The sequence below is a fragment of the Microbacterium sp. P26 genome, from assembly GCF_023712585.1.
GTDB classification, from domain to species: Bacteria; Actinomycetota; Actinomycetes; order Actinomycetales; family Microbacteriaceae; genus Microbacterium; species Microbacterium algihabitans_A.
This window is the reverse complement of the sequence record NZ_JAMAXZ010000003.1, coordinates 454445-510039: the sequence shown is the minus strand read 5'-3', so window position 1 is coordinate 510039 and position 55595 is coordinate 454445. Positions and strand designations below refer to the sequence as shown.

The 55595-nt window shown below is 71.1% G+C and carries 57 protein-coding genes and 1 tRNA gene (2 of these 58 running past the window's edge); 34 read left to right on the top strand and 24 right to left on the bottom strand.

What is annotated here, in order from left to right:
- Both M3667_RS08935 and M3667_RS08930 read right to left on the bottom strand, forming a co-directional pair.
- Positions 1-194, bottom strand: partial view of a GNAT family N-acetyltransferase gene (locus M3667_RS08935; RefSeq protein ID WP_251507415.1) — the 5' end (the start) only. Its footprint begins 316 nt before the window's first position; the window shows 194 of its 510 coding nt (coding positions 1-194); the start codon lies at positions 192-194; its stop codon lies beyond the left edge, outside the window.
- Between the two features lie 193 nt (positions 195-387).
- Entirely contained in the window at positions 388-948 is a 561-nt protein-coding gene (locus tag M3667_RS08930) for a CGNR zinc finger domain-containing protein (RefSeq protein WP_251507413.1), read from the bottom strand.
- Positions 949-1019: 71 nt separating this feature from the next.
- Here M3667_RS08930 and M3667_RS08925 point away from each other — a divergent pair, with 71 nt between their 5' ends.
- Positions 1020-2012: a DMT family transporter gene (locus tag M3667_RS08925; RefSeq protein ID WP_251507411.1), complete on the top strand. Its 993-nt coding sequence runs from the start codon at positions 1020-1022 to the stop codon at positions 2010-2012.
- 4 nt (positions 2013-2016) lie between these two features.
- On the opposite strand, the gene M3667_RS08920 is transcribed toward M3667_RS08925, so the two are convergent.
- Positions 2017-2490, bottom strand: coding sequence for an Lrp/AsnC family transcriptional regulator (locus M3667_RS08920; RefSeq protein WP_251507409.1), 474 nt, complete (start codon positions 2488-2490; stop codon positions 2017-2019).
- Between the two features lie 177 nt (positions 2491-2667).
- Here M3667_RS08920 and pdhA point away from each other — a divergent pair, with 177 nt between their 5' ends.
- From pdhA to M3667_RS08905, 3 genes are all read left to right on the top strand, one after another.
- The gene (gene pdhA / locus M3667_RS08915; RefSeq protein WP_251507407.1) at positions 2668-3801 is read left to right on the top strand and encodes a pyruvate dehydrogenase (acetyl-transferring) E1 component subunit alpha; all 1134 of its coding nucleotides are present in this window, start codon (positions 2668-2670) and stop codon (positions 3799-3801) included.
- 76 nt (positions 3802-3877) lie between these two features.
- The gene (locus tag M3667_RS08910; protein WP_251507405.1) at positions 3878-4921 is read left to right on the top strand and encodes an alpha-ketoacid dehydrogenase subunit beta; all 1044 of its coding nucleotides are present in this window, start codon (positions 3878-3880) and stop codon (positions 4919-4921) included.
- 55 nt (positions 4922-4976) lie between these two features.
- Complete coding sequence (locus M3667_RS08905; RefSeq protein ID WP_251507403.1) at positions 4977-6467, top strand: dihydrolipoamide acetyltransferase family protein; 1491 nt, start codon at positions 4977-4979, stop codon at positions 6465-6467.
- Positions 6468-6725: 258 nt separating this feature from the next.
- Here the strand turns inward: M3667_RS08905 and M3667_RS08900 are convergent, their stop codons facing one another.
- On the bottom strand, positions 6726-7376 hold the full coding sequence (locus M3667_RS08900; RefSeq protein WP_251507531.1) for a TetR family transcriptional regulator: 651 nt from the start codon (positions 7374-7376) through the stop codon (positions 6726-6728).
- A gap of 490 nt (positions 7377-7866) precedes the next feature.
- Here M3667_RS08900 and M3667_RS08895 point away from each other — a divergent pair, with 490 nt between their 5' ends.
- The 5 genes from M3667_RS08895 to M3667_RS08875 all read left to right on the top strand — a co-directional run bounded on the left by M3667_RS08895 (position 7867) and on the right by M3667_RS08875 (position 14101).
- Entirely contained in the window at positions 7867-9489 is a 1623-nt protein-coding gene (locus M3667_RS08895) for an acyl-CoA carboxylase subunit beta (RefSeq protein WP_251507401.1), read from the top strand.
- 123 nt (positions 9490-9612) lie between these two features.
- On the top strand, positions 9613-11544 hold the full coding sequence (locus M3667_RS08890; RefSeq protein ID WP_251507399.1) for a biotin carboxylase N-terminal domain-containing protein: 1932 nt from the start codon (positions 9613-9615) through the stop codon (positions 11542-11544).
- Complete coding sequence (locus M3667_RS08885) at positions 11541-12719, top strand: acyl-CoA dehydrogenase family protein (protein ID WP_308196444.1); 1179 nt, start codon at positions 11541-11543, stop codon at positions 12717-12719. Before M3667_RS08890 ends, M3667_RS08885 begins: the two co-directional genes overlap by 4 nt.
- Positions 12716-13183: a MaoC family dehydratase gene (locus M3667_RS08880; protein WP_144784845.1), complete on the top strand. Its 468-nt coding sequence runs from the start codon at positions 12716-12718 to the stop codon at positions 13181-13183. Before M3667_RS08885 ends, M3667_RS08880 begins: the two co-directional genes overlap by 4 nt.
- Before the next feature lie 108 nt (positions 13184-13291).
- Complete coding sequence (locus M3667_RS08875; protein WP_251507397.1) at positions 13292-14101, top strand: CoA ester lyase; 810 nt, start codon at positions 13292-13294, stop codon at positions 14099-14101.
- Between the two features lie 242 nt (positions 14102-14343).
- Here M3667_RS08875 and M3667_RS08870 read toward each other — a convergent pair whose 3' ends face one another.
- The 3 genes from M3667_RS08870 to M3667_RS08860 form a co-directional block, all read right to left on the bottom strand.
- Positions 14344-14931, bottom strand: coding sequence for a histidine phosphatase family protein (locus M3667_RS08870; protein ID WP_251507395.1), 588 nt, complete (start codon positions 14929-14931; stop codon positions 14344-14346).
- Positions 14932-15177: 246 nt separating this feature from the next.
- Positions 15178-15594 carry a hypothetical protein gene (locus M3667_RS08865; protein ID WP_251507393.1) on the bottom strand — a complete coding sequence of 139 codons (417 nt, stop codon included), beginning with the start codon at positions 15592-15594 and terminating at the stop codon, positions 15178-15180.
- 65 nt (positions 15595-15659) lie between these two features.
- A complete protein-coding gene (locus M3667_RS08860) occupies positions 15660-16508 on the bottom strand; it encodes a Sir2 family NAD-dependent protein deacetylase (RefSeq protein ID WP_251507391.1) in 849 nt (282 codons plus the stop codon).
- Between the two features lie 243 nt (positions 16509-16751).
- Here M3667_RS08860 and M3667_RS08855 point away from each other — a divergent pair, with 243 nt between their 5' ends.
- On the top strand, positions 16752-17954 hold the full coding sequence (locus M3667_RS08855) for an amidohydrolase family protein (protein WP_251507389.1): 1203 nt from the start codon (positions 16752-16754) through the stop codon (positions 17952-17954).
- A 211-nt stretch (positions 17955-18165) separates the two neighbouring features.
- Positions 18166-18975 carry an RNA methyltransferase gene (locus M3667_RS08850; RefSeq protein WP_251507387.1) on the top strand — a complete coding sequence of 270 codons (810 nt, stop codon included), beginning with the start codon at positions 18166-18168 and terminating at the stop codon, positions 18973-18975.
- A gap of 21 nt (positions 18976-18996) precedes the next feature.
- Here the strand turns inward: M3667_RS08850 and M3667_RS08845 are convergent, their stop codons facing one another.
- Both M3667_RS08845 and M3667_RS08840 read right to left on the bottom strand, forming a co-directional pair.
- Entirely contained in the window at positions 18997-19659 is a 663-nt protein-coding gene (locus tag M3667_RS08845) for a hypothetical protein (RefSeq protein WP_251507384.1), read from the bottom strand.
- Between the two features lie 5 nt (positions 19660-19664).
- Complete coding sequence (locus M3667_RS08840; RefSeq protein ID WP_251507382.1) at positions 19665-20525, bottom strand: SGNH/GDSL hydrolase family protein; 861 nt, start codon at positions 20523-20525, stop codon at positions 19665-19667.
- Between the two features lie 773 nt (positions 20526-21298).
- Between M3667_RS08840 and M3667_RS08835 the strand changes: the two genes are divergently transcribed.
- Positions 21299-23146: a DEAD/DEAH box helicase gene (locus M3667_RS08835; RefSeq protein ID WP_251507529.1), complete on the top strand. Its 1848-nt coding sequence runs from the start codon at positions 21299-21301 to the stop codon at positions 23144-23146.
- Positions 23147-23510: 364 nt separating this feature from the next.
- Positions 23511-24590 carry a VIT1/CCC1 family protein gene (locus tag M3667_RS08830; RefSeq protein ID WP_144833310.1) on the top strand — a complete coding sequence of 360 codons (1080 nt, stop codon included), beginning with the start codon at positions 23511-23513 and terminating at the stop codon, positions 24588-24590.
- A 93-nt stretch (positions 24591-24683) separates the two neighbouring features.
- Here M3667_RS08830 and M3667_RS08825 read toward each other — a convergent pair whose 3' ends face one another.
- Together M3667_RS08825 and M3667_RS08820 are read right to left on the bottom strand one after the other, a co-directional pair.
- Entirely contained in the window at positions 24684-25730 is a 1047-nt protein-coding gene (locus M3667_RS08825; RefSeq protein WP_251507380.1) for an isopenicillin N synthase family oxygenase, read from the bottom strand.
- A gap of 208 nt (positions 25731-25938) precedes the next feature.
- Positions 25939-26024: transfer RNA gene (locus tag M3667_RS08820), tRNA-Leu, on the bottom strand.
- 163 nt (positions 26025-26187) lie between these two features.
- On the opposite strand from M3667_RS08820, the gene M3667_RS08815 reads away from it, so the two are divergent.
- Positions 26188-27489 (top strand): M20/M25/M40 family metallo-hydrolase, encoded by a 1302-nt coding sequence (locus tag M3667_RS08815; RefSeq protein WP_251507378.1) that lies wholly within the window; start codon positions 26188-26190, stop codon positions 27487-27489.
- 8 nt (positions 27490-27497) lie between these two features.
- Complete coding sequence (locus M3667_RS08810) at positions 27498-28346, top strand: undecaprenyl-diphosphate phosphatase (RefSeq protein WP_251507376.1); 849 nt, start codon at positions 27498-27500, stop codon at positions 28344-28346.
- A 97-nt stretch (positions 28347-28443) separates the two neighbouring features.
- Here M3667_RS08810 and M3667_RS08805 read toward each other — a convergent pair whose 3' ends face one another.
- Complete coding sequence (locus M3667_RS08805; protein ID WP_144833320.1) at positions 28444-29310, bottom strand: PAC2 family protein; 867 nt, start codon at positions 29308-29310, stop codon at positions 28444-28446.
- 140 nt (positions 29311-29450) lie between these two features.
- On the opposite strand from M3667_RS08805, the gene M3667_RS08800 reads away from it, so the two are divergent.
- From M3667_RS08800 to lnt, 9 genes are all read left to right on the top strand, one after another.
- Complete coding sequence (locus M3667_RS08800) at positions 29451-30149, top strand: HAD family phosphatase (protein ID WP_251507374.1); 699 nt, start codon at positions 29451-29453, stop codon at positions 30147-30149.
- On the top strand, positions 30146-31165 hold the full coding sequence (locus M3667_RS08795) for a tRNA (adenine-N1)-methyltransferase (protein ID WP_251507371.1): 1020 nt from the start codon (positions 30146-30148) through the stop codon (positions 31163-31165). The genes M3667_RS08800 and M3667_RS08795 overlap by 4 nt, the downstream gene beginning before the upstream one ends.
- 9 nt (positions 31166-31174) lie before the next feature.
- Positions 31175-32122, top strand: a complete 948-nt coding sequence (locus tag M3667_RS08790; RefSeq protein WP_251507369.1) for an FKBP-type peptidyl-prolyl cis-trans isomerase — start codon at positions 31175-31177, stop codon at positions 32120-32122.
- A 62-nt stretch (positions 32123-32184) separates the two neighbouring features.
- Positions 32185-33189: a WYL domain-containing protein gene (locus tag M3667_RS08785; protein WP_251507366.1), complete on the top strand. Its 1005-nt coding sequence runs from the start codon at positions 32185-32187 to the stop codon at positions 33187-33189.
- Positions 33186-34151 carry a WYL domain-containing protein gene (locus M3667_RS08780; protein ID WP_251507364.1) on the top strand — a complete coding sequence of 322 codons (966 nt, stop codon included), beginning with the start codon at positions 33186-33188 and terminating at the stop codon, positions 34149-34151. Before M3667_RS08785 ends, M3667_RS08780 begins: the two co-directional genes overlap by 4 nt.
- A 94-nt stretch (positions 34152-34245) precedes the next feature.
- The gene (tatA, locus tag M3667_RS08775; protein ID WP_144833330.1) at positions 34246-34497 is read left to right on the top strand and encodes a Sec-independent protein translocase subunit TatA; all 252 of its coding nucleotides are present in this window, start codon (positions 34246-34248) and stop codon (positions 34495-34497) included.
- A 62-nt stretch (positions 34498-34559) separates the two neighbouring features.
- Positions 34560-35321, top strand: a complete 762-nt coding sequence (tatC, locus tag M3667_RS08770) for a twin-arginine translocase subunit TatC (protein ID WP_251507528.1) — start codon at positions 34560-34562, stop codon at positions 35319-35321.
- Positions 35318-37801: an RNA helicase gene (locus M3667_RS08765; protein WP_251507362.1), complete on the top strand. Its 2484-nt coding sequence runs from the start codon at positions 35318-35320 to the stop codon at positions 37799-37801. Before tatC ends, M3667_RS08765 begins: the two co-directional genes overlap by 4 nt.
- Positions 37798-39363, top strand: coding sequence for an apolipoprotein N-acyltransferase (gene lnt, locus M3667_RS08760; protein WP_251507360.1), 1566 nt, complete (start codon positions 37798-37800; stop codon positions 39361-39363). The genes M3667_RS08765 and lnt overlap by 4 nt, the downstream gene beginning before the upstream one ends.
- Positions 39364-39544: 181 nt before the next feature.
- On the opposite strand, the gene M3667_RS08755 is transcribed toward lnt, so the two are convergent.
- From M3667_RS08755 to M3667_RS08740, 4 genes are all read right to left on the bottom strand, one after another.
- Entirely contained in the window at positions 39545-39916 is a 372-nt protein-coding gene (locus M3667_RS08755; RefSeq protein ID WP_144833335.1) for an RNA polymerase-binding protein RbpA, read from the bottom strand.
- Between the two features lie 93 nt (positions 39917-40009).
- Complete coding sequence (locus M3667_RS08750) at positions 40010-40807, bottom strand: glycerophosphodiester phosphodiesterase family protein (protein ID WP_251507358.1); 798 nt, start codon at positions 40805-40807, stop codon at positions 40010-40012.
- A complete protein-coding gene (locus M3667_RS08745; protein ID WP_251507356.1) occupies positions 40807-41748 on the bottom strand; it encodes an SPFH domain-containing protein in 942 nt (313 codons plus the stop codon). The genes M3667_RS08750 and M3667_RS08745 overlap by 1 nt, the downstream gene beginning before the upstream one ends.
- A 9-nt stretch (positions 41749-41757) precedes the next feature.
- A complete protein-coding gene (locus tag M3667_RS08740) occupies positions 41758-42249 on the bottom strand; it encodes an NfeD family protein (RefSeq protein WP_251507353.1) in 492 nt (163 codons plus the stop codon).
- Positions 42250-42394: 145 nt separating this feature from the next.
- Here M3667_RS08740 and M3667_RS08735 point away from each other — a divergent pair, with 145 nt between their 5' ends.
- Both M3667_RS08735 and M3667_RS08730 read left to right on the top strand, forming a co-directional pair.
- Entirely contained in the window at positions 42395-43159 is a 765-nt protein-coding gene (locus tag M3667_RS08735; RefSeq protein ID WP_251507351.1) for an SDR family oxidoreductase, read from the top strand.
- Between the two features lie 2 nt (positions 43160-43161).
- Positions 43162-45132, top strand: coding sequence for a S9 family peptidase (locus tag M3667_RS08730; protein ID WP_251507349.1), 1971 nt, complete (start codon positions 43162-43164; stop codon positions 45130-45132).
- Positions 45133-45329: 197 nt separating this feature from the next.
- Here M3667_RS08730 and M3667_RS08725 read toward each other — a convergent pair whose 3' ends face one another.
- Both M3667_RS08725 and M3667_RS08720 read right to left on the bottom strand, forming a co-directional pair.
- Positions 45330-45881: an HdeD family acid-resistance protein gene (locus M3667_RS08725; protein WP_251507347.1), complete on the bottom strand. Its 552-nt coding sequence runs from the start codon at positions 45879-45881 to the stop codon at positions 45330-45332.
- A gap of 102 nt (positions 45882-45983) precedes the next feature.
- Complete coding sequence (locus tag M3667_RS08720) at positions 45984-46913, bottom strand: AEC family transporter (RefSeq protein ID WP_251507345.1); 930 nt, start codon at positions 46911-46913, stop codon at positions 45984-45986.
- A gap of 221 nt (positions 46914-47134) precedes the next feature.
- On the opposite strand from M3667_RS08720, the gene M3667_RS08715 reads away from it, so the two are divergent.
- Positions 47135-47341, top strand: a complete 207-nt coding sequence (locus M3667_RS08715; protein WP_251507343.1) for a hypothetical protein — start codon at positions 47135-47137, stop codon at positions 47339-47341.
- Between the two features lie 7 nt (positions 47342-47348).
- Here the strand turns inward: M3667_RS08715 and M3667_RS08710 are convergent, their stop codons facing one another.
- A complete protein-coding gene (locus M3667_RS08710; RefSeq protein WP_251507341.1) occupies positions 47349-47879 on the bottom strand; it encodes a DUF2127 domain-containing protein in 531 nt (176 codons plus the stop codon).
- A gap of 132 nt (positions 47880-48011) precedes the next feature.
- On the opposite strand from M3667_RS08710, the gene M3667_RS08705 reads away from it, so the two are divergent.
- Positions 48012-48794, top strand: a complete 783-nt coding sequence (locus M3667_RS08705; protein ID WP_251507339.1) for a dienelactone hydrolase family protein — start codon at positions 48012-48014, stop codon at positions 48792-48794.
- Between the two features lie 63 nt (positions 48795-48857).
- Here the strand turns inward: M3667_RS08705 and M3667_RS08700 are convergent, their stop codons facing one another.
- Positions 48858-49505, bottom strand: coding sequence for an FMN-dependent NADH-azoreductase (locus M3667_RS08700; protein WP_251507337.1), 648 nt, complete (start codon positions 49503-49505; stop codon positions 48858-48860).
- Between the two features lie 72 nt (positions 49506-49577).
- Here M3667_RS08700 and M3667_RS08695 point away from each other — a divergent pair, with 72 nt between their 5' ends.
- Positions 49578-49907 (top strand): helix-turn-helix domain-containing protein, encoded by a 330-nt coding sequence (locus M3667_RS08695; protein WP_251507334.1) that lies wholly within the window; start codon positions 49578-49580, stop codon positions 49905-49907.
- A 22-nt stretch (positions 49908-49929) separates the two neighbouring features.
- On the opposite strand, the gene M3667_RS08690 is transcribed toward M3667_RS08695, so the two are convergent.
- On the bottom strand, positions 49930-50544 hold the full coding sequence (locus M3667_RS08690; RefSeq protein WP_251507332.1) for a sigma-70 family RNA polymerase sigma factor: 615 nt from the start codon (positions 50542-50544) through the stop codon (positions 49930-49932).
- Positions 50545-50666: 122 nt separating this feature from the next.
- On the opposite strand from M3667_RS08690, the gene M3667_RS08685 reads away from it, so the two are divergent.
- The 4 genes from M3667_RS08685 to M3667_RS08670 all read left to right on the top strand — a co-directional run bounded on the left by M3667_RS08685 (position 50667) and on the right by M3667_RS08670 (position 52552).
- The gene (locus tag M3667_RS08685) at positions 50667-50894 is read left to right on the top strand and encodes a hypothetical protein (RefSeq protein ID WP_251507330.1); all 228 of its coding nucleotides are present in this window, start codon (positions 50667-50669) and stop codon (positions 50892-50894) included.
- Between the two features lie 94 nt (positions 50895-50988).
- On the top strand, positions 50989-51159 hold the full coding sequence (locus M3667_RS08680; protein WP_251507329.1) for a hypothetical protein: 171 nt from the start codon (positions 50989-50991) through the stop codon (positions 51157-51159).
- Between the two features lie 64 nt (positions 51160-51223).
- The gene (locus tag M3667_RS08675; protein WP_251507527.1) at positions 51224-52003 is read left to right on the top strand and encodes an SDR family oxidoreductase; all 780 of its coding nucleotides are present in this window, start codon (positions 51224-51226) and stop codon (positions 52001-52003) included.
- A 15-nt stretch (positions 52004-52018) separates the two neighbouring features.
- Positions 52019-52552 (top strand): hypothetical protein, encoded by a 534-nt coding sequence (locus M3667_RS08670; protein ID WP_251507328.1) that lies wholly within the window; start codon positions 52019-52021, stop codon positions 52550-52552.
- Between the two features lie 90 nt (positions 52553-52642).
- Here M3667_RS08670 and M3667_RS08665 read toward each other — a convergent pair whose 3' ends face one another.
- The gene (locus M3667_RS08665) at positions 52643-53455 is read right to left on the bottom strand and encodes an SDR family oxidoreductase (RefSeq protein WP_251507327.1); all 813 of its coding nucleotides are present in this window, start codon (positions 53453-53455) and stop codon (positions 52643-52645) included.
- Between the two features lie 139 nt (positions 53456-53594).
- On the opposite strand from M3667_RS08665, the gene M3667_RS08660 reads away from it, so the two are divergent.
- Positions 53595-54593: a hypothetical protein gene (locus tag M3667_RS08660; protein WP_251507326.1), complete on the top strand. Its 999-nt coding sequence runs from the start codon at positions 53595-53597 to the stop codon at positions 54591-54593.
- A 4-nt stretch (positions 54594-54597) separates the two neighbouring features.
- Here M3667_RS08660 and M3667_RS08655 read toward each other — a convergent pair whose 3' ends face one another.
- Complete coding sequence (locus tag M3667_RS08655; RefSeq protein ID WP_251507325.1) at positions 54598-55362, bottom strand: SGNH/GDSL hydrolase family protein; 765 nt, start codon at positions 55360-55362, stop codon at positions 54598-54600.
- Positions 55363-55495: 133 nt separating this feature from the next.
- Positions 55496-55595, bottom strand: the 3' end of a protein-coding gene (locus tag M3667_RS08650) for an MFS transporter (RefSeq protein WP_251507324.1). 1235 nt of this gene lie beyond the right edge of the window; 100 of the gene's 1335 nt are visible here — the last part of the coding sequence; the start codon falls outside the window, past its right edge — the gene reads right to left on this strand; its stop codon occupies positions 55496-55498.

The following is a 55595-nucleotide window of genomic DNA, read 5'->3' as shown; positions in this document are numbered from 1 at the left end:
ACGATGGTCAGCGGGGGCGCGTCGGCGCCGAGCATGAACGCCCATGCCCCACGCCGCCGCTCGAGGGCGGCGTCGTCGAACAGCACATCGGGCATGAGACCCGTGTAGGTTTCACGCCACGTCTCGACGTGGACCGCGGCGATCGCGTCCGCATCGTCGAGGGTGGCCGGACGGACCATCGCGGTGCTGCTCATGCCTCGACCGTAGACGAGAGTGCGCGACGGCCGGGCGTGTGGCCAGCTCGGCCGGTGCTTCCGCCGTGCGGCGAGCGGAGGTCGGGCGCCGCGCGGAAACCACGCTCAGCCGGGGTGCCGTTCGACATCCGCGATCAGGCCGGCGCCTCCGCCTCGCGGCGAGCGGAGGTGGGGCGCCGCTCGGGAATCCCGCTCAGGCCGGAGCCTCGGCCTTGCGACGACGGTATGCGTTGACGTTCATGCGGTTGCCGCAGTTGCCGGCGTCGCAGTAGCGCTTCGAGCCGTTCTTCGAGAAGTCGACGTAGACGCCCGCGCAGTCGTCGGCCTCGCACACGCGAACGCGCGCGTATTCGTCCGCACGGATGACGTCGACGAACGCCAACGCCGACTCGACGAGGATGCGCGTCGCCAACGGATCGGCTGGATCGCTCGCGTGGATGTGCCAGTCGAGCCCGTCGTGCCGCACCAACTGGGGGAGCGCCCGACCGTCGGCGAGCATGGCGTTCACGAGGGGCACCGCCCCGTCGCGATCCGTGCTCCACAGCTCGAGAAGGCGGGGGCGGATGCCGCGGACCGCCGCGAGTTCGCGAGCGTCGCGCGTGCGCGACCCGGTGTAGCCGTGACGCTCCGTGAAGGCCTCGAGGGCCTCGACCTCCTCGAGGGTGTCGACGCCGCTGACATCGGTCTGCGGCAGGGTGTTGACCAGCTCGACGGCAGCGCGCAGCACGAGTTCGGTGTCACGGATGAAGACCATGTTGACTCCTGACAGGCGCGGGTCGTACTGTCACGAGTGTAAACGTTCTTCACTCCTGACAGCAGGCCCGCATGACTACCTCGTCCGTCACCCTCCCACGCCCCACCCGACACGGCTCCGGAGCCGTCACCGGGCTCGTGATCGCCGTCGCCTCCGCCCTGGCGTTCTCGTCGAGCGGCCCGTTCGTGAAGCCCCTGCTCGACGGCGGCTGGTCGCTCGGTGCGGTCCTGCTCGTGCGGATGGGGGTCGCAGCGATCCTGCTGTCACCCGCGCTGATCCTCGCGATCCGCCGGCAGCGCGGCTTCATCCGCCGACACGGACTGCTCATCCTCGCCTTCGGCCTCACGGCCGTCGCCGGATGCCAGCTGTTCTACTTCGCCGCGATGCAGCGGATGCCGGTGGCCGTCGCCCTGCTCATCCAGTACATCGCGCCGGTGCTGCTCGTGCTCGCGGTCTGGGTGCGCACCCGCACGGCTCCCTCGAGGGCGGTGCTGATCGGCTCCGTCGTGGCGATGGTCGGCCTCGTGCTCGTGGTCGACATCAGCGGGGCGCGCTTCGACCTGTGGGGGACGATCTTCGCGCTGTGCGCCGCCGTGTGCGCGGCCGCCTACTTCGTCATCGCCGGGCGCTCGGGAGACGGCCTCCCGCCCCTCGCTCTGGCCGCGGGAGGCCTCATCACCGGAACCGTGCTGATGGGCATCCTCGTCGCCACCGGGATCCTGCCCTTCGCCGCACCCTCGATCACGGTGTCGCTCGCGGGGCTCGAGGTTCCCGGCATCCTGCCCCTGCTCTGGGTGGGCGGCGTCGCCACCACCGTCGGCTACGCGCTCGGGGTGATCGCGGTGCCGCTCATCGGCTCGCGCCTCGCGTCGTTCGTCGGGCTCAGCGAGGTGCTGTTCGCCCTCGGGTTCGCGTGGCTGCTGCTCGGCGAGACGCCCGCCCCCGTGCAGTTCGTCGGCGGTGCGCTGATCCTCGTCGGCGTGGTGCTGGTGCGGCTCGACGCCGGCGGCGCGGTCGAGGAGAAGACCGAGACGGCGAGTATCCCGGTGGTGCCGGCGCCGTAGAACGCTAGATCTCCTCGCGCGCCAGCTGCATCAGCGGGCCCACGCGGTAGCCGATCACCTCGCCCATCACCAGCGAGGTCTCGGTGCGCTCGACGCCCTCGATCGCGAGGATGCGCGCATCGGTGTCGAACAGGTGCTGGGTGTCGCGGCACGCGACGCGCACGAGCAGGTCGACTTGACCGCTCAGCCCGTGCGCCTGCAGCACCTCTGGAACTTTGGCGAGTTCTTCGCGGATGATCGGCAGCTCGGCCTGGCGCACGGTCACCTGCAAGAACGCCTCGATCGGGAAGCCCAGCGCCTCCGCCGACAGCGTCCGCTCGTACGACAGGAACACCCCACCGCGTTCGAGGCGGCTCATTCGCGCCTGAACGGTGTTGCGCGAGAGGCCGAGCTTCTCGGCGAGCGCGACGACGGTGGCGCGCGGATCGGCGGACAGGGCGCGGAGGAGGTCGAGGTCGACCGCGTCGAGCTTGCTCATGCTGCGAAACATTAGCAGCGCCGGGGTCGTCCGCAATGCGCACTGTGCTCAATATGACGACGAGGTCTTGAGCGGGGTGCATTCCGCGCGTACGGTCGGCCACGTCGGCGCTGTTGCCGACACCCGGATCGCCCCGGCTCTCACGAGGAGCCACGGGCCGCACCTGGAGGGATGACGATGACGTACACCCAGACGCGAGACTCTTCGACCGGAAGAGCCGACGACCACGACCCCCAGGACGACGTCGACGACGTCCTCCGCCTGCTCGAGCCGGACGGAACTCGAGTCGCCGACGCCGAGCTCGATCCCTGGATCGCCGACCTCTCGCCGCACGAACTCCGCGCCCTCCACCGTGACATGGTTCTCACCCGTCGCCTCGACGCCGAGGGCGTCGCCCTGCAGCGCCAGGGCCAGCTCGCCCTGTGGGCGCCCTGCCGCGGCCAGGAGGCCGTGCAGGTCGGCACCGCCCACGCCATGGCTCCCGGCGACTTCGCCTTCCCCAGCTACCGCGAGCACGGCGTGCTGCTCGCCCGCGGCGCCAAGCCCGAGGGCTACGTGCTCGCCTGGCGCGGTGAAGAGCACTCCGCCTACGACCACGCCTCGATCAACGTCGCGCCGCCCCAGATCATCATCGGCGCGCACTCGTTGCATGCGACGGGCTGGGCCATGGGTGCTCAACGCGACGGCTCGACCGATGTGGCCGTCGCCTATTTCGGCGACGGCGCCACCAGCCAGGGCGACGTCAACGAGGCGATGGTGTTCGCCTCGTCGTACGGTGCGCCCGTGGTGTTCGTGTGCTCGAACAACCAGTGGGCCATCTCCGAGCCCGTCACCGTGCAGGCCAAGTACCCCATCGCGGGCCGTGCGCCGGGCTTCGGCATCCCGAGCCTCCGCATCGACGGCAACGACGCCCTCGCCTGCGTCGCCGCCATGCGCTGGGCCCTCGACCGTGCCCGTCGCGGCGAAGGACCCTCGTTCATCGAGGCGGTGACCTACCGCATGGGTCCGCACACCACGAGCGACGACCCCACCCGCTACCGCGATGCCGACGAGGTCGAGCGGTGGGCCGGTCGCGACCCGATCGCGCGGCTCGAGGCCTACCTGCGGGCCGAGGGCATGCTCGACGACGGAGGGCTCGACGAGGTCGCCCGGGCGGCCGACGCCCTCGCGGCCGACGTGCGCGCCGCGTGCATCGGCGCGACCACGCGAGCGCCCGAGACGATCTTCGACAACGTCTACGCCGAGCCGCACGCCGGGGTCGCACGCCAGAAAGTCGAGTACATGGACTACCTCGCGGGGTTCGAGAAGTGACCGCCCTGACCCTTGGTTCCGCGATCAACGCGGGCCTGTCGAAGGCACTCGAGAACGACGACAAAGAGGTGTCCCGATGACGAGCATGACTGTCGGTTCCGCGATCAACGCGGGCCTGTCGAAGGCGCTCGAGAACGACGACAAGGTCCTGCTGATGGGCGAAGACATCGGCAAGCTCGGCGGCGTCTTCCGCGTCACCGATGGCCTGCAGAAGCGCTTCGGCGCTCAGCGGGTCGTCGACACCCCGCTCGCCGAAGCCGGCATCGTCGGCACCGCGGTCGGCCTCGCCCTGCGCGGCTACCGGCCCGTCGTCGAGATTCAGTTCGACGGCTTCGTCTATCCGGCGTTCGACCAGATCGTCTGCCAGGTCGCCAAGCTGCACTACCGCAGCAACGGTCGCATCCGGATGCCGCTGGTCATCCGCATCCCGTGGGCCGGGGGCGTGGGAGCTGCCGAACACCACTCCGAGTCGCCCGAAGCATACTTCGTGCACACCGCCGGACTCCGCGTGATCGCCGCCTCCAATCCGCAGGACGCGTACGTCATGCTGCAGCAGGCGATCGCCTCCGACGACCCGGTGATCTTCTTCGAGCCCAAGCGTCTGTACCACTCCAAGGGCGAGGTCGATCCCGACGCCGACCTCGCCGACGCTCCGCCGATGCATCTGGCGCGCGTCGCCCGCGAGGGCACCGATGCCACGATCGTCACCTACGGCGCCCAGGTGCGCACGGCCCTCGACGCCGCCGTCGCGGCAGAGGACGACGGGATCTCGCTCGAGGTCATCGACCTGCGCTCGCTCTCACCGATCGACATGAACACGGTCGCGGCATCCGTCCGCAAGACCGGACGCGTCGTCGTCACGCACGAGGCCGCGCGCGAAGCGGGAGTCGGCGCGGAGCTCATCGCGAGCATCACCGAGGAGTGCTTCCACTACCTCGAGACGCCGCCGCGGCGCGTCACCGGGCACGACATCCCCTATCCGCCCTCGAAGCTCGAGAAGCACCACGTGCCGGATCTGGACCGGATCCTGCACGCGGTGGATCTGGTGCTGGATCGAGATGTCACGAGCGGTGCGGTCGGGAGCGCAAGCGCATCGACCGCGGAGGGGGCCCAGAGATGATCGCCGAGCGCAGTGCTGCCGGGCGGATCGCCGGCACGATCGAAGGAGGTGTTCGATGATCGCCGAGTTCCTGCTTCCCGACCTCGGAGAGGGCCTACCCGAGGCCGAGATCGTGCAGTGGCACGTGGCCGAGGGCGACACCGTCACCCTCAACCAGACGATCGCCGAGGTCGAGACGGCGAAGGCGATCGTCGAGATCCCCTCGCCGTACGCCGGCACCGTACAGGGTCTCCACGCCGCGGCCGGAGACGTCGTCGAGGTCGGCTCACCCCTGGTGTCGTTCGACCTGGGCGGGACGGATGCCGGCGCCCCGGCGGCCTCGCCCGCTGAGGCGACCCGCGAGGCCGGGGCTGGCCTCGCCGTCGAGACGGTCACCGAGGCACCGCTCGAGGCCCCTGCCGACGACATCGCCGCCCGCGCGACCCCGAACCTCGTCGGGTACGGTGCCGCCCCGGCATCCGGCAACCGTCCGAAGCGACGGGCGCGCGGCGGCGGGGCCGCGGTGATCGACTCCGACCACGCCGTGCGCGAGGCCGCTCCCCACGACGTCGTCAAGACCGGTCCGATCGACCTGCCCCTCGAGCGTCCGCGCTCGACCCCGCCGGTGCGCAAGCTCGCGAAAGACCTCGGGGTCGACCTCGTGCTGGTCGCCGCAGCCTACCCGGGTGAGATGGTCACGCGCGGCCACGTCGAGGAGTTCGCCGCGCGCACTCCGGCGATGCCCGAGGTCACGGCATCCGCCGCCGTGCACCCCGGGGGGACGGTTGCGCGCAGCCAGGTGGGCGCGGTCACGGCATCCGCCCCCGCTTCGACGTCGACGGTCCCCCCGGCCGGCCGGTCCGGCGAGCGGGTGACACGCACGCCGATCCGCGGCGTGCGCAAGCACACGGCCGCGGCGATGGTGCAGAGCGCGTTCACGGCTCCGCACGCGACGACGTTCCTCACCCTCGACGTCACCGCGACCACGGACTTGCTCGCGTCGCTCAAGACCGACCGCGCGCTCGACGGGCACCGCATCGGCGTGCTCGCGATCGTCGCGAAGGCCGTGTGCCTCGCGCTCGGACGCACGCCCGCGCTCAACGCCAAGTGGGATGAAGCGGCGGGTGAGATCGTCGAGCACCACTACGTCAATCTGGGGATCGCCGCCGCGACCGACCGCGGTCTCGTGGTTCCCGTGATTCCGGATGCCGACCGGCTCGACCTCGTCGACCTCGCCGACGCGATCGCCGAGCTCGCCGCCACGGCCCGCACCGGACGCACCGCTCCCGCCGCGATGACCGGGGGGACGTTCTCGATCACCAACGTCGGCGTGTTCGGCGTCGATGCCGGAACGCCGATCCTGAACCCCGGTGAAGCGGGCATCCTCGCGGTCGGCGCCCTGCGGCGCACGCCGTGGGAGCACCACGGCGAGATCGCCCTGCGCGACGTGCTCACCCTCAGCCTCTCGTTCGACCACCGTCTGGTCGACGGGGCCGAGGCCGCGCGATTCCTCACCGACGTCGCCGGCGTGCTGCGCGAGCCCGGGCGGGCGATGCTGCTGCGCTGAGCGACCCGCGGCGGCGTGGTCGTCGCGCGGTGAACAGACCGGGTGCCGGGGGAGTGGTCGCCCTCGGCACCTTCTGGTTTTCCGGGGATGCGAGGCGGGCGCGCCTCGTCGGAGTGCGGATCGCGGGTTGCGCGTCGCGTGGGCGTCGCGGATCCCTGTTCCGTGTCCAGAACACCCGGATGACTTCGCGATGCGTCCGGGTGTTCTGGACGGTCAGCGGGCAGGGGCGGGAATTCCGGCGAGGCGGATGCCAGGGAGTCAGGCCGTCAGCGCCGCCAGCGCCATGCGGGTCAGCGTCGGGCGCACGCGAGCCGCGGGCACGCCGCGCACGCTGTGTGGCGTCGAGTTGATCAGGCCGAAGCAGGCTAGGGCTCGCACGCGCCGCTCGGCGGGGGTCTCGGCATCTGGGAGCGCTGCGGCGAGAGCCTCGGTCCAGACGGCGACGTAGGCGTTCTGCAGATCGCGCACCGTGCGGCGGTCGTCGGGGGAGAGGCGGTCGAGGTCACGGTCCTGCACGCGGATCACATCGGCCTCGGCGAGCGCGAACGCGACGTGGAAGTCGACGAGCGGGCGGAGCGTGATGGCGGAGTCTCCTGAAACATCCGCGGCGGATGCCGTGTGTGCACGATCGCGGGGGGATTCGGCGACACGCGAGGAGAGAGTGGTTGCGAGCGGCATGTCGGGAGGGCTCTCTCCGGTTGTGTTCGCGGCGGCGGATTCCGCGACCCGGCGCCCGCCCTCGAGCAACCGCTCGCTGACGTCGACGAGGATCGCGCCCAGCAACGCCTGCTTGCCCGAGACGTGGCGGTAGACGGCCGGGCCGCTCACCCCGGCGGCTTCGCCGATGTCGCCGAGGGTCACGCCATCGAAGCCGCGCTCGGCGAACAGGCGGGCGGCGGCGGAAAGCAGGGCGGCGCGGCGGTCGGCCTTCGCACGGTCGCGGGCGGTGCCGGAACTGGGGTCAGGCGTCGGGCCCGTCGCGCGGTCGCGGTCGGTGCCGGCGGAGTGGTCAGGAGCCGGGTCCGTGGCGGTGTCGGAAGTGGGGTCAGGCGTCGGGCCCGTCGCACGGTCGCGGGCGGTGCCGGCGGAGTGGTCAGGAGTCGGGTCCGTGGCCGTGCCGAAGGACTGGTCAGGCGTCGGGCCCGTCGCGCGGTCGCGGGCCGTGCCGGAGGCGTCGTCCGGCGGGAGGTCGACGCGAGCGGGGGCGACCGCAGTCGCCGCGTCGGCGCGCGTCGCGCCGTCGGCCCCGGGAGGCTCGTCGTTCGCTCTTGTCATCGGCATCCGCTCGGGCTAGCCTGGAATCTCAGTTATCCAACATTAACTGAAAACCCCTCCGGTGGGAACGACCCCGACCGGAACGACGGTGCCGTCGACGATGCGGCCCCGAGACGGAGCCGCCATGAGCACAGCACCGATCACCGCGCCAGCGCCCGAGACGTCACCGAGCGCCGCGCACGCCACCCCCGCGCCGCCCACCCAGCGCGACCTCGCGGAACAGCTCCGCAGCACCCTCGCCACGGCCGCCCGCGGCGGGTCAGACGCCGCGCGAGAGCGTCAGACCGCTCGCGGCAAGCTCCTCGCCCGCGACCGCGTCGACCGTCTGCTCGACGAGGGCAGCCCGTTCCTCGAGGTCGCACCCCTCGCCGCCCACGGCCTCTACGACGGCGGGGCTCCCGGCGCCGGGGTCGTCGCCGGCATCGGTCTCGTGCACGGACGCCATGTGATGGTCGTCGCCAACGACGCGACGGTGAAGGGCGGGGCGTACTTCCCCCTGACGGTGAAGAAGCACCTGCGCGCGCAGGAGATCGCCCTCGACAACCGCCTGCCCTGTATCTCCCTCGTCGACTCGGGCGGGGCGTTCCTGCCGATGCAGGACGAGGTGTTCCCCGACCGCGAGCACTTCGGACGCATCTTCCGCAATCAGGCGCAGCTGTCGGCCCGGGGCATCCCTCAGATTGCCGCCGTCATGGGCTCGTGCACCGCGGGTGGGGCCTACGTCCCCGCGATGAGCGACGAGAGCGTGATCGTGCGCAACCAGGGGACGGTGTTCCTCGGCGGACCGCCCCTGGTCAAGGCCGCGATCGGTGAAGACGTCACCGCCGAACAGCTCGGCGGCGGCGACCTGCACGCCCGCCGCTCGGGAGTCGTCGACCACCTCGCCGACGACGACGAGCACGCGCTCGAGATCGTCCGCGACATCGTCGCGACCCTGCCGCCGACCCCCGCGCCGATCTGGCAGGTCGAGGCGCCCACCGATCCCGCTCGCGACCCGCAGGAGCTCTACGACATCGTGCCCGCCGACGTCGCCCAGCCCGTCGACATGCGCGCGATCATCGACACCCTCGTCGACGCCGGCACCCTGCACGAGTTCAAGCCGCTGTACGGCGAAAGCGTCATCACGACCTTCGCGCGCCTGCACGGCCACCCCGTCGCGATCATCGCCAACGACGGTGTGCTGTTCAGCGAGTCCGCGCTCAAGGCCGCCCACTTCATCGAGCTCGCCGATCAACGTGGCATCCCCCTGCTCTTCCTGCAGAACATCACCGGGTTCATGGTGGGACGGGATGCCGAGGCCGGAGGCATCGCGAAAGACGGCGCCAAGATGGTCACCGCTGTCGCGACCACGCGCGTCCCCAAGCTCACCGTCCTCGTCGGCGGCTCGTACGGAGCGGGCAACTACGCCATGTGCGGCCGCGCGTACGACCCGCGCTTCCTCTGGACCTGGCCCTCGAGCCGCATCTCGGTCATGGGCGGGGCGCAAGCGGCATCCGTTCTCTCGACCGTCACGCGCGACCAGCGCGCCGCGCGCGGTGAGCAGTGGACGGATGCCGACGACCAGGCCTTCCAGAAACCCATCCGCGACCGTTACGACGAGCAGGGCAGCCCGTACTACGCCACCGCCCGGCTCTGGGACGACGGCGTGATCGACCCCGCCGACACCCGCACGATGCTCGGGCTCGCGCTCGACGTCATCAGCCGCGTGCCGCTGGCCGACCGGGGCTTCGGCCTCTTCCGGATGTGATCGGAGATGTCTGAGATGCTCAGGACGACCGAAGATCTCGCGTCGCGTTCCGCGGCCGACTCGCGTCGCGAGGCGTCGTCCCGCGCCGGTACTGCACCCGGTCGACAGAGGGCCGAATTCGGCATGTTCGCCTGCGTTTTCGTCGCCAACCGCGGCGAGATCGCGCGCCGGGTGTTCCGGACGCTCCGGCGTCTCGGCGTCCGCTCGGTCGCCGTCTTCACCGACGCGGATGCCGATGCGCCCCACACCCTCGAAGCCGATCACGCCGTGCGCGTGCCCTCGTACCTCGACGTCGACGCGGTGGTCGCCGCCGCGGTGTCATCGGGGGCGGATGCCGTGCACCCGGGCTACGGGTTCCTCAGCGAGAACGCCGGCTTCGCCCGCGCGTGCGCCGCGGCGGGGATCGTCTTCGTCGGCCCGGGCGTCGAGGCGCTCGAGGTGATGGGCGACAAGACCCGCGCGAAGGAGCACGTCGCCGCGCACGACGTGCCGACGGTACCGGGCTTCTCTGCGGCGGGATTGAGCGACGCCGAGATCGCCGCCGAGGCCGGCCGCGCCGGATACCCCCTGCTCGTGAAGCCTTCCGCCGGTGGGGGCGGCAAGGGCATGACCGTGGCCACCGGTCCCGCCGATCTCGCCGACGCGCTCGCCACCGCGCGCCGGGTCGCCGCTGCGGCCTTCGGCGACGACACCCTGCTGCTCGAGCGGCTGCTGGAGCGCCCGCGCCACATCGAGGTGCAGGTGCTCGCCGACGCGCACGGCACGACCCTCTCGCTCGGCGAGCGCGAGTGCACCCTGCAGCGGCGGCACCAGAAGGTGATCGAAGAGGCGCCTTCACCCGTCGTGGATGTCGCCACGCGCGCCCGCCTGGGCGAGGCCGCCGTCGCCGCCGCCCGCAGCGTCGGGTACCTCGGCGCGGGAACCGTGGAGTTCCTCGTCGCGGGCGACCGGCTCGACGAGCCGTTCTTCATCGAGATGAACACGCGCCTGCAGGTCGAGCACCCCGTGACCGAGATGGTCACCGGCATCGACCTCGTCGAGCAGCAGCTGCGGGTCGCGGCGGGCTTCGCGCTCGAACTCGGCGAGATCCGCCTCGACGGACACGCGATCGAGGCGCGCGTGTACGCCGAGACGCCCGCCCGCGGATACCTTCCGGCGACCGGGACCGTGAGCCTGTGGAATCCGGGATCCGCCCGCGTCGACAGCGCCGTCGAGACCGGCAGCGTCATCAGCTCGCTGTACGACCCGATGATCGCCAAAGTCATCGCGCACGGCCCCGACCGCGAGACGGCCCTCGCCCGCCTCGACGCGGCCCTCGCCGACACGATCGTGCTCGGCGTCGACACGAACATCGCGGATCTCCGGGCCCTGCTCGCCGATCCGGCCGTGCGCGCGGGCGACCTCGACACCGGGCTGCTCGATCGGCGGGGGACTCCCCAGGCTCCGGAACCGTCGCAGGCCGCGCTCGCCGCCGTGGCCGAGAGGGCGGTGGCGGATCCCGGGACCCCGACCGACGGCTCGGTCTGGGGACGCATCGGGGCGTGGCGTGCCGGCGGAGCGGTGGCGGCTCGCACGGTGTCGCTGGAAGACGACGCCGGGCAGGTGCACGCGGTGGCGCCAAGTTCCGCTGGAGAGGCGGTCGTGACGGGCGGACCGCTCGAGTACTGGGTGCACGCCGACGGCGGAGCGCACCGGTTGCGAGTGGTGTCGCGGCGGGATGCTGCGGAGCGTCGCCGGACCGCCGCGGGCCGCGCGCCCGGGGCCGTCGATCCCGACCTCGTCGCACCCCTCCCCGGCACCGTGGTCGCCGTGCACGTCGCCGACGGAGACGCCGTCGACGCGGGCGCCCGGCTCGTCACCATCGAGGCGATGAAGATGGAGCACACGGTCGTGAGCCCGCACGCGGGGACGGTGCGGCTACGCACGGCGGCCGGCGCGCAGGTCGCCCGAGACGCGGTGGTCGCGACGGTGAGCCCTGAGATTTCCCACTCCCACGATTCCGCCGACATCCCGGCATCCGCCCCCATCCCTTCCCACAAGGAGCCCCTCTCGTGAGCATCGACAGCCAGCAGGTATTCACCGACGACGAGCGCGAACTCAGCGCGATGGTGCGCGAGTTCGCCGACGAGGTGATCGCGCCGCGCTCGTACGAGGCCGACCGCGCCCACCAGCTGCCCCTCGACCTCGTCGAGCAGATGGGCGACCTGGGGCTCTTCGGCCTGCCGTTCCCCGAAGAGGTCGGCGGGCAGGGCGGGGACTACGCGAGCCTGTGCGTCGCGATCGAGGGCGTCGCGCGCGTCGACCAGTCGATGGCCATCACGCTCGAAGCGGGCGTCGGCCTGGGCGCCATGCCGATCTACCGCTACGGCACCGACGCGCAGAAAGCGGAGTACCTGCCCGACCTTGTCGCCGGTCGCGCGCTCGCCGGATTCGGGCTCACCGAAGCCGAGGCCGGCAGCGACGCCGGCGCCACCCGCACGACCGCGAAGCTCGAGGGCGGCGAATGGGTGATCGACGGGACGAAGCAGTTCATCACCAACTCCGGCACCGACATCACCCGCTTCGTGACCGTCACGGCGGTCACCGGCCGCACCGACGCGGGCCGCCCCGAGATCTCGACGATCATCGTGCCCAACGGCACGCCGGGGTTCACCGTGGGGCCCGCGTACGACAAGGTCGGCTGGAACGCCTCCGACACGCATCCGCTCACCTTCGACGGCGTGCGGGTTCCCGAGGCGAACCTGCTGGGTCAGCGCGGGCACGGGTTCAAGAACTTCCTCCGCACGCTGGATGAGGGCCGCGTCGCCATCGCCGCCCTCGCCACCGGAGCCGCCGAGGGCTGCCTCGAGGCCGCCGTCGACTACGCCCGCAGCCGCACCGTCTTCGGCGAGCGTCTGTCGACGCGCCAGAACATGCAGTTCTTGCTCGCACGCATGCACGCCCGCGTGCACACCGCCCGCCTCGCGTGGGTGCACGCGGCGCGCCTGTGCGACGCCGGCAAGCCGTTCACCGTCGACGCCGCCGTCGCCAAGATGACGGCGAGCGACGCCGCCATGGCGAACGCCCGCGACGCGACACAGGTGTTCGGCGGCAACGGGTTCATCAACGAGTACTCCGTGGCGCGCCACTACCGCGACTCGAAGATCCTCGAGATCGGCGAGGGCACGACCGAGGTGCAGCTCATGGTGATCTCGCGCGCACTGGGGCTCACGGGTACCGTGGCGGCATGATCGAGCAGCGCGGCCTGTATCTGGAGGAGTTCGTCGTCGGCGAGAGGTATGCGCACCGCCCCGGGCGGACGGTGACGGATGCCGACAACGTGGTGTTCACGACCCTGACGATGAATCCGCAGGCCCTGCACCTCGATGCGGCGTATGCGGCGACCCAACCGTTCGGTCGTCCGCTGGTGAATTCGATGTGGACGCTGTCGACCCTCGTGGGGCTCTCGGTGGGACAGCTCACCCAGGGCACGCTCGTCGCGCAGCTCGGGCTGACCGACGTCAGCTTCCCGGCGCCGCTGTTCGTCGGCGACACCCTGATCGCCGAGACCGAGATCGTCTCGGTGCGACCGTCGGCGTCGCGCCCCGGGCAGGGGATCGTGGTCATGGAGCACACCGGACGCTCGCAGAACGACGAGGTCGTGGCCACCGCGACCCGCACGGTGCTGGTGTGGGCGCAGGAGGCGGCGGCGTGAGCGGGTCTCTCCCCGAGCCGCGCGGCGCGTTCGACAGGGGGTTCGCGTGAGCGCGTCGTTCGCGCTCGGTCCCGCGGGTATTTCAGTGGTGCTGCGGGGGTGGGCAGCGTGAGCGCGTTGTTCCTGCTCGGTCCCGCCCTTCTGTTCGTGCCCGGCGACCGGCCGGAACGGCTGTCGAAGGCGCTCGAGAGGGCGGATGCCGCGATCCTCGACCTCGAAGACGCCGTGGCCCCGGATGCCAAGGCCGACGCCCGCGCGCAGCTGATCGCCGCCGATCCCGACCCCGAACGCGTGATCGTGCGGGTGAACGGACCCGAGACGCCCGACTTCGCGCTCGACCTCGACGCCCTCGCGCAGACGCGCGTGCGGCGCGTGATGGTCGCGAAGGCCGAGGACCCGGCAGCGCTCGCCCCTCTCCAGGGGTACGAGGTGATCGCGCTGTGCGAGACGGCGCGCGGAGTGGTCGCCGCCGAGCAGCTCGCCGCGCTCCCGCAGGTCGTCGCCCTCATGTGGGGTGCCGAAGACCTCGTGGCGAGCCTCGGCGGAACCTCGAGCCGCTATGACGACGGCTCATACCGCGACATCGCACGACTCTCGCGGGTCCGGGTGCTGCTCGCCGCCGGGGCCTTCGGCAAGAGGGCGATCGACGCCGTGCACGTCGACATCGCCGACCTCGACGGGCTCTCGGACGAGGCGCGGGATGCCGTGGCATCCGGATTCACGGCCACCGCGTGCATCCACCCCGGGCAGGTCGCGACGATCCGTGAGGCGTACGCCCCGCCCCCCGAGAAGGTCGAGTGGGCGCGCGGAGTGCTCGCCGCGGCCGAGGGGGAGCGGGGAGTGTTCCGTTACGAGGGGCGGATGATCGACGAGCCGATCCTGCGCCACGCGCGCTCGCTCCTCGCACGGGCAGGGTGAGCGCGTGAGGTGGCTGAGCGTGTCGAAGCCGCCGGCGTCTGCGACCTGGGTTCGCGCGGGTGAGGTGGCTGAGCTTGTCGAAGCCGCCTGGGCGTCTGCGGGTTCCGGTCCCTTCGACGGGCTCAGGGACCTGGGTGCCAAGGCGTCTGCGGGTTGCGGTCCCGTCGACGGGCTCAGGGACCTGGGTTCCGGGGCGTCCGCGGGTGCCGGTCCCTTCGACGGGCTCCGGACCTGGGCTCGGGTCAGCTCGCGACGCCGGCGTAGGCCAGCATTTCCCAGCGGTCACCGTCGAGGCGGAACGTCGTGGCCGAGCAGTTCGGCAGGCGCTCGCCCTCGCGGGGGAACTCCCCGTCGGTGGCGAACATGATGACCTCGCGGATGAGCGCCCCGTGCGCGACGGCGATCACGTCGACGCCGTCGGGGGCGGATGCCACGGCCTCGGCGAGCGCGGCCAGCGCACGCTCGCGCACGACAGGCCACGTCTCGGCGCCGGGCACATCGGCCGCGTGCCACGGGCCGTAGGTGTCGTAGAAGGTGGGCGCGTCCATGCCCTCGGCCTCGCCGTACGAGCGCTCCTGCAGGCCGGGGAAGCGGCGCGAGACCTCGGTGCCGAGGGCGGCGGCGATGATGTCGGCCGTCTCGGCGGCACGGCCCAGGTCGCTCGAGACGACGACGACCTCACGGCCGGCGTACTCCGCGGCGAGGGTGTCGGCGATGCCGCGCGCCTGCAGACGACCCGTGTCGTTCAGGGGGATGTCGGTCGACCCCTGGATGCGTCCTTCGTAGTTCCACGCCGTCTCGCCATGCCGCACCAGAGTCAGAATCGTCACGGTTCGAGCCTAACCGGCGGGGGAGGCCGGGTGTGCGGGCCGGGGCAGCCGCGGGACGGCGTGGCACGAGGTCATCGCGCGAGCGGAGGAGCGAGACGAGGCAGAGCGAACGTCGGCGAAGCGAACGTCGGCAAAGCGAACGTCGGCAGAGCGCGAAGAAGCCGAGCGAGACAACCCGCGCGAGACAGCCCCGGGCGAGAGTGTTCCGCGCCGCACAGGACCTTGCCGCGGCGCGCGCGGCGGCGCTCACGATCCGGGGTGGTCGGGGGAGTCGCCGGGGCACTCGATGGGGTGCGCGACAACGGGAGGCGTACGCAGGTCGTAGAGGCGACAGGCACGCCCCCACTCGGGGCCGGTACGGAAATTCAGGGGGCTGGCGTCGCCCCAGTGGTAGTAGGTAGCGACGGAGATCACGTCACCTTCCCTCGAGAGCAATGCCCACCCGTAGGGGCTCTCGTTCTCCCGGCCCGCGATGACCCCCTGCGTCAGCGCTTCCGCCACGGCGTCTGCGCGGTCAGGCGCCGCGGCGACGGACGAGATCGCCGTGAGCAGGCCGCGGTCGGCGAATTCGGCCGCCTGCTCGTCCTCGAGGACGCGCGGGGGTTCGCCGACGAGACGCCCGATCGCGATGACGGCCACGAGGGCCGCGAGTGACAGGATCAACGCCCGCCGGCGCCGGAGCGGACCCGCGGAACGGGAGAGCGCGGATTGCGTCTGCGCCCCCGGCATCAGAGCAGCCCGGGCAGCCGATCGGCGAACGCGCGGAGCACGTCGCTCGTGCCGCCGTCGATCTTCACGGCCGCGCGCTGATCGGCGCGCGTGGCCCCGCGGTTGACGATCACGACCGGAAGGCGCTTGCGCCGGGCCCGCTCGACGAGCCGGATGCCCGAATTGACCACCAGCGACGACCCCGCCACGACGAGCGCGTCGCTGGCGTGCACCAGCTGCTCGGCCTCGCGGAACTTCTCGACCGGGATGTACTCGCCGAAGAACACGACGTCGGGCTTGAGCGTGCCCCCGCACACCGAGCAGACGGGAACGACGAAGCCGTCGGCGCTCGCCGGGGTCACATCGCCGTCGGGTCCGAGCTCGACGTTCTCGGGGAGCGAGATCCAGGGGTTGTCGGCCTCGACGCGTTCGGCCAGATCGCGGCGGTCGAACACCTGCCCGCACTGCAGGCACCCGACGCGGCGCATCGTGCCGTGCAGCTCGACGACGCGTCCGCTGCCGGCGCGCACGTGGAGTCCGTCGACGTTCTGCGTGATGACGCCATTGGCGACACCCGCCGTCTCGAGTGCGGCGAGCGCGCGATGGCCGTCGTTCGGCTCGGCGGCGGCGAACACCTTCCAGCCGAGGTGGCTGCCCACCCAGTACCGCCGACGCGCGTCGGCGTTCGAGAGGAACTGCTGCGCCGTCATCGGCGTGCGCGTGGGGGCACCCTTGCCGCGATAGTCGGGGATCCCCGAATCGGTCGACACCCCCGCACCGGTCAGAACGGCCACGCGACGGCCGGCCAGAACCTCGACGGCACGATCGACGGATGCCGAGAACTCGGCATCCTGCACCGTGTCGGTCATGCGCACCTCCGTCGTATCGAGTCTATGGCGGGCCGCCGACACCGGCTCGCGCGGGGAGGGGTCAGCGGGGTGCCCGGGGGCGCGGCATCCGGATCATCGCTCATCGAGCGCGGCACCCCCGAGCCGCCGACCCGGGCCCGCGCGGGGAGGGGAAAGTGGGTACCGCGGGGTCTCGGCATCCGGATCATCGCTCATCGAGCGCGGCACCCCCGAGCCGCGCGTTCGCCCACGGATACTGGGGCGATGACCCCCCTGTCGCCTCCGGCCATGCTCGATGTCACCTGTCTCCGCCGCGTGCGGCCATGGGGAGCGGATGCCGTCGACATCGACATCGCCGACGGTCGCATCACCGCCATCCGGCCCGCGGCGACCAATCCGATCGGTGTGCGCGAGTTCGACGGACGTGGGCTGCTCGCCCTCCCGGGCATCGTGAACGCGCACGCGCACCTCGACAAGTCGTGGTGGGGCCTGCCGTGGCAGTCGTACGGGGGAGAGGGCGGCACCGACGGGCGCATCCGCCACGAGCGCGCCCAGCGCGATGCCCTCGGCATCCCGTCCATTGAACGCTCGGCGGCCGTGCTGCGCGAGCTCGTGCGCCACGGCACCACCGCGATCCGCTCGCACGTCGACGTCGACCTCGGCGTGGGCCTCCGCGGAATCGAGGCGGTCGAACAGGCGGCTGAGAGATACGAGGGCGCCCTCGACGTGCAGATCGTCGCGTTCCCGCAAGACGGCGTCCTCCGCCGCCCCGGAGTGCTCGACCTGCTGCGCGAGGCCGCGGGGCGAGACAGCGTGAACTGGGTGGGCGGGCTCGACCCCGCCACGATCGACCGCGACCCCGTGGGCCAGATCGACGCTCTCGTCGCGCTCGCCGCCGACACGGGCGTCGGCATCGACATCCACCTGCACGACCCCGCCGAGCTTGGGGCGTTCCAGATCGAGCTCCTCGTCGAGCGCACCCAGCGGCACGGGCTCGGCGGACGCGTGAACATCGCGCACGGATTCGCCGTCGCCGACCTCGCGCCCGCCCGCCGCCGCGACCTCCTCGCGGCGATGGGTGAGGCGGGAGTCAGCATGACCACCGTCGCGCCGCTGCGCAACGCGCAGCTGCCCCTCGCCGAACTCGACGCCGCCGGAGTCGCGCTGGGGCTCGGCACCGACGGCATCCGCGATCTGTGGAGCCCCTACGGCACCGGAGACACGCTCGGCATCGCCTGGCAGTACGCCCGCGCCGGAGGGATCGTGCGCGACGACGACCTGCTGCGCGTGGTGAAGCTGGCCACGAGCGCGGGAGCGTGGGCGGTCGGTCGCGAGGTGCACGACCTCGTCGAGGGCGCTGGCGCCGACATCGTGCTGGTGGATGCCGAGAACCCCATGGACGCGCTCGTGCGCCAACCCGAACGCGCGCTGGTGATCGCGGGAGGTCGTGCGCTGCACGTCGCGTGAGGATGGAGTCCGCGCGAGGCAAGGTCTGCCTGCTGAGCGTCCACGACACTCGGATGGCCTCGAAATCGGTCCGGGTGTTGTGGACGCTCAGTGCTCTGGGCGGCGGTGCGCGGGCTCTGCTGAGCGTCCAAGACACCCGGATGTCTTCGGGATCGGTCCGGGTGTTGTGGACACTCAACGCGCGGACGGGGCGTGCTGGGAGGATGGGGGGATGCCCGTCATCCCGCTCGACTCCGCCGACGACCCGCGCCTCGCCGACTACCGCGACCTCACCGACGTGTCGCTGCGCCGGGTGAGCGAGCCCGCGGGCGGGCTGTACATCGCCGAGTCCGCCAAGGTCCTCGACCGCGCGCTGCGTGCCGGGCACCGCCCGCGATCAGTGCTCGTGCAGGAGAAGTTCCTCGCCGACGCCCTCGCCCTGGTCGGCGACGACGCCGAGGTCTACGTCGTGGCGGCGGAGATCGCCGAGCAGGTCACGGGATACACCGTGCACCGCGGGCTGTTGGCATCCATGCATCGCCCCGCGCTGGCATCCGTCGAAGAGATCGTGCGCGACGCGCGCCTCGTCGTCGTGCTCGAAGACATCGTCGACCACACCAACATCGGCGCGGCCTTCCGTTCCGCGGCGGCTCTCGGGGCGGATGCCGTGCTCATCACGCCCCGGTGCGCCGATCCGCTGTACCGCCGCAGTGTTCGCGTGAGCATGGGCACGGTGTTCCAAGTGCCGTGGACCCGCCTGCCCGAGTGGCCCGAGGCGAAGCCGCTGCTGCACGACGCCGGATTCCACCTCGCAGGCCTCGCCCTGTCGGACGACGCCGTCACCCTCGACGCCTTCTCGGCCGCCGGGCACGAACGCGTCGCCCTGCTGATGGGATCCGAGGGAGACGGACTCAGTCGTCACGCGCTCGCCGCGGCGGACACCGTCGTGACCATCCCGATGGCCGGGGGAGTGGACTCGCTCAACGTCGCCGCCGCCAGCGCGGTGGCGCTGTGGGAGCTCGGGCGGGGGCGGCGAGTCTGAAACGGAGACCCTCGTACCGGCTCAGCCGGTCGGGTCGTCGAACCCGCCCTCGCGCATCCGGCGCTCCGAGGCGGCGGCGGCGCTCACGCGCTGATCGGGGTCGGCCTCGAGCGTGGTGAGCACCTCGTCGGGCAGGTCGCTCTCACCCACGAGGAACCACCGTTCGACGATGCTCCCCCCGGATGCCACGCGGCGGTCACGCGCGTCGTCGGGCGGGAGCCCCTCGGGCGGGGAGTCTTCGTGCTCGATCGCGAGGTGCAGGTGCGCGGGCACCTCACCCGGGACCGCGGGCGCGGTGGACAGCTCGACGACGACGCCCTGCCCGTGCCAGAGAAGCCAGTCGATCTGCTCGTCGTCCCACCGCGGGTCGTCGGCGGTCCAGCCCGACCAGTTGGGGCCCTCGGTCTCGAAGGTCCACCGCTGCGGCTCGGCGTTCAGTGCCGCGGCGATCGCAAGCGCGTCTCGACGCACGTCGAGCAGGTCGCCGTCGCGGAACACCGACAGGTTCGGCGGCCAGGCCGACGACACGACGTCCCACCCCTTGGCGCTGAAGCGACCGCTCTCGACCTCGGGCGCCCAGCCGGCATCGGCGAGCGCCTCGGCGAGGGCATCGGCATCGCGCAGCAGGGTGTCGGCGTCAGCCGCTCGCAGCAGAGCGGCCACCGCGTCGGGCAGCGGAATCACGGCCGTCAGACCTGCGTCTCGCGGGAGCCCGCGGCATCCGGACCCGGGGCGAGCGTCACCACTGGAAGCGGCTCGGGGCGCTTGGGAAGGATGTGATCGCCCGACGACTGGTGACGCAGGCGCCGCAGCACCCACGGCACGAGGTATTCGCGCGCCCACACGAAGTCTTTCTCGCGGGCGGCCCGCCAGGTGGTGATGGCCATGGTCTCGGCCTTCATCGGCTCGAGGTCGTTCGGCACGTTGAGCGCCCGCAACACCATGCGGGCCACCTCGTGGTGACCGAGGGAGTTGTAGTGCAGGCGGTCGTCGTCGAAGAAGCGCATGTCCTGCACCTCTTTCAGACCCCACTGATCGGCGACGACGCAGTCGTAGCGGTCGGCGATCGAGCGGATGTTCTCGTTGTAGATCGCGACCTTGCCCCGGATGCCGCGGAACACCGGCGTGAACTCCGTGTCGATCGCGGTGAACACGACGACGGTCGCCCCGCTGGTGCGCAGGCGCGCGACGGCGTCTTCGAATTGCCGTGACACCGCATCGGGGTCGCTGCCCGGCCGGATGACGTCGTTTCCGCCCGCCGAGATGGTGATCAGGTCGGGCTTGAGCGCGAGCGCGGGCTCGATCTGGTCGGCCACGATCTGCGCGATGAGCTTTCCGCGCACGGCCAGGTTGGCGTAGGCGAAGTCGTCGACCTGCGCGCCGAGCACCTCGGCGACACGATCGGCCCAGCCGCGATGGCCGCCGTCGGGCAGGGGATCGCCGATGCCCTCGGTGAACGAGTCGCCCAGGGCGACGAAGCGGCGCCACGGGTGGGGGCCGGGGTTGTCGGGCGTGGGCGAGGTGCGGGGCGAGTGCGGATCGAGTGTCATCGAAACCTCCGTCTTCCACGGTACCCCCGGCCTCCGACACTGCGAGAGAGGCGGCTGCGGGAAGGGCGGCATCGGGCGCCACCCCGCCCCGGATTGCACGCCGCCCGCGCAGACGTTCACAACGCAGCAGTTCCCGACGCGCCCGACACGGCCGTGCCGAGTAACCCGGCACGACGCGGGGGCCGATGCCGGAAATCCTGCGTTCTGCCCGCCCGGTGAGCGGCGACCGGCGCACGGGCGGCGGGCCACCATCCGCACCCTGCGACGGGGAGCGCGGGAGTGACCTATCGTGGATGTTCGCGCTCGCGAAGGATGGAGGTTCGATGCTGGAAGAAGAAGCCCGCACCTCGGCCCTCCCGCACACGAGCCCCGCCGCCGACGCGGCGTCTCCGCGCATCGCCTCTCCCGGCCCCGTCGCGAGTCCTGGCCCGGTCGCCAGCCCCGGTCCGGTCGCGAGTCCTGGCCCGGTCGCCAGCCCCGGCCCGGTCGTGAGTCCTGGCCCGGTCGCGAGTCCTGGCCCGGTCGCGAGTCCTGGCCCGGTCGCGAGTCCTGGCCCGGTCGCGAGCCCTGGCCCGGTCGCGAGCCCCGGCCCTCTCGCGGCCCCCGCCCCGGGCGCCCCCGCCGACCCCGCGTCTCCCCGAACGACTCCGGATGCCGCGTCCCCGGCATCCGCCCCCGACGCCTCCGACGCCCTCGAAGCCCCCGTCGATCCCGCGCACGCCACCGCGCCCGTCGCCGACGCCCCCGCGCCCGGGGCGATCGCCGACCCGCAGATCGACGGATCGCTCGACGGCACCGAGCCGCACTTCGGCTCGTTCGCCGCCGAGCACCTGTCGCCGTCGTTCCCCCAGCGCGCCCCGTGGGGAACCGCCCAACGCCTGCGCGCGTGGCAGGCCGAAGCGCTGGATCAGTACTTCGGCTCCGACGGACCCGACGGCGTCGGCAAGGGTCCCCGCGACTTCCTGGCGGCGGCCACCCCCGGCGCCGGTAAGACGACCTTCGCCCTCCGCCTCGCCTCCGAGCTCATGCGTCGTCGCGTGGTCGACCGCATCGTCGTCGTCGCTCCCACCGAACACTTGAAGACCCAGTGGGCGGAGGCGGCCGCGCGCGTCGGCATCCGCCTCGATCCCTTCTTCTCCAACCGGCACGCCACGCCCTCGCGGCAGTACCACGGCGTCGCGGTCACGTACGCGCAGGTCGCGGTCAAGGCCGAGGTGCACCAGCGTCTGACCATGGATGCCCGCACCCTCGTCATCCTCGACGAGGTGCACCACGGCGGTGACGCCCTCAGCTGGGGAGACGCCCTCCGCGAGGCGTACAACCGCGCGACGCGCCGCCTGCTGCTGTCGGGAACCCCGTTCCGCAGCGACACCGCGCCCATCCCGTTCGTGGAGTACCACCCGAACTCCAAGGGCATCCGCCTCTCGCGCACCGACTACGCCTACGGCTACCGCCGCGCCCTCGACGACGGCGTCGTGCGCCCCGTCTTCTTCCTCGTCTACGCCGGCCAGATGCGCTGGCGCACCAAGGCGGGCGAGGAGATGGAGGCCCAGCTCGGGCAGGACAACACCAAAGACATCACCTCGCAGGCGTGGCGCACCGCGCTCGACCCCAACGGCGACTGGATCCCCGCGGTGCTCCGGTCCGCCGATCGCCGCCTCACCGAGGTGCGCGAGACGGTTCCGGATGCCGGTGGCCTGGTCATCGCGACGGATCAGACCGCCGCGCGCGCCTACGCCGCCATCCTCGAAGACATCAGCGGCGAGAAGGTCACCGTCGTGCTCTCCGACGAGGCGGAGGCCTCGGGACGCATCGAGACGTTCTCGAAGGGGACGACCCGCTGGATGGTCGCCGTGCGCATGGTGTCGGAGGGCGTCGACGTGCCGCGCCTCGCCGTCGGCGTGTACGCCACGAGCGCCTCGACTCCGCTGTTCTTCGCGCAGGCGATCGGCCGCTTCGTGCGTGCCCGTCGTCGCGGTGAGACCGCGAGCGTGTTCCTGCCGAACGTTCCGCAGCTGCTCGCCCTCGCCGGCGAGATGGAGGCGCAGCGCGACCACGCCCTCGACCGCGACAGCGACGCGGAAGACCAGTGGAACGCCGAAGAAGACATGATGGATGCCGCCGAGCGCGAGGACAAAGCCTCCGACGCGCTCGAGCAGGAGTTCGAGTACCAGGCGCTCGGCTCGCTCGCGCACTTCGACCGTGTGCTGTTCGACGGGCAGGAGTTCGGCCAGCTCGCGGTTCCGGGAACCATCGAGGAGGAGGAGTTCCTCGGCATCCCGGGCCTTCTCGAACCCGAGCAGGTGCACGAGGTGCTCATGTCGCGCGCGACGCGGCAGTCGCGCCACCGCTCGACCCGCGAGGCGACCGAGAAGGAGAGCGGCGTCGAGCCGGCCTCGGTCGATGAGGGCGGGCTCCCGGCACCCCTGCACCGCACGCTCAAGGAGCAGCGTCAGCTGCTGAACACCATGGTCGGGCTCTACGCCCGCCAGACCGGCGAGCCGCACGGCCTCGTGCACGCCGAACTCCGCCGCATCTGCGGTGGCCCCGCCGTCTCGCACGCCACCGTCGCGCAGCTGCAGGCGCGCATCGACGTGCTGCGCCGGCGCGTGCACTCCTGAGCTGGCGCGCGCCGGGGTTTCGTTCGGGCTGCGGGTCGGCGCGGGCCGCCCGCGCGCTCCGCGTCGCGAAACTGCATCTCGCTGACATTCCGGTGACAGGCTGCAACCGACTCGTCAGCGAAATGCAGTTTCAAGGCCACCGAGGGCTCGACGCCGTTGCCCGAGCGATGCGCCTCGCCGCCGGCCGCGTTACCCGACCTCGGCCCCGCGACCCCCGGTTTCGCGACCCCGAAATGCTGGCACCGGGGCCTCGGCATCCGCGTCTTTCCGGGCTTCGGGGGGCCGAAATGCTGTCAGTATCGGCCGACGCGCCCGGAGGCCCGGATCGCCCTCATTACGGTGGGGGACGACCTGAAGGAGCCCCGTGACGAACCTCGCCACACCCACCGCCCGCGATCGCCGCCGCTGGGCGCGCTATCTCGTCGACGAACGTGCCGAGGCGCGCGTGTACCGCGAGCTCGCGTCGCGCCGCACCGGCGAGGAGCGCGACATCCTGCTCGAGCTCGCCGAGGCCGAAGGCCGGCACGAGCAGCACTGGATCGACCTCCTCGGCGAGACGCCGAAGCGCCTGCCGTCGCCCGGCATCGGAACCCGCCTGCTCTCCTGGATGGCCCGCCGTTTCGGCTCGATCTTCGTGCTCGCCCTCGCGCAGAACGCCGAAGCGCGCTCGCCCTACGCCGACGAGCCCTACGCCACGGCCGCGATGGCCGCCGACGAGCGCGTGCACCATGAGGTCGTCCGCGGGCTCGCCGCGCGCGGCCGCCGCCGACTGTCGGGAACCTTCCGCGCCGCCGTGTTCGGCGCCAACGACGGACTCGTCTCGAACCTCGCCCTCGTGATGGGCGTCGGGGCGACCGGTGTCGCACCGAGCTTCGTGCTCTTCAGCGGGATCGCCGGTCTGCTCGCCGGCGCCCTGTCGATGGGCGCGGGGGAGTTCGTCTCGGTGCGCTCGCAGCGCGAACTGCTCGAGGCCACCGAAGAGAGCGACTTCGCCGACTCGGCCCTGCCGCACCTCGACCTCGACGCCAACGAGCTCGCCCTGGTCTACCGCACGCGCGGAATGGACCCGGATGCCGCGTTCGACAAGGCCCGCGAGGTCGTCACCGCCGCGCAGGCGGGCTCCGCGCCGGTCGCCGCCGCCCCGGGCGAGAATTCGCACGACGTGGTCGGCAGCGCCTGGGGAGCGGCCCTGTCGAGCTTCCTGTTCTTCGCCTCGGGCGCGATCATCCCGGTGCTGCCGTGGATCTTCGGCATGGCCGGCTTCCCGGCCGTCGCCCTCGCGCTGGGACTCGTCGGCATCGCGCTGCTCGGCACGGGCGCCATGGTCGGCCTGCTCTCGGGTGCGTCACCGCTGAAGCGGGGTCTGCGCCAGCTCGCGATCGGCTTCGGCGCCGCCGCCGTCACCTACGTGCTCGGTCTGCTGTTCGGGGTGTCCGCGGCCTGACGCCCGGCGAGGCGCTGCCCTCGGGGAGCGCCTCGCCCGCGCTCAGGTTCGGCTCGCCGCGGCCACCCGCGCGACCGGCCGCGCCACCCGCGCTCAGGTTCGGCTCGCCGCGGCCACTCGTGCGGCCTCACGCACCGCGGAAACGTTCTTGCGCCCGGCACGCGACCCGGCCAGCTTCGCGGCGATGTGCTCGCTCACCGTGACCGGCTCGTACAGCGCAGGAGCCTCGGCGGTGACGAAATGCGGCAGGGGGCCCACCACGGCATCCGCGTTGCCGTCGTGGAAGAACGCCGCCGAGCGCCGCCGCTCGATCGTGCCGTCGATCACCGGCGGCTTCACGCGGTGCAGGGTCGAGAGCCACTTGTCGTTGGTGAGTCGCGCGGCGACGTCGCCGAGATTGACCAGCAGGGCGCCGTCGGCGGGCGCGACATCGTTCCACGACCCGTCGAGCCCGAGCACCTGCAGGCCCGCCACCTGATCGGCCCACAGCACCGTGACGAGTCCGAAGTCGGTGTGCTCGCCCATGCCCGTCAACTCGGCGCCGAGCTCGATCGACCCCGGCGGCAGGGCGTAGTTGTTCATCCGCAGCACGTCGATGGAGTGGTCGGTCAGCTCGTCGAAGAAGTCGTCGCGCACGCGCAACGCCGCCGCGAAGATGCGGGTGAGCGTGTGGGCGACCCGTCGCGCCTCGTCGTAGTAGGTGCGCACGGCCGGCTCGAACAGCGCCGTCTCAGCGGGCCAGGTGTTCGTCGCGTAATCCTCAGGCGATACCGATGCCCCCGGATACTCCTGCCACGACGTGCCGACGTTGAACGCCTCGAAGAAGTCGTTCATGCGCGTCACCGGATCCACCCCGAGGCTGTAGCTCAGCGACTCGCTCTTGGGCGGGCTGTACCCGCGGTTCTCACCCGCCGGCCGCACGTACGCCTTCTTCGCCTCGAGCGGGAGGCCGAAGAACTCGTCCAGCGCGTCCTCGAGGTCGTGCAGCACGGCATCCGGAACCCCGTGCCCCACGATCTGCATGAACCCCACGGTGCGGCACGCGTGGTCGACCGCCGCGACCACCGCCGCGCGGGCATGGTCGGGACCGGGACCCACCCACGCCGAGATGTCGATCGTGGGCACGTGGAAAGAAGCCATGGCCCGACGCTAAGCGCGTGATGTCACATCGGTGTTACCGCGGCGTCACGGGATCTCGGACGGGGGTCCGGATGCCGTGGGGGTGAGGGGAGCGGGAAGGGGGCGGATGCCGTCGGGTGGGGCCCAACCCCATACGGGTCCAAGCCCTACCCTGTCGCACACACGAGAAAGACCCCCCGGGATGAACCCGGGGGGTCTTTCTCGTGTGTGCGCGAGGGGGGACTTGAACCCCCACGCCCGTTAAAGGGCACTAGCACCTCAAGCTAGCGCGTCTACCTATTCCGCCACCCGCGCATCTGGGTGATTTGTCGCTTTCGCAACGAGGAACGACATTACCACGCTCTCAGCCGCGCCTCGAACCGGTGGAGCAGCCCGGGCGCGTCCTGCGCGCCGGCGGAGCGTGCCGTGGGGCGTCACGCGTCGGGGGAGCGCCCCCGCCGCAGGTACCGTAGTGGCCATGCCCACGGTCGTCCCCTACCTGCCCGAGGTCGCGCACGTCGCATCCGACCTCATCCGGTTCGACACCTCCAACTACGGCGGGGGGCGGGCCAACGGCGAACGCGAGGCCGCCGAGTACGTCGGGGCCTACCTCGAGAACCTCGGCCTCACGACCGAGTACTACGAGCCGGTCGAACGCCGTACCAACGTGTGCGCGCGCATCCCTGGGCGCAACCGCGACAAGCCGGCCCTCGTGCTGCACGGGCACCTCGACGTCGTGCCCGCCGTGGCCGAGGACTGGAGCGTCGACCCGTTCGCAGGAGAGATCCGCGACGGCGTGCTGTGGGGCCGTGGCGCGGTCGACATGAAGGACATGGACGCCATGATCCTCACCGCCGTGGCCGACCTCGTGCGCGCAGGGGAGCAGCCCGAGCGCGACATCATCGTGACCTTCTTCGCCGACGAAGAGAACGGCGGAGTCGAAGGTTCGGCCCTGGTCATCCGCGACCGACCCGAGTGGTTCGCGGGCGCGACCGAGGCCATCAGCGAGGTCGGGGGCTACTCCATCGCCGTCGGCGGCCGCCGTGCCTACCTGCTGCAGGTCGGCGAGAAGGCGCTCGTGTGGCTCAAGCTCGTCGCCCGCGGTCGCGCCGGCCACGGCAGCGGCCTGCACCCCGACAACGCCGTGACGAAGCTCGCCGAAGCCGTCGCCGCCCTCGGCCGCACCGAGTGGCCGATCCGCCTCACCGACACGACCTCGCAGTTGCTGGCGGGCCTCGCCGACATCACCGGTGACGACGCGGGCGACCCCGACGCCCTCGCGTTGCGCACGGGCGCGGCATCCGCGTTCATCCGCTCGACGCTGCGGACCACCACCAACCCCACCGGACTCACCGCGGGCTACAAGCACAACGTCATCCCCGACCGCGCCGAGGCGCTGATCGACGTGCGCGTGCTGCCGGGGACCGAAGAGGCCGCCCTCGCCGACATCCGCCGCATCGTCGGGCCCGACGTCGACATCGAGATCGTGCACCAGGACATCGGGCTTGAGGTGCCGTTCTCGGGCGACCTCGTCGACGCCATGGTCGCCCAGCTCGGCCGCCACGACCCGGGCGTGCCCGTGCTGCCGTACCTGATGGGCGGCGGCACCGACAACAAGGCGCTCTCGGCCCTCGGCATCGCCGGCTACGGATTCGCGCCGCTGCGACTCCCCGCCGACCTCGACTTCACCGGGATGTTCCACGGTGTCGACGAGCGCGTCCCCGTCGACGCGCTCGAGTTCGGTCGACGAGTTCTCGCCGACCTCCTCCGAACGTACTGAAGGACCGAATGCACATCTTCGAGGTGATCATCCTCGGGCTCGTCCAGGGCCTGACCGAGTTCCTCCCCATCTCCTCCAGTGCGCACCTGCGCATCGTGGGCGAGTTCCTCCCGTCGCAGACCGACCCGGGCGCGACCTTCACCGCCATCACCCAGATCGGCACCGAGCTCGCCGTGCTGATCTACTTCCGCAAGAAGATCGCCCGCGTGATCTCGCGCTGGTTCGGCTCGCTCACCGGCAAGGTGCCGCGCAACGACCCCGACGCCCGCATGGGCTGGCTCGTGATCATCGGCACGATCCCCATCGCCCTTCTAGGTGTGCTGCTGCAGAGCCTCATCCGCGACAACTTCCGGAGCCTGTGGATCACGGCCGTCGTGCTCATCGTCTTCGGCATCCTGCTCGGCCTCGCCGACCACTACGGAAAGCGTCGCCGCGACCTCGACGACCTCACCTACCCGCACGGCATCGCCTACGGTTTCGCCCAGGCCCTCGCGCTCGTGCCCGGCGTCTCGCGCTCGGGTGCCACCACGACGCTCGGCCGCGCGCTCGGATACAAGCGCACCGCCGCCGCGGAGTACTCGTTCCTGCTCGCCGTGCCCGCGGTGTTCGCCAGCGGTCTGTTCGAGCTCTACAAGAGCTTCGACGAGGGCACCGGCCCGTACACGCTCGGCGAGACGGCCATCGCGACGATCATCGCGTTCGTCGTGGGCTACGTCGTGATCGCGTTCCTCATGCAGTACCTCAAGCGCGGCAGCTTCCTGCCGTTCGTGATCTACCGCGTCGCCCTGGGCGTGCTGATCATGGTGCTGCTGGTGCTCGGCGTCATCCCCGCGGAGTCGACGATCATCGCGAGTTGATCCCGGATGCCACGACGGCGCCGTCCCGATCGGGGCGGCGCCGTCGTCGTGTGCGGTGGAGGGTCCGTGAGCCTGTCGAAGGGCCGGGACGAGGCGTTCAGCGACGCGGCGGGTCGTCGCGGCCGGGCTTGGTCGGGCCGTCGCCGCCCCGGCGCAGGTACCGCTCGAACTCCTGGGCGATCGCGTCTCCGGAGGCCTCGGGGGAGTCCCACGTGTCGCGGGTCTGCTCGAGCTGGTGGATGTACTCCGTCATCTCCTCGTCGTCCGCGGCGGCGGCGTCGATCGAGGCCTCCCAGGCCCGCGACTCGACCTCGAGGTCGCCGCGAGGCACGGTGATGCCGGTGACCGCCTCGAGCTTCTCGAGGAGGGCGAGGGTGGCCTTGGGCGAGGGGGTGTGACCGGCGACGTAGTGCGGCACGCTCGCCCAGAGGCTGGCGGTGGGAATGCCCACGGTCTCGGAGACCACGCCGATGGCGCTCAGGATGCCGACAGGCCCCTCGTACAGGCTCCGCTCGAGTCCGAGCTCCTGTCGGACCACCTCGTTGTCGCTGCCGGCGAAGACCGAGATGGGCCGGGTGTGCGGCACATCCGACATCATCGAGCCGAGCGCGACGAAGCCGGTGACGTCTTCACGCAGCGCGACGTCGATGAACTCGGCGGCGAAGGCCTGCCACGCGCGGGCGGGCTCCACTCCCACGAGCAACCAGATCTCGGCGTCGTCGGAGCGTTCGACGGGGCGCAGAAGTTTCGCCTCGGGCCAGGTCAGGGTGCGACGCCCCTCGGCGTCGAGTCCGACCTGCGGGCGCGTGTACTGGTAGTCGAAGTAGAGCTCGGGGTCGACCGTGTGCACGACCTCGTACTCGGCATCCGCCCGCAGCATCGCGGCGGCGGCCGACGCGGCTTCTCCGGCGTCGTTCCAGCCGTCGAAAGCGGCGACGATGATCCGGCGACCCAGTGCGTCCACGCAACCTCCTCTGCCCCGTCGGGGCTGACCTCCAGAATAGGCGCACGGGCGAGACTGCGGCCGGAGCGGCCCGACCGCCGGGCGCGGCCCGAGGTGCGAGCGGGTGCGGGCGCGACACCCGCGCTCGATACGATGGAACGATGACTTCTCCCGCCCTCGCCGCGGTCCTGTGGGACATGGACGGCACGCTCGTCGACACCGAGCCGTACTGGATGGCCGCGGAGACCCCGCTCGTGGAGCGCTTCGGCGGCACGTGGTCGCACGAACAGGCCCTCGGCATGGTCGGCCTCGCACTCGAAGATTCGGCCGGGCTCCTGCAGAACGCCGGCGTGCCGTGGAGCGTCGACGAGATCATCGCGTACCTGACCGACGAGGTGCTGCGCCAGCTCGCGACCGTCGGCGTGCCGTTCCGCCCGGGCGCGTACGAACTGCTCGCCGACCTGCGCGCGGCGGGTGTGAAGACCGGACTGGTGACCATGTCGATGCGCCGCATGGCGCTGACGGTCGCCGACCTGATCGACTTCCCGGCGTTCGACGTCGTGGTCGCCGGCGACGACGTCGAACGACCCAAGCCCTTCCCCGACCCCTACCTGCAGGCGGCCGCGGCGCTCGGCGTCGACATCACCGACACCGTCGCGATCGAGGACTCGCCCAACGGGCTGCGCTCGGCCATCGCCAGCGGTGCCGTGAGCCTCGGCGTGCCGCACATGGTGTCGCTCGAGGGCGTCGGCGCCGCGCAGCTGTGGCCCAGCCTCTCCGGACGCACCGCCTCCGACCTCCGCGCGCTGCACGCCGCGCACACCCCCATCCACCCCGACGAGACGCGGATCACCCGATGAGCGAGACCCCCCACCTGAGCGGCCCCTTCCGGGTCGGCGACCGGGTGCAGCTGACCGGCCCCAAGGGTCGCATGCACACCATCACCCTGCGCGAGGCGGGCGAGCTGCACACCCACAACGGCGTGCTCAAGCACGAGCTGCTCGTCGGCCAGCCCGACGGCAGCGTCGTCACCAACAGCTCGGGCCACGACTACCTCGCCGTGCGCCCGCTGCTGCGCGACTTCGTGATGTCGATGCCGCGTGGCGCGGCGATCGTCTACCCCAAGGACGCCGCGCAGATCCTCGCGCAGGCCGACATCTTCCCCGGGGCCACGGTGGTGGAGGCCGGCGTCGGCTCCGGCGCCCTCTCGCTGTGGCTGCTGCGCGCGATCGGACCGGCCGGCCGCCTGCTGTCGTTCGAGCGCCGCGAGGAGTTCGCCGAGGTCGCCCGCGCGAACGTCGAGACGTTCCACGGTGAGGCCCCCGCAACGTGGGAGGTCGTCGTGGGCGACCTGGTGCAGAGCCTTCCGGATGCCGTGGAGCCGGCATCCGTCGATCGTGTCGTGCTCGACATGCTCGCCCCGTGGGAGTGCATCGACGCCGTCGCCGACGCGCTCACCCCCGGCGGTGTCGTGCTGTGCTACATCGCCACCGCGACGCAGCTCAGCCGTGTGGCCGAGTACATCCGCGCGACGGGGCTGTTCACCGAACCGGATGCCAGCGAGACGATGGTGCGCGGATGGCACGTCGAGGGTCTCGCGGTGCGCCCCGACCACCGCATGGTCGCGCACACGGGCTTCCTCATCACGGCGCGGCGCCTCGCGCCCGGAGCGATCCCGCCCGAGGTCAAGCGCCGCGCGTCGAAGTCGAGCTACGGCGACGAAGACGTGGAGCTGTGGACCCCCGGCGCGGTGGGCGATCGCGAGATCACCGACAAGAACCTGCGCAAGCGCGTGCGCGAGGCGCAGAAGTCGGCCGAGGGCGTGCGGCAGTCCGTCGCGGGGGCTGCGTCGGAGGACACAGGTTCGACCGCCTAAACTGTTCCGGTGCGCAGACTCCCCGCTCTCGTTGCCGTGACCGCCCTGGCCGGAATGGGCCTCGTCGGGTGCTCGGCATCCGCCGCCTCGTCGTGCCCGACCCCCACCGACAGCTCCATCGCCTCGGTGGTCGACGCCAGTGGCGACTTCGGCTCCGCGCCCACCGTCTCGGTGCGCTCGCCCTTCGTGCCCTCGCAGGCCGGAACGCAGACCCTCATCGAGGGTGACGGGCAGCGCATCACGACCGAGAACCAGCTGGCGTTCGTCGACGTGACCGTGCTCGACGCGACCACCGGCGCTCAGGTCATCGCGACGCAGTACCCCTCCGACGTGGCCTCGGCGACGCCGATTGTGCGTCTCACCCAGGCGATCCCGTCGCTGTCCCCGATGCTCGAGTGCGTGGCAGAGGGCTCCCGCGTGGCCGTGGCCCTCCCCGGCGACCAGCTCGGCGCGCAGGGTGCGCAGGCGCTCGGCATCGACGAGGGCGACAGCGCGATCTTCGTCTTCGACGTGCGCAAGGTGTTCCTCCCGGCCGCCGACGGCGCCGACCAGTACAACGCCGATTCGGGCATGCCCTCGGTCGTGCGCGCACCCGACGGGACGCCCGGTGTGGTCATGCCCGCGGGCGACGCGCCCACCGAGGAGCGCTCGCAGACGATCGAGAAGGGCGACGGCGAGACCGTCACCGCCGACTCCTCGGTGATCATCCACCTGCAGGGTGTCGCGTGGGGCGCCAAGACGACGTTCGCGTCGACCTGGAAGAACGGCGCGCCCGGGCAGGCGAAGGTCTCGGGCCTGCCGCCGGCGCTCGCGAGCGCCCTCGAGGGTCAGACCGTCGGCTCCCAGGTACTCGTCGTCGTCCCCGCCGACCAGACCGACCAGGACCAGCAGATCCTCAAGGCGCCGGCCGGCAGCGCGCTGGTCTACGTGGTCGACATCCTCGGCACCGTCGGCTGAGTCGGTCGATCCGCCCGCCGCGGCACCGCGGCGGGTCGCGCAACCGCGCCTAGGATGGGCGAGTGTCCGCCACTGCGTCTCGTAGCGCTCCCGAGGAGCGCCTGGTGAACCTCGTGGTCGCGCTCATGGCGACCGAGCAGGGGCTCACCAAGGACACGATCCTGTCGTCGGTCACCGGGTATCGCGAGCAGCTCGAGGCCGGAGCCTCCAAGGACGCGCTCGAGAAGATGTTCGAGCGCGACAAGGAGAACCTCCGCGGACTCGGCGTGCCGATCGAGACGATCGGCAACCGTGCCGACCCCGACGACCTGCGCGAGGCGCGCTACCGCGTGCCCACGGCGGAGTACGCGCTCCCCGACGACATCGTGTTCAGCCCGGCCGAGGTCGCGCTGCTGAACATCGCCGGCGGGGTGTGGGGGAGCGAGTCACTCTCGGCCGACGCCCGCAGTGGCCTGCGCAAGATCCGCGCGCTCGGCATCGCCGTCGACGAGCCGATCATCGGCTACGCCCCGCGCATCCGCGTGCGCGACGCCTCGTTCCCGACGCTGCAGCGCGCGATCGAGCAGAACCGCGTCGTGACCTTCACCTACCTGCGCCCGGGCGAGGCGCAGCCGCGCGAGCGGCGCATCCGCCCCCTCGCCCTCGTCGAGTACGAGGCGCGCTGGCACGTGTACGGGTTCGACCTCAACATGGACGCCGATCGCACGTTCCTGCTCTCGCGCATCGTCGGCGACGTGACCGTGCGCCGCGAGAAGTTCGCCCCCGAGCTGCTCGAGGGCGCGGGCGAGCGCGCGGTGGCGGGGCTGCGCGCGGTCGCCGCCCGTCAGCGGGCCCTGCTGGAGGTACACCCCGGCACCGAGGCCTCGCTACGTCTCGCGCGTCGGGCCCAGGAGGCGCCGCAGGACGCCCCGCAGGGGATCGTCGTGCCCTACGTCGACCTGCACGTCTTCGCCGACGAGCTCGCCTCGTACGGACCCGAGGTGCGCGTGGTCGAGCCCGCCGACCTGCGGGCCGAGGTCATCCGCCGCCTCGAGGCGACCGTCGTGCTGCACGGGGGTGCCGCGTGATCCCCGAACGCCCCGTCGCCGCCCTCGACCGGGCCGCCCTGCTGCTGCAGCTCGTGCCCTACCTGCTCGGCAAGGGCGAGGTGCCCGTGGCCGAGGCCGCGGCCGACTTCGACGTGACCGTCGACGAGATGCGCGCGATGGTCGAGCGGCTCACCGTCATCGGCCTTCCTGGCGAACGCGGCTACTGGCAGTTGCCGCACGACCTGTTCGACATCGACTGGGACCTGCTCGATCGCGACGACGTCATCGCCATCACGAACACCGTGGGCCTGGAGCGGTCGCCGCGGCTGACGGCCCGCGAGGCCGCTGCTCTGCTCGCCGGGCTCCAGCTGGCGCGGAGCCTTCCGGGCTTCGGCGACAGCGAGCTCGTCACGGCGCTGCTCGCCAAGCTCGCGCGAGGGGCCGCCACCGCGCCGCCGCCGGTGATCGTGGCGCCCGGCCCGGTCGACGGCGTGCGCGACGTGGTCGACCGCGCCCTGCGCGCCCGCGTGGCCGTCACGTTCACCTACCGCGCGCCGGGGGCCGAGCCGACCACCCGCACGGTGGATCCGATCAAGGTGCACATCGCCAACGACCAGTGGTACCTGCAGGGCTGGGACCACCTGCGGCAGGCGGTGCGCACATTCCACCTCGATCGCGTGAGCGCGCCCAGCGTGACCGACACCCCGGCGATCCACGGAGCCGACCCGGTGCCCGAGCTGTTCGCCCCGAGCGACGACGAGGTGGTCGCGCGTTTCCGCTTCCCCCGCGCCGTCGCGCCGCTGCTCGCCGACTATCTCGAGCGCGCCGAGGTCGACGACGATGACGACGGCACCGCCGTGGCATCCCTCCGCCTCGCCGACGAGCAGAGCCTCAAACGCCTCGCCGCCCGCCGCGGGGGAGAGGTCGAACTGCTCGAACCGGCCGGAGCACGCCGTGCGGCGGCCGCCTGGGCGGCGGCGGGTCTCGCGCAGTACCGCTGATCGCGGCCGTTTTCCGACCGCGCGCCGTGGCTGAAGCCCGCCGCAACCACGCGGGTTAGACTGGAGCTCCGCACGAACGAGTCGAGGAGTCCTCATGTTGCAAGGTCTGACCGGATGGCACCTGCTCGCCGTTCTCGCTGTGATCCTCCTGCTTTTCGGTGCCGCCAAGCTGCCGGCGCTCGCGAAGAGCATGGGCCAGTCGGCCCGCGTGTTCAAGAGCGAGATGAAAGAGATGAAGCGCGACGACGAGGTCGCTGCCGCCCCCGAAGCCCCGCGCGCCACCGACGCCGGCACTGCGCCGTCCGTCGCCCCCGAGCCGCGCAGGTCGACCGACCCCACCGTCTAACCGTGGTGACGGCAGGTCCGCCGCGCATCGACGTGCCCGAAGGGCCGCGGCGCGACAAGCGCATGTCGATCGGGGCGCACCTGGTCGAGCTGCGCAAGCGGCTCATGATCGCGGCGCTGGCGCTCGTCGTCGGCATGGTGGTGGCTTTCGTCATCACCGACCCGATCATCCACCTCATCACCGAGCCGATCCGCGTCATCGCCGAGAGGCGTGGAGATGACTTCTCGGCGCTGAACTTCACCTCGGTGACCTCGGCGTTCGACCTGCGCATGCGCATCGCCTTCACGATCGGCATCTTCCTCTCGGCGCCGGTCTGGCTCTGGCAGATCTGGGCGTTCATCATGCCCGGGCTCACGCGCAAAGAGATCCGCTACACGGTCGGGTTCGTGGCATCCGCCGTCCCGCTCTTCTTCATGGGCTGCTGGGTGGGCCTGCTGATCGTCCCGCACGTGATCGAGCTCATGTGGGGCTTCACCCCCGAGGGCGGTGTCAACTTCTACAACGCCGTCGACTACTACGACTTCGTGTTCAAGCTGTTGATCGTGGTGGGCGTCGCGTTCGTGCTGCCGGTGTTCCTCGTCGCCCTCAACGTGGCCGGCGTCATGAGCGGCAAGGCGATCCTCAAGGGCTGGCGCGTGGCCATCCTCATCGCCACCCTGTTCTCGGCCCTCGCCACCCCCGCCGCCGACATCATCAGCATGTTCCTGCTCGCCGGCATCCTCACCGTGCTGTTCTTCGCGGCCGCCGGCGTCTCGATGCTGTTCGACCGGCGCAAGGCGCGCCGACTCGCCGCAGCGGAGATGCCGTCAGGGCCTCTCGCGTGAGTTCGCCGAGTCCGGCCGAGCGTTTCGCGCGCGCCTCCGCCCGTTCCGCGCACCCGCACACGGCGGACTTCGCCGAGATGCAGCGCTTCGAGCTCGACGATTTCCAGATCGCCGGATGTCACGCCCTCGAGGACGGCCGGAGCGTGCTGGTGGCCGCTCCCACCGGTGCCGGCAAGACGATCGTCGGCGAGTTCGCGATCCACCTCGCGATGCTCGAGCCCGGCGACAAGGCGTTCTACACCACGCCCATCAAGGCGCTGTCGAACCAGAAGTTCCACGAACTGCAGGAGATCTACGGCGACGACGAGGTCGGCCTGCTCACCGGCGACACCAACATCAACGCCTCGGCGCGCATCGTCGTGATGACCACCGAAGTGCTGCGCAACATGCTCTACGCCGACTCCCCGGCGCTGCGCGGACTGCGGTTCGTCGTGATGGACGAGGTGCACTACCTCGCCGACCGCTTCCGCGGGGCGGTGTGGGAGGAAGTGATCATCCACCTCCCGCCGTCGGTGAAGCTCGTGTCGCTGTCGGCGACCGTGTCGAACGCCGAGGAGTTCGGCGACTGGCTCGACACCGTGCGCGGCGACACCGAGGTGATCGTGTCGGAGACCCGGCCCGTGCCCCTCGAGCAGCACGTGCTCGTACGCGGCGACCTGCTGCCGCTGTTCGACGACCGGGCCGGAGTCGCCACCGCGCAGGTCAACCAGGAGCTGCTGCGCATCCGCGGCGGCAACGCCGGCGGGTACGAGAACAACCGGCGCGCGCAGGAGTACCGCTCGCAGCGTCACGCGGGCGGCCCGCGCCACGCGCACCAGCGCCGCGGCGGACACAAGCCGCTGCGCGCCCAGCAGGGCCCGCGCATCGAGCGCATCGACCGACCCGAGGTCGTCGAGCTGCTGCATCGCAACCACCTGCTGCCCGCGATCTTCTTCATCTTCAGCCGGGCCGGCTGCGACGCCGCCGTGCAGCAGCTGCGCCGGGCGAACGTGCGGCTCACCTCCGCCGAGGAGCGGGTCGAGATCCGCCAGATCGTCGACGAGCTGACCTTCACCCTCAAAGACGAAGACCTCGCCGTGCTGCACTTCTGGGAGTGGCGGGAGAACCTCGAGCGCGGGGTGGCCGCGCACCACGCCGGTCTCCTGCCGGCATTCAAAGAGGTCGTCGAAGAGCTGTTCCGCCGCAAGCTCGTCAAGGTCGTCTTCGCGACCGAGACGCTCGCGCTCGGCATCAACATGCCGGCGCGCACCGTCGTGCTCGAGAAGCTCGAGAAGTTCAACGGCGAGGCCCGCGTCGCGATCACGTCGGGGGAGTACACGCAGCTGACCGGCCGCGCCGGTCGGCGCGGCATCGACGTCGAGGGCCACGCCGTCGTGCAGTTCACCGAGGGGCTCGACCCGCAGTCGGTCGCCGCCCTCGCCTCGCGCCGCACCTACCCGCTCAACTCGAGCTTCCGGCCGACGTACAACATGGCCGTGAACCTCATCGACCAGTTCGGTCGGGCGCGGGCGCGCGAGATCCTCGAGTCGTCGTTCGCGCAGTTCCAGGCCGACCGCTCGGTGGTGGGCCTCGCCCGCCAGGTGAAGGAGGCCGAGGAATCGCTCGCCGGCTACGAGAAGGCCATGACGTGCGACCGCGGCGACTTCCGCGAGTACTCCACCATCCGGCGCGAGCTGAGCGATCTCGAGAAGATCAATCGACGGGATGCCACGGCGCCCCGCCGTCTGCGCGATGAGCGGCAGCAGCAGATCCAGTCGCTGCGCAAGCGCATGCAGCGGCACCCGTGCCAGTCGTGCCCCGACCGCGAGGCCCACGCCCGGTGGGCGGAGCGCTACTGGAAGCTCAAGCGCAGCACCGACAAGACCCGCCAGCAGATCGACCAGCGCACGGGCACCGTCGCGCGCGTGTTCGACCGCGTGGTCGAGGTGCTCGCGGCGCTGGAGTACGTGGCGATCGAAGACGACGGTGCCACGGTGCTCACGCGCGCCGGGCGCACGATGCGCCGCATCTACGGCGAGCGCGACCTGCTCGTGGCCGAGTCGCTGCGTCAGGGGCTGTGGGAGGGGCTGGACGCCCCCTCGCTCGCGGCCCTCGCCTGCTGCCTCGTGTACGAGCCGCGGCGCGACGAGGCGGGCCCGGGCGAGCGCGGTCTGCCGCGCGGTGCCTTCCGCGGGGCCCTGGACGCCACGCACACGCTCTGGCAGGAGCTCGACGACCTCGAACGCGACCACCGGCTGCCGGGCTCCGAGTCGCCCGCCTCCGGCCTCGCGCCGGCGATGCACGCGTGGGCGAAGGGCCTCCCGCTCGACAGCGTCCTGACCCTGGCCGACATGGCCGCCGGAGACTTCGTGCGCTGGGCGAAGCAGACGATCGACCTGCTCGATCAGATCTCGCTGGTGGCCGAGCCCAGGCTGGCCAAGACCGCCCGCACCGCGCTCGACGCCGTGCGCCGCGGCATCGTCGCCTACACGTCGGCATGAGCGCCGCATCGGAGACCACTGCCGCCGTGGTGGCCCCGACCCGGGCGCCGCTGGTGCGGCTCGCGTTCGCAGCGCCGCTCTCGGTCGTCGCCGGCCTTCTGCTCGTCACCGCCTTCCCCGCCTTGGCGTGGTGGCCGATGGCCTTCCCCGCGGTCGTGCTCGCCCTCGTCGTGCTGATCGGGCGCCGCTTCTGGTCGGCCGTGCTGATCGGCTTCCTCTTCGGGGCGGCGTTCTTCTCGGTCAACCTGCTGTTCACGGCGCGCTACCTCGGCCCGATCCCGTGGCTCGCGCTGTCGGTGCTCGAGTCGCTGCTGACGGCGGTGCTCGCGGCGCCGATCGCTCTCGCGTACCGGTGGATGCCGCGGGTGGTCCCGGGTCGTGTAGGCCGCCTTCTGCTGCTCCCGGCGCTCGTCGCGGGGCTGTGGACCCTTCGCGAGCAGATCGTGGGCTCGTGGCCCTACGGCGGGTTCCCCTGGGGGCGCATCGGCGTCTCGCAGGTCAACGGACCCTTCGCCGAGGTCGCGTCGTGGGTGGGCATGTCGGGGCTGTCGTTCCTCGTGGTGCTCGCGTGCGCGATGCTCATCGAGGTCGTGCGGGGCGGGCGCGTGCGCCGCGCGGTGCGCGCGATCCCGGTCGCGGCGCTCCTGGCCGTTCTGCTCGTGGTGCCGCAGTTCCCCACGACCGCCGCGGGGTCGCTGCGCGTCGGATCGGTGCAGGGCAACGGCCCGGCGGGGTACTTCGACCAGCGCGCGCGCAACGCCGTGCTGAATGCCCAGCTCGCGGCATCCGCCCCCCTCTTCGGTGAAGACATGGACGTCGTGCTGTGGCCGGAGGGCGGGGTCGACTCCGATCCGACCGCGAACGCGCAGACCTCCGCGGCGCTGTCCGAGCTGTCGCGGCGCCTCGACGCGCCGCTGCTGGTCTCGGCGGTGACCGAGCGCGGGTCGGAGCTGTTCAACTCCTCGCTGCTGTGGACCGCCGACGGGCAGACCGGTGAGACCTACGACAAGCGGCATCCGGTGCCCTTCGGCGAGTACGTGCCCGACCGGGCGTTCTGGGAGCCCTTCGCCCCCGACCTCATCGGCCTCATCGGGCGCGAGTACACGCCCGGCACGGCGCGCCCGCTGATCGACCTGAACGGCATCGGCGTGGGCCTCGCGATCTGCTTCGACGTCATCTACGACGACGTCGTGTGGGACGGCGCGAACGAGGGCGCCGAGGTCTACATGTTCCAGACGAACAACGCCGACTTCCGCGGCACCGACGAGAACCTGCAGCAGCTGGCCTTCGCGCAGATGCGCGCGATCGAGACCGGGCGCTCGGTGGTCAACCTCTCGACCGTCGGCACGAGTCAGGTGATCGCTCCCGACGGGGCGACCCTCGACGCCCTGCCCATCGACACCGCCGGGCACATGCTCACCGAGGTGCCGCTGCGCACCGGCCTCACCCCCGCGGTCGCCATCGGTCCCGCCGTGAAGATCGTGGTCGGGTGGGGGAGCATCGTCGCGTTGTTGATGGCGGGTCTGGCCGTCGCGGTGCGACGCCGTCGCCCGCGCGTCTGAGCCGCTGCTGGCTGCGGGTCTCGTGGTCGCGATGTGTCACCGTCGCCCTCGGGCCTGACCCGCGGCATCCGGGAACGACGTCGGACATCGTCGCTGCGGCGGACGCGATGCCGGCATCGCGCAACGACGAAGACGCCGGCCCCCGAAGGGACCGGCGTCTGGATCTTCGTCGCGCAGCGGGTTACGCGCTGAGCTTCTCGTTGCCTGCGCCACGACGGGCGCGCACGAAGGCGAGGCGCTCTTCGAGCAGCTCCTCGAGCTCGGGCAGCGTACGACGCTCCAGGAGCATGTCCCAGTGCGTACGGGCGGCCTTGTCGCCCGAGTGGTCGACGGTCGCGATGTTGTCGCCGACACGCAGGAGCGCCTCGGCGCCGCACGTGCGGCATTCCCACGCGTCGGGAACCTCGGCGTCAGCCGCGAAGGTCAGGACGGTCTCGCGTCCGCAGGTGCTGCAGACATAGGTGTGTTGTGCACGGTCGTGGAACACGACGCCGTCTTCGCTCTGGAGGCTTTGGGCGCCGAGTCGGATGCCGCGGAGACTGCGGTCTGCCATTTTGTGGTCCTCTCGTCGGTCCCCATGTATAACGTTCGCACCTGTGCGCTTTATTCGAAGAGCGGGCGTCATGGCAGCTTTCACAGAGGATGCTCAGACAGTCGCCGTTCCTCGTTCGTTCACCAGCGCCAGAGCCGCGTCAGCGCGGTCGGTCACGAGGCCGTCGACACCCGCGTCGAGCAGCCGCGCCATGTCGGACTCGTCGTTGACCGTCCACACGTGCACCTCGACGCCGGCCGTGTGCGCGTCGCGCAGCAGACCCGGTGTCACGAGCCGCAGCGGCCCCTGCTTCTCGGGGATCTGCAGGGCGTCGACATCGGCCAGCAGCGCCCGCACGCGGCGGGTCTGGTGCAACGCGCGCGCCGCGACCAGACGCGCGATCGTCGCCGAACCGGGGGAGGTGGCCGGGCGCCGGGCGGCTCCGGCCGTGGCGGCGGCGCGCAGTGCCTCGAGGCGTCGCTCGTCGGAGAAACTGGTGACGAGCACGCGCTCCGCGTGCGGGGCCACGAGTCGACCGACGCCCTCGGCCGCCGCCGCAGCCTTCACGTCGAGGTTGAACCTCACGTCGGGGAACGCCTCGAGCGCCTGCGCGCAGGTGATCAAGCCGCCGCGGTCGGCCATCAGCTCCTCGAGCTCGCGCACCCGCACGTCGGCAATCGCCCGCGGGTCGCCCGCGACGCGCTGCAGGTCGTCGTCGTGGAACAGCACGACCACGCCATCCGCGGTCAGGTGGCAGTCCGACTCGACGTACACCGCGCCGGCGGCGTGCGCCTCGGCCACCGCCGCGAAGGAGTTCTCGGCGATGCCGAGGGCCGCGGCATCCGGAGTCACGAGGCCCCGATGGGCCAGCACGCGCGGAGCGTCGGGGGAGAGGTAGGGATGCCGCGTCATCAGGGTGCGGAGGGGCGCGGCTCGACCGCGGGGGAGTCGCCGTCACCGGTGCGCGAGGCGAACGCCCCCGAGATGCCCTTGAGGGCCTCGGTGAACTCGCTCGGGATGATCCACAGCTTGCTCGAGGCGCTGTCGCTGATCTTCGGCAGGGTCTGCAGGTACTGATAGGCGAGCAGCTTGTCGTCGGGTCGGCCGTCGTGGATCGCGGTGAAGACCGAGTGGATGGCCTCGGCCTCACCCTGCGCGCGCAGGACCGCGGCCTGCTTGTCGCCCTCGGCCTCGAGGATCGCGGCTTGACGCCGGCCCTCGGCCTCGAGGATCTGGGACTGCTTCGAGCCCTCGGCGGTCAGGATCGCGGCACGGCGGTCGCGTTCGGCCCTCATCTGCTTCTCCATCGAGTCTTGGATCGAGAGGGGAGGATCGATCGCCTTGAGCTCGACGCGTCCTACCCGGATGCCCCATTTTCCCGTGGCTTCGTCGAGGACGACGCGCAACTGGCCGTTGATGTTGTCGCGGCTGGTGAGCGCCTGCTCGAGGTTGAGGCCACCCACGACGTTGCGCAGGGTCGTGGTCGTCAGCTGCTCGACGGCGCCGAGGTAGTTGGCGATCTCGTAGGTCGCCGCGCGCGCGTCGGTCACCTGGAAGTACACCACCGTGTCGATCGAGACGACGAGGTTGTCTTCGGTGATCACCGGCTGCGGCGGGAACGACACGACCTGCTCGCGCATGTCGAGCAGCGGCCGCACGCGGTCGACGAGGGGGACGACGAGGTTCAGGCCGGGCGAGAGCGTCTTGTGGTACTTGCCGAGGCGCTCGACCACGCCCGCGCGGGCCTGCGGGATGATGCGGATCGAGCGGAACAGCACCACGATGACGAAGACCGCCACCACGATCGCGAGCACCCAGCCGATCGTGACGGGGATGAGAGTGTCGATGTTCATCGCGGCCTCCTAGTCGCTGGCGGTGTCGTCGTGGGCGCGCTGTTCCTTGGGGCGCACGACGGCGGTGGCGCCGTCGATGCGGACGACCTCGACGCGCGTGGCGGGGTCGATGCGGGTGTCGGTCTCGGCCCTTGCGGTCCACACGTCGCCGTTGGCGAGCTTGACCTGCCCCGCGACCGACGGTGACATGCGCGAGAGCACGAGACCCTCGAGGCCGAGCAGGGCCTCGACGTTGGACGGGCGGGTGTCGGCGCCGCGGTGCAGGCGTCGCAGCAACGGCGGGCGTAGGAACGTCAGCAGCGCTCCGGCGGCGAGGGCGGCCAGAACCACCTGCAGCCACAGCGGTGCGCCCACCAGGTCGGCGGCCAGACCCACCACGCTGCCCACGGACAGCATGAGGAACGTCAGCTCACCGGTGAGCATCTCGACGACCAGGAAGACCAGGATCAACACGAGCCACCCGATCCAGGCCCACGTGTCGAAAGTGGAGAGAACGTCCATGTCGCACCTCCTGAGCCCGAACGTAGCACCGGGGTACGACACCGGGGCCGCTTCTCAACCACCCCACAGACTGCGTCACCCGAGACGGTGGCAAGGCGGTCGGTAGGCTGGGGAGTCGATCTTTCGAATCGTCAGGAGTACTTCCGTGTCTCAGACCCTCCCGTCCGGCTCGCTGAGCGGCAAGACCGCCCTCGTCACCGGTTCGTCGCGCGGCATCGGCGCCGACACCGTCCGCTACTTCGCCGAGGCCGGCGCGAACGTCGTCATCAACTTCCGCAACAAGGCGCCCCGCGCCGAGAAGCTCGCCACGCAGCTGCGCGAGCTCGGCGTCGAGGCCCTGGTGGTCGGCGCCGACCTGACCGATCCCGAATCGGTGAAGGCGATGTTCGACGAGGTCGAGCGCACCTTCGGCGGCCTCGACATCCTCGTGCTCAACGCCTCGGGCGGCATGGAGTCGGGCATGGCGGAGGACTACGCGCTGCTGCTCAACCGCGACGCGCAGGTCAACGTGCTCGAGACGGCCCTGCCGATTCTGAAGGACGACGCGCGCGTGGTCTTCGTCACCAGCCACCAGGCGCACTTCATTCGCACCACCCCGACCATGCCCGAGTACGAGCCGGTCGCCCTGTCGAAGCGCGCCGGCGAAGACGCCCTGCGCGAGAAGATCCCCGCCCTCGAAGAGCGCGGCATCGGGTTCACCGTGGTCTCGGGCGACATGATCGAGGGCACCATCACGGCCACCCTGCTCGAGCGGGCCAACCCCGGCGCCATCTCGGCGCGCCGCGAAGACGCCGGCAAGCTCTACAACGTGTCGGAGTTCGCCGCCGAGGTCGCCCAGGCCGCCGTCGAGCCGGTGCCCGCCGACAACACCCGCCTCGTCGGAGACACGGGTTCGTTCGGAGGCGAGTGAGCATGCGGCCGACCGACATCGAGACACTGGTCGGGGTCGGTCGGCCCACGATCGCCGCCTTCGGGGCGTTCGCGGTCTTCGCGACCTCGCGCCCCGACCTCGCCGCCGACCGCACGGTCGGGCAGCTCTGGCGGGTCGACTTGCCCGCCGGCTCGCCCCGCCGTCTCACGCGCGGTGTCGCCGACGCGGCTCCGCGCCTGTCGCCCGACGATGCGACGATCGCGTTCCTGCGTGCCGACGACAAGGGCCGCGCGCAGGTCTTCGTGGTCGCCGCGACCGGGGGCGAGCCCGTGCAGGTCACCGATCAGCCCGGGGGAGTGACCGCTCTGGCGTTCTCGCCCGACGGCAGCCGGCTCGCCTTCACCGCGCGGGTGCCCGAACCCGGCCGCTACGGCACGGTCGAGGGGCGGGATGCCGCGGCCGAGCCGCCGCGCCGCATCACCGGCATCCGCTGGCACGCCAACGGGCTCGGTTACCTCGATCGTCCCGCGCAACTGTTCGTCGTCGACGTGCCCTCGACCGACGCCGAGCCGTTCTACCCGCCGGCGCCGGCCCTCGAGACGCCCGAGAAGCGCGTCGTGGCCGAGCCCGCCGCGCAGCTCACCCACGGCGAGACGAGCTGGGGAGGCGTGGCGTGGAGCGCCGACGGCGCGGAGCTGCTGAGCGTTCCCGACGTGATCGAGACCGCGCGGCGCGACCTGCGCGACCGGGTGGTCGCCGTGGCCGTCGACAGCGGAGAGCAGCGCGAGGTGCTCGGCACGGCCGAGAGCTTGTCGGTGTCGGAGGTTTCGGTCGCGCCCGACGGGGCGGTGTTCGTGCTTGCGCACGACGTGGGCGAGAGCGGGGCCGACTTCGTGGCACCGGGCGTCGCCCTGTTCGCGCTCGAGTCGGACGGACCCCGCGCGCTGACGGATGCCGAGTCGATCGACCTCGGCGAGGTGGGCAGCCACCTCTCGTTCGATGGCGACGACGTGCTCGTGCAGGATCGCACGCGCGGCCGCGTCCGCCTGCTGCGCGTCACGCGCACCGGCGCGGTGACCGAGGTGCTGGGCGGAGACCTCGAGGTGAACGGCCACGCCGTCGCGCACGGCCGGGTCGTGGCATCCGTCGCCTCCCCCGAATCGGCGGGCGAACTGGTGCTCGTCGAGGGACGCGAGGTGCGGGCACTGACGAGCTTCGGCGCGAGCGCTGCTGAACGCGGTGTCGTCGTGCCCGTGGAGCACGAGATCACCGGCCGCGACGGCTCTCCCGTGCACGGCTGGGTCGCCGTTCCCGAGGGCGAGGGGCCGTTCCCCGTGATCCTGCAGATTCACGGCGGGCCCTACGCCTCGTACGGCGTGCACCTGTTCGACGAGACGCAGGTGCTCGTCGACGCCGGATACGCCGTCGTCTACAGCAACCCCCGCGGCAGTGCCGGCTACGGCCGCGCGCACGGTCGTGCGATCCGCCGCCGCATGGGAACGCTCGATTTCTTCGACGTCATGGACTTCTTCGACGGCGTGGTCGCAGCCGACCCGCGCCTCGACGCGGACCGTGTCGGGGTCATGGGCGGCTCGTACGGCGGATACCTCACCGCCTGGATCATCGCGCACGAGCACCGCTTCGCGGCCTCGATCGTCGAGCGCGGCTTCCTCGACCCGGCGGCCTTTCCGGGCTCGAGCGACATCGGGTCGTTCTTCGGCGACGAGTACGTCGGCACAGACCCGCAGCTCGTCGCGGCGCAGAGCCCCATGGCCGTGGTCGACCGGGTGCGCACGCCCACGCTGGTGCTGCATTCCGAGCTCGACTACCGGTGCCCGCTCGATCAGGCGACGCGCTACTACGCGGCGCTGAAGCGCAACGGCGTCGACGCCGAGATGCTCGTCTTCCCCGGCGAAGACCACGAGCTCACGCGCTCCGGTCGCCCGCAGCACCGCGTGCAGCGCTTCGATGCGGTGCTCGACTGGTGGCGGCGGTACCTACCGGTCGCGTGAGTCGAGAAGGGCCCGGATGCCATGGCATCCGGGCCCTCGTCTTTCCGGTCTGCGAGGACGCGCCGAGAGGTGGTGCCCAACTCCGGTGGAATGGCAGTGGCTCCCCGGCCTGACCGTGGAATCGCGCGGCGGCGACAGGTCGTCGGCGCGGATCTCCGGAGTTGCGCGCACGGCCCCCGACCCGACGGAGCGAACCCTTACGCCGCTTTGCCGAACTGGATCGCCCGGACGATCTGGAAGACGCCGAGCACGATCAGCGAGAAGCCGATCAGGATGAACAGCGTGACCGCGCCGAGCAGCGGCGAGAACAGCAGCACGATTCCGGCGACGATGCTGATGATCGCGAAGAAGATCGTCCAGGCTCGCGCCTTCGACTGGTGGCTCGCGGTGGTGAGCGAGACGACGCCCTCGATGATCCACAGGATGCCGACGAGCGTGCCGATGAAGACCCCGAGCCATGCGGTGGTCGCGGGGAGGTTCGCGAACGAGAAGATGCCGGCGACGATGAACAGGATGCCGAGCACGATATAGCCGATGCGCGCCCAGCCCGAGCGCCAGAACAGGCCGATGCCGATGTTCACGAGGCCGGCGATGATGACGTAGACGGCGATGATGCCGACGGCCACCTGGGCGGTGCGACCCGGCCAGATGAGGATGATCAGGCCGATCACGAGCGAGAGGGCTCCGCTGACGGCGAGCGCGGTGCGCACGGCTCCGACGGCGGGGTTGGTCGTTGACGAGGGCGACATGGCGAGCCTTTCTGTGCGAACGCTGGGAACAGTGCTCACCCTAGACCCGACGGTGAAACTTTTGACCGCGGTCGACGCACGCCGTCACGCCCGGCATGGCGGTCAGGTGGGGGAGTGCTCGAGCAGCAACGCGACCGCGAACAGCACCGGCAGGCAGCCGATGGTCGAGATGAACACGACGTCGCGCGAGAGGATCTCGCCCACGCCGTAGCGCTGGGCGAAGTTGAACACGTTCTGCGCGGTCGGCAGCGCCGCGAGCACCACGACGATGAACACCTGGTCGGCCGGAAGACCGAACAGGACGGCGACCAGCCACGCCAGCGCGGGCATCGCCACGAGCTTGAGAGCCGACGCGATGACGACGTCGACGCGACGCCCGGGTTCGGTGAGCACCCGCTGGCCGTACAGCGACATGCCGTACGACATCAGCAGCACCGGCACGCACGCCCCCGCGATCAGCTGGAGCGGGTCGAAGACGATCGGCGGCAGGTCGACGCCCAGCAGGGCCACGAGCACGCCGAGGGCCGATCCGATGAGCATCGGGTTCTTCGCCGTCTGCAGCAGGATGCGTCCGATGTTGCGCGAGCCCGAGGTCGCGGCGTCCAGGATCGACAGGGCGATCGGCATGAGGATCAGCAACTGGAACAGGATCACCGGCGCGGAGTAGGCCGCGTTGCCGAGCATGTAGAGCGAGATCGGGATGCCGATGTTGTTGCTGTTGACCTGCCCGGCCGACAGGGCGCCGATCACGGTCTCGCCCACGGGTCGGCGCAGGATCAGCGCGGACACCAGGACCGAAACCAGGATGACGCCCGCCGCGGTGATCATCGACACCGGCAGGAGCGCGGAGAACAGCGTCGCCACGTCGGCCTTCGCGAGCACCGTGAACAGCAGGAACGGCGACAGCACGAAGAATGTCAGGCGGCTCAGCACATGGCGCGCGTGGGGCCCGAGCAGGTCGATGCGGGCGATGATGTAGCCCACCACCACGGCGAGGCCGACGACCGCGAAGCCGGTGAAGATCCCGCTCACGCGCTTGGCCGTCTCGGGGGAGCGCTGAGGGGAGTCATCGGTTCGAGCGTAGCGGGGGAGCAGGGGTGGGAATGACGCGGGCGGATGCCGCGGGGCGACCCGGGGATCGCGGCGCAAGGGCGCGCTGTGAAACGGTGCGATCTGCGATGGTGGGCGAACGGTGTCGCCATGAATGGGCTGAACCGAAGACGGGAGTGATGGTGCGCCGGAGATGGCACGAGATGAATCGGGCTCGCCGCGTCAGCCTGGTCGTCTACGGCATCGTCGCGGTCGTGCTGCTATCTGGCGGATTGTGGGCGCTCCTGACCGACCAGCGCGGGGCCGTGCTGTGGAGTCTCGGCCTGTCGTCCTGGGTGCTCGCGTACCTCTTCGTCGACAGCCGACTCAAGCGTGCCTCGCAGCGGAACGCGAGCGAGAGCGAGCGCTGACGCCGGGCTACGACGCCGAGTGCTGCGGCTGCGGCCGGCGCAGGATCCAGTCGAGCGTCGAATGCCAGGTCTCGCGCAGGGGTCGGCCACGCCGCCACTCGCGCCAGGTGAGCAGAAGGATGATCAGGTCGAACACCGTGAGCAGCACGAGCCCGATGCTGGGTGACACGAACAGCTCGTACACCTGATAGACGAGGAAGGCGCCGATCGCGGCGATCGCCCACGGATACACGCGCCGGGTCCCGAGCGCCAGGGCGACGACGATGGCCAGCTTCACGACGCCGTGCAACAGCAGGTACACGGCGAGGAAGACGACCGTGCCCGATCCGAGCTGCTTGATGCTGTGCAGCAGCGCGTTGGCGAGGAAGTCGTTCGGCTCGCGTGCCAGCTCGTGCGCGGTCAGCCGCTGGGCGACGTGCAGCAATTGGCCGGGGGTCGTCACGAGCAGCACGATCGCGCCGACCAGCTCGACCAGGCCGTCGATGCCTTTCAGGGCGACGCCGATGAGGAAGACGAGGCCCATCACCCGTTCGCGCACGTGGCGCTCCTCTCCGGCCGCAGGTGACGGCGGGCGCCGTCAGGGCCGAGTGTAGGCCTGGGAGGGAGGAGCGGAGAGGGCGAGCGCGCAAGACCCGGCCGGTCCATACCTCGCCGGTCTAGCGTCTGCGGAATGACGACCTACGCCCCGAACCTCACCGAGATCCTCGACCGCGAACCTCTCCCGGCATCCGGAATCGAATCCGGCGACGTGGACTACGAAGCCGACGGCGTCGCCTACCGCGGATACCTGGCGCACCCGGCGGGGGAGGGGCGGCACCCGGCTGTCATGGTCGTGCACGACTGGCTCGGTGTGACCGACTACGTGCGCATGCGCTGCGACATGCTCGCCCGCCTCGGCTACACGGCCTTCGCGGCGGACGTCTACGGCGCCGACATGCGACCCGCGCCCGAGGATGCGGCCGGTGTGGCCGGCGGTTTCTATCAGGATCGCCCGCTGTGGAGGAAGCGTCTGACCGAGGCTTTCGCGTACATGCGCGAGCAGCCGTCGGTCGACCCGGACCGCACCGCTGCGATCGGCTACTGCTTCGGCGGGTCGTCGGTGCTCGAGCTCGCGCGCACAGGCGCCGACATCGACGCGGTCGTCAGCTTCCACGGCGGCTTGCTCACCGGGCCCGAGGGCGAGGCGGAGCAGATCACCGCGAAGCTGCTCGTGCTGCACGGCGCCGCCGATCCCGTCGCGCCCGACGACGCGATGCTCGCCTTCGAGAACGACCTGCGCACGGCGCCGTCGGTCGACTGGCAGCTGGTGTCGTACGCGAATGCGATGCACGCTTTCACGCTTCCGGATGCCGATGCCCCCGAGCAGGGCGCGAAGTTTCAGGCGACCGCCGAGCGGCGCAGCTGGGCCGCGATGAAGGCGTTCCTCGCGGAGGTGTTCGAACTCCGCGCGTGACGGGATTCGCCCGCCACGGTTCGCCTGAGCGGTCTGTGGCGGGCGAGTCGGGTTGTGCCGGCCTCAGGCGGCGCGCGACGCGGCGAGGGTGCGTCCGGCGGTCACGGCGGCCTGCTCGGCATCCGTCTTCAGTCCTGCCGCCACGTCAGCGAAGGCGTCGAGCGCGGGATTCACGCCGACGAGCGTGAACGGGCGATGCACGACGGTGAGGTCGAGTCCCCACACGTCTGCGAAGACACGGCGCAGCCAGCCCGTCGAGTGGTCCCAGCCCTCTTTGGGGCTTCCGGGCTCGTAATTGCCACCGAGCACCGTGACGAGGGTGGCGGGCTTGCCGCGCAGCGCCGTGCCCTGCGGGTCGATGCGCGGGTCGGTGTAGGCGAGGTCGAACCAGGTCTTCACGTGCTGCGAGACGCCGTAGTTGTACAGCGGAACGGTGAAGAGCAGGGCGTCGGCGTCGATCAGTTCGTCGGCGAGGCGCGTGCGCAGCGCGATGGCCTCGCGCTGGCCGGCGGTGTGCTGATCGGCGGGGGTGAAGCCCGAGGTCACCGCGTCGCGCCAGGCGGTGGCGGGCATCGGCTCGGCGGCGACATCGCGGCGGACGACCGTCGACGACGGGTGCGCGGCGAGCCATTCGGTCTCGACGAGGTCGCCGAGCTCGCGGCTGGCAGAAGTGGCGGGCAGGATGCTGGCATCGAGACGGAACAGGGTCATGCGCTTCTCCGATCAGAGTGACTATGAAAAACAAAGTGGCTTCGGGAAAGCTAGCACACGTAGGATGGGGTCATGGCCGAAGAACATGACGCGCGACAGTGCGACGCCGCTGTCTCGCGCGCGTTCTCGGTGCTCGGCAAGCGGTGGAACGGCATGATCCTCGACGTGCTCGGCCAGGGGGAGTTGTCGTTCTCGGGTCTGCGGCGAGCGGTCGGCGGCATCAGTGACGCCGTGCTGTCGGATCGCCTCACCGAACTCGCCGACACCGGACTGGTCGACCGCCGCGTCGACGCCGGGCCGCCCGTCGCCGTGACGTACGCGCTGACAGATGCCGGATGCCGACTGGTTCCGATCCTGGGTCAGCTCGGCGAGTGGGCCGAGGGGAACCTGACGCGGCGCTGACGGAGAACGCCGACCGAGGGCGTCATGCCACCGCGCCCATGCCCAGGCCGGCGTGTCCCTGAAGGTTGCGACGCAGCTCTCTCAAAGCGGTTCGCGTGCGGGATTTCACCGTCCCCAGGGGCTGGCCCAGCCGGGCCGCGATCTGCGACTGCGTGAGGCCGGCGGTGTAGGCGAGCTCCACACAGAGCCGCTGGTCGGGGGAGAGCAGGGCCAGAGCGGCGTGAAGGTGCGCGCGTTCGAGGTAGTGGTCGACGGCATCCGAGGCCACGTCGGCGTCCCAGACGAGGGATCTCGATCCTACCTGCCGGTCCCGGTCGTGAGACGCCTGCGACGCCCTCACGCAGTCGACGGCTCGGCGATACGCGATCGTGCTGATCCACGCCTGCAGACTGCCCTTCGAGGCGATGAACTTCGACGCGTTCTGCCAGACATAGACGTAAACCTCTTGAAGCACCTCTTCGGCCAGAGCGCGATTCACGACCACCCTGAGCACCACTCCGAATACCCGGGCGGAGGTGAGGTCGTACAGCTGGGCGAACGCTGCGCGATCGCCTTCTGCGACGGCGGCCGCGAGAGCGCTCAGGGTGTCGACGGCGTGATCGTCGACGTCATCGGTGAGCGGAGCGCGAGCGGCCATGAGGTGATGTTGACAGATGCTCTCAGCGGCGGAAGAGCACTTGCTTGCGCCGTTGGAATATGCATCTGAATGAAATCTGCCGCCTGCCGTTCAGCTCGGACGGCGGAGGATCCCGTGAACGGATGTCGACCACCGAGGTCGCTACTGACGTGGCCAACTGCGCGTTGATCTCCCTCGCAGGGGGCTTCGGTGCGGCAAAGGTTCTCGCCCGCCGACCTCACGCCGCCCGCATTGTGGAGATTGCGTCCGCGGTCGTCATGATCGGCCTCGGCTATGTTCCGTCAGCAAGCTTCTTCACTGTCGCGATGTCTTGCGCGTGGGTCGATCCGGACGAGCTCATTCGCCGATAATGCACATTATGTCAGTTTCTCAACGGGGGTCATGCCTGCGATCTCCCCCGCGGCGCGTACTGCGGTCTCCCGAGACCCGACGTACGCTGGGCGCATGCCCGACGACGACGATGCGACCCAGGAGGAACGCGCGCTGCGCGCCCTGGCGAACATCCACGCGGGCGCCGACATCACCGACGAGGCCATGCGCTTGTCGAACGACTACACCGACCGGCGGACGCGCCGGGTCAAGGCGTGGTTCGCCCGGATCGCCCGTCGCGGCTGAGCGGCGAGTTGCCGCCCCCGGGTAACCTCGGTCGCGACGAAAGGCGGCACCCATGAGCACCAGCATCGCAATCGATTTGTCAGGCAAGACGGCGGTCGTCACCGGATCCACGCAGGGCATCGGCCTCGCCATTGCGCGTCGTCTGCACGAGGCGGGGGCCGACGTGGTCGTCAACGGACGCACCTCGAAGCGTGTCGACGAGGTCGTGGCGACGATGGGCACGGGCGTCCGCGGGATCGCGGCCGACGTGACCACCGCCGAGGGGGCGGCCGCTCTCGCCAAGGAGGTCGGAGCCGTCGACATCCTCGTGAACAACCTCGGCATCTTCGGATCGACCCCGGCGCTGGAGATCACCGATGAGCAGTGGGGGCGCTTCCTCGACACCAACGTCGTGTCGGCCGCGCGTCTCATCCGCCTGATGCTCCCGTGCATGATGGAGCGCGGCTGGGGTCGCGTGCTCAACATCGCCAGCGACTCCGCCGTCGTCATCCCCGAGGAGATGATCCACTACGGCGCCTCCAAGAGCGCTCTGCTCGCGGTGTCGCGCGGATTCGCGAAGGCCGCAGCCGGTACGGGCGTCACCGTCAACTCGGTCATCGCCGGACCGACCCACACGGAGGGCGTCGAGGACTTCGTCTACGAACTCGTCGACGAGAACCTGCCGTGGGACGAGGCGCAGCGCGAGTTCATGAAGACCGCGCGGCCGCAGTCCCTGGTCCAGCGGCTCATCGAGCCCGAGGAGATCGCGAACATGGTCGTCTACCTCGCCTCTCCCCTGGCCTCGGCGACCACCGGCGGTGCCCTGCGGGTCGACGGCGGCTACGTTGACAGCATCCTGCCCTGACGGGGAACTGAGGAGATGCAGCCTTCTCGCGTCCACATCCTGGGTGGCAGTGGTAGCGGGACGACCACGCTGGGCCATGCGCTGGCCACGCGCTGGGCGGTGCCGCACGCGGACGCGGACGACTACTTCTGGATGCCGACCACTCCCCCGTTCACGCGGAAGAGACGCGAGGCGGAGCGGGTGGAGCTGATGCGCCGGATCTTCGTAGGGCGCCCCGCGTGGGTGCTGTCGGGCTCGATGCTCGGGTGGGGAGAGTCCGTCGTCGCGGAGTGCGACGCGATCGTCTTCGTCGCGCTCGATTCCACGGAGAGGCTCCGCCGGCTCGAAGCCCGCGAGGTCGGTCGACGCGGGGGCCGCCCCCACGACGACGACGCCTGGCATGAGTTCAGGGCCTGGGCCGAGGGCTACGACGATCCCGCGTTCGACGGCCGCAGTCGCGCCCAGCATGATCGGTGGTTGGCGACGGTCGACAAGCCCGTCCTGAGACTCGACAGCCGGGCGACGGTGACGGAGCTGGTGGATGCCGTGTGCTCGTGGGAGCCGACGTGAAGCCGTCCTAGCGGCCCGTCTCTTCGACGTCGACGAGCCACTTCCTGCACACGCTCACATGCCGGTCGGCGGGCGCTGGCGCGTAGCCCGTCACTCCCTCGGTCGCACCCAGGTGCGCGTCACGTCGAGCACGCGCGAGCCGTCGAGATCGGCGAGCGAGAGCCCCGCGAAGCTGACCGCGGTGTTCGACGTCTGCCAGCGGAAACGGGGCGCGGAGGTCGTTGCAGCCTCCACGACCGTCTTCGCCGCGTCTTCCGCCGACTGCGCCGATGCGAATGAGGTCGCCGCGCGATCGAGATAGGCCTGCTGCTGCTCGGAGTAAGGGCCCGCGGGCGCACGGTGCACGGAGTCCGTGAACGACGACGCCACGGCCGCCGGCTCGACGATCGCGACATCGATGCCGAAGGGCTCGACCACGGGCGCGAGCGACTGCATGAGACCCTCGACCGCGAACTTCGCGCCGCAGTAGGCGTCGGCGAACGGCTGGCCCACCGCTCCCCCGACGCTGGTGACCGTGACGATGCGTCCGCTCCCCCGCTCGCGCATGCCGGGCAGGACGAGACGGGTCAGGCGCGCGACCGAGAGGTAGTTCGTCTCGAGCTGGTCCTGAAGGTCTTGGTCGCTGAGCTGCTCGAGGGTGCCGACCGCACCTCGCCCGGCGTTGTTGACGAGGATGTCGACGGGACCCGCCGCCTCCACGAGGGCGCGAGCCGCCTCGGCATCCGTCACATCCAGGGCCCGGATGTCGAGCTCGACACCCGCCTCGGATGCCGCGGAGCGCAAGGCATCGGCACGCGCGGTGTCGCGCACCGTGGCGATGACCGTCACCCCCTGCTGAGCGAGCTGAATGGCCGTGTGCAGGCCGATGCCGCTGGTGGTTCCGGTGACGAGCGCGAGAGTCATGTGCTCAGTCTGCTCCTCGAACCCATGGGCGCGGTGTGCGCGGGCGTTCAGGGATCGCTGCCAGAGTAAGCGAGTGGGGGACGAGAGGATGCCAGTCTTCGATCGGCGAGTCCGCCTGGTGCGGCGGTGGGTGGCGGTCGTGGCAAGTGTGACGTACCTGCTCCTGCTCACGCTGATCGCGGTCGTGTGGCCCGTTTCGCTCGACAGCGCCGGCGCGCGTGAGGTCGTGATCGGTCGGTGGACCGGGAAGGTCATCGTCACCGGCAGCATCGTGGCAGCCGTCGTGTCGCTCGCGGTGATCGTGTTCGCCGTGCCCGCGCGGAGGTGGTGGTGGTTGCTCCTGGGGCCGTTGCGGGTGATCGCGATCGCGGCGATGGCACTGGGAGGTCTTGCCGTCTCCGTGACGGACGAGCCGGTGACCCCGATCGTCGCCAACGGATGCGAGACCGGGTACGTCGCGACCGAGCGCGCCTTCCTCTTCGGAGCCTCCGGCAGCATTCGTCGTCTCGACGGCCTGATCGGAACGTCGGTCGGTCGCACCGAGGTGGACGACGGTCACACGCCGTTCGAACAAGGGTCGTACATCGCGGTCACCGACGGTGACACCCTCCGTGTCTGGAACACCTTCCAGAGCGCGACAGAGCGACTCAGCATCACCGCTGCGCCGTCGTTCGTCCTTCCACGGCTCGTGACCGATACGGACTGCGGTCTCGCAGGCGGGTTGTCCGCCGAGAAGGACACTCCGCCGCCGCCGCGTACCCCCGTCGAACCGGCCGAGGGCCCCGCCCCCTCCCCTGCTGGGGACGCGCGGGTCGAACTCGCCCGCATGGTCCAGCGGACCCTCGAGGCCGCGGGCGCGCCGGTCACGGATGCCGCCGGCGCACCGGTGTCGGCACCGCTCCCGTCCGACCTCCCGTGCGACGGAACGACCGCGTACGACCTCTCCGTCCGCACCGACGACAACGCCGTTTCGTACGCGGCGATCCTCGACGCGTGGACCGCCGAGGGCTACGCGAAGGACCGCGCGATGCAGGAGGACCTGCGGTACAACGGCGTCGTACGTCTCTCGGCCCGCGATCGCTCGAGCATCGACGGGCTGACGCACTTCTCGCTGACCGCGGACTGCCGCGTGCCCTGAGCGCTCAGCCGCCGGGGGTCAGCTCGATCCAGCCGCCGCCGAACTTCGCCTGACGGTTGTCGCCCGACGAGGTGCCGGTGAGCCGTCGGCGCACCCACGGCGCGACGTGCTCGCGGTAGTAGGCGGTGCCCTTCAGTCGCTCGATCTCGGGGATCTCGCGCAGGTGCCACCAGTCCGTCGGCGGGGTGAGACCGATCGACGAAATGACGCGCGCGGCGACGCGGTGGTGCCCGCGCGCGTTCATGTGCAGGCGGTCGACCGACCAGAACTCCCCGCCGGCGAGCTCGCAGTCGAACCAGTTGTAGGCCGTGATGACGTCGGGGCGTGAGGCGAGTCGGGCTTTGACCGCGTGCGACAGCCGGTCGCCGCGCGCCTGCACGATCCGCCCGAGCGGCAGGCCCGCCGAGGGGTTCGCGCCCGAGAGCACGATGAGCTGCACGCCTTCTTCGTCGCAACGGCGCACGACGTGGTCGAACACGTCGACGATGCGTTCGATACCCGTGCGCGGGCGCAGCATGTCGTTGCCGCCGCCGTTGAACGACAGGTGCGTGGGCTTCAACGCCAGCGCGGGTTCGAGCTGCTGGTCGACGATGGGTTTCACGAGCTTGCCGCGGATCGCCAGGTTCGCGTACTGGATCGGCTCCCCCGCGGCATCCGCCCACCCCTGCGCGGCCAGGTCGGCCCAGCCTCGCACGGTTCCGTCGGGCAATTCGTCGCCGACTCCTTCGGTGAACGAGTCGCCGATCGCGACGTAGCGCACGGATGCCATGGCTCGAGCCTACGCGGGCGCGTGGTGCTGGCCGTCGCTCGCCACACTCACTGGTTCGGGGCGCATCCCTTCGCTCGGGGCGAAGATTCTGCGCCCCCACCGGGCGATGTCCGCCCCAAACCGGGAGACAGCCCTACACCAGAGCGCGCCCGCGCTGCTCACGCAGGAACAGCGCCGCCACCACCGCCACGGCGAAGAACCCGGCGAACACGACGAAGAGCAGGGGTGCTCCC

Bases quoted from the DNA above. Each gene is read 5' to 3' on its own strand.
- M3667_RS08755 (WP_144833335.1), bottom strand. From the start codon at position 39,916: ATGGCAGACCGCAGTCTCCGCGGCATCCGACTCGGCGCCCAAAGCCTC.
- M3667_RS08655 (WP_251507325.1), bottom strand. From the start codon at position 55,362: ATGGCATCCGTGCGCTACGTCGCGATCGGCGACTCGTTCACCGAAGGA.
- M3667_RS08910 (WP_251507405.1), top strand. From the start codon at position 3,878: ATGACGAGCATGACTGTCGGTTCCGCGATCAACGCGGGCCTGTCGAAG.
- M3667_RS08925 (WP_251507411.1), top strand. From the start codon at position 1,020: ATGACTACCTCGTCCGTCACCCTCCCACGCCCCACCCGACACGGCTCC.
- M3667_RS08860 (WP_251507391.1), bottom strand. From the start codon at position 16,508: ATGACCGACACGGTGCAGGATGCCGAGTTCTCGGCATCCGTCGATCGT.
- lnt (WP_251507360.1), top strand. From the start codon at position 37,798: ATGAGCGCCGCATCGGAGACCACTGCCGCCGTGGTGGCCCCGACCCGG.
- M3667_RS08685 (WP_251507330.1), top strand. From the start codon at position 50,667: ATGTCGACCACCGAGGTCGCTACTGACGTGGCCAACTGCGCGTTGATC.
- tatC (WP_251507528.1), top strand. From the start codon at position 34,560: ATGTCGATCGGGGCGCACCTGGTCGAGCTGCGCAAGCGGCTCATGATC.
- M3667_RS08690 (WP_251507332.1), bottom strand. From the start codon at position 50,544: ATGGCCGCTCGCGCTCCGCTCACCGATGACGTCGACGATCACGCCGTC.
- M3667_RS08855 (WP_251507389.1), top strand. From the start codon at position 16,752: ATGACCCCCCTGTCGCCTCCGGCCATGCTCGATGTCACCTGTCTCCGC.
- pdhA (WP_251507407.1), top strand. From the start codon at position 2,668: ATGACGTACACCCAGACGCGAGACTCTTCGACCGGAAGAGCCGACGAC.
- M3667_RS08800 (WP_251507374.1), top strand. From the start codon at position 29,451: ATGACTTCTCCCGCCCTCGCCGCGGTCCTGTGGGACATGGACGGCACG.
- M3667_RS08880 (WP_144784845.1), top strand. From the start codon at position 12,716: ATGATCGAGCAGCGCGGCCTGTATCTGGAGGAGTTCGTCGTCGGCGAG.
- M3667_RS08740 (WP_251507353.1), bottom strand. From the start codon at position 42,249: ATGGACGTTCTCTCCACTTTCGACACGTGGGCCTGGATCGGGTGGCTC.
- M3667_RS08850 (WP_251507387.1), top strand. From the start codon at position 18,166: ATGCCCGTCATCCCGCTCGACTCCGCCGACGACCCGCGCCTCGCCGAC.
- M3667_RS08705 (WP_251507339.1), top strand. From the start codon at position 48,012: ATGACGACCTACGCCCCGAACCTCACCGAGATCCTCGACCGCGAACCT.
- M3667_RS08725 (WP_251507347.1), bottom strand. From the start codon at position 45,881: ATGTCGCCCTCGTCAACGACCAACCCCGCCGTCGGAGCCGTGCGCACC.
- M3667_RS08695 (WP_251507334.1), top strand. From the start codon at position 49,578: ATGGCCGAAGAACATGACGCGCGACAGTGCGACGCCGCTGTCTCGCGC.
- M3667_RS08840 (WP_251507382.1), bottom strand. From the start codon at position 20,525: ATGACACTCGATCCGCACTCGCCCCGCACCTCGCCCACGCCCGACAAC.
- M3667_RS08665 (WP_251507327.1), bottom strand. From the start codon at position 53,455: ATGACTCTCGCGCTCGTCACCGGAACCACCAGCGGCATCGGCCTGCAC.
- M3667_RS08905 (WP_251507403.1), top strand. From the start codon at position 4,977: ATGATCGCCGAGTTCCTGCTTCCCGACCTCGGAGAGGGCCTACCCGAG.
- M3667_RS08895 (WP_251507401.1), top strand. From the start codon at position 7,867: ATGAGCACAGCACCGATCACCGCGCCAGCGCCCGAGACGTCACCGAGC.
- M3667_RS08825 (WP_251507380.1), bottom strand. From the start codon at position 25,730: ATGGCTTCTTTCCACGTGCCCACGATCGACATCTCGGCGTGGGTGGGT.
- M3667_RS08750 (WP_251507358.1), bottom strand. From the start codon at position 40,807: ATGACGCGGCATCCCTACCTCTCCCCCGACGCTCCGCGCGTGCTGGCC.
- M3667_RS08680 (WP_251507329.1), top strand. From the start codon at position 50,989: ATGCCCGACGACGACGATGCGACCCAGGAGGAACGCGCGCTGCGCGCC.
- tatA (WP_144833330.1), top strand. From the start codon at position 34,246: ATGTTGCAAGGTCTGACCGGATGGCACCTGCTCGCCGTTCTCGCTGTG.
- M3667_RS08810 (WP_251507376.1), top strand. From the start codon at position 27,498: ATGCACATCTTCGAGGTGATCATCCTCGGGCTCGTCCAGGGCCTGACC.
- M3667_RS08930 (WP_251507413.1), bottom strand. From the start codon at position 948: ATGGTCTTCATCCGTGACACCGAACTCGTGCTGCGCGCTGCCGTCGAG.
- M3667_RS08815 (WP_251507378.1), top strand. From the start codon at position 26,188: ATGCCCACGGTCGTCCCCTACCTGCCCGAGGTCGCGCACGTCGCATCC.
- M3667_RS08700 (WP_251507337.1), bottom strand. From the start codon at position 49,505: ATGACCCTGTTCCGTCTCGATGCCAGCATCCTGCCCGCCACTTCTGCC.
- M3667_RS08715 (WP_251507343.1), top strand. From the start codon at position 47,135: ATGAATCGGGCTCGCCGCGTCAGCCTGGTCGTCTACGGCATCGTCGCG.
- M3667_RS08745 (WP_251507356.1), bottom strand. From the start codon at position 41,748: ATGAACATCGACACTCTCATCCCCGTCACGATCGGCTGGGTGCTCGCG.
- M3667_RS08890 (WP_251507399.1), top strand. From the start codon at position 9,613: ATGTTCGCCTGCGTTTTCGTCGCCAACCGCGGCGAGATCGCGCGCCGG.
- M3667_RS08920 (WP_251507409.1), bottom strand. From the start codon at position 2,490: ATGAGCAAGCTCGACGCGGTCGACCTCGACCTCCTCCGCGCCCTGTCC.
- M3667_RS08795 (WP_251507371.1), top strand. From the start codon at position 30,146: ATGAGCGAGACCCCCCACCTGAGCGGCCCCTTCCGGGTCGGCGACCGG.
- M3667_RS08670 (WP_251507328.1), top strand. From the start codon at position 52,019: ATGCAGCCTTCTCGCGTCCACATCCTGGGTGGCAGTGGTAGCGGGACG.
- M3667_RS08730 (WP_251507349.1), top strand. From the start codon at position 43,162: ATGCGGCCGACCGACATCGAGACACTGGTCGGGGTCGGTCGGCCCACG.